Genomic DNA, 56,692 nt, shown 5'->3' with positions numbered 1-56,692 from the left:
GCCTCGCGCTGCCGCTCGATCGCCCCGTCCAGCCGCCGCTCGGTCCGGCCCGCGATGCCGTAGGCCCGGATCACCGGCGCCCCGACCACGCTCTCCCCGATCGTGCCGAGCAGCGCGCCGGTCCGCTGCCGGACCGTCGCGTACGCGCCGGCGAGGCGGCGCTGCAACAGCCGGATCACCAGCACGGCGGGCGCGAAGGCCGCGTACACCACCAGGGTCAGCTGCCAGGAGTACGCCAGCATCACCGCCGTGGTGACCACCAGCTGACCCAGGTTGACCAGCAGGATCACCCCGCCCCACTGGAGGAACTGGGTGATCTGGTCGACGTCGCTGGTCACCCGGGAGACCAGCGACCCGCGCCGCTCCGACTGCTGGTGCAGCATCGACAGGTCGTGCACGTGCCGGAACGCCCTGGTCCGCACGTTGGCCAGCGCGGTCTCGCTGACCGTGAACAGCCGCCGCATCATCAGGTAGCCGCAGGTGGTGGTCACCACCAGCACGGCGGCGGTGATCACCACCACCGTCCAGACCACGTCCAGGTCGAGGCCGCCGACGATGCCGTGGTCGATGCCGCGCTGCACCGCCACCGGCACGGCCACCCGGCCGACCATGTAGACCAGGGCCAGCGCCAGCGTGCCGGCCAGCCCGACCTTCAGCTCCGGCGACAGGGCCAGCCCGCGGCGCAGCGTCCCCCAGGTCGACTCGCTCCGCTCGTCCGCCGGCCGCTCGGCCTCGGTGGTAGGGGCAGTGCTCACCGGTCCACCTCGATCTCCAGGCCCGAGGTCAGCGGCGCGACCTCGTCGTATGTCCGGTCCTGCTCGCGTTCCTGCTCGGCCTGCTCGTAGGCGGTGACCAGGTCGGCGTACCCGGGCACGGTGGCCAGCAGCTCGGTGTGGGTGCCGCGGGCCAGCACCCGGCCCTGCTCCAGGTAGATCACCTCGTCGGCCAGGGCGATGGTGGCCCGGCGGTAGGCGACCACCAGGATCGACGCGGCCGCCCCGTCGCCGGCCCCGCCGCGCAGCCCGGCCAGGATCGCCGCCTCCACCCGCGGGTCGACGGCGCTGGTGGCGTCGTCGAGGACCAGCAGCCGGGGCCGACCGGCCAGCGCCCGGGCCAGGGTCAGCCGCTGCCGCTGGCCGCCGGAGAGCGAGGTGCCCCGCTCGCCGACCATGGTGTCCAGCCCGTCGGGGAGCGCGGCGACGAAGCCGTCCGCCTCGGCCAGCCGCAGCGCCGCCCAGACGTCCTCGTCGCCGATGCCGGGGCGGTCCAGGCTGATGTTGGCCCGGACGGTGTCGTCGAAGACGAACGGCACCTGGGCGACCAGCGCGACCGTGCGGGCCAGCGACTCGGCGGTCAGCTCCCGCAGGTCCACCCCGTCCAGGGTGACCGTGCCGGAGTCGGGGTCGACCAGCCGGACGGCCAGGGAGGCGACGGTGGACTTGCCGGCGCCGGTCGGCCCGACCAGGGCGACCGTCTTCCCGGCCGGCACGGTGAAGCCGACCGCGCCGAGCACCAGGGTGCCGGGCAGGTGCGCCTCGGCCGGCTCGTACCCGAAGTGCACGTCGTCGAAGGCGAGCGTGGCCGGGCGCGGCTCGGCCGGGTCGAGCCGGCGGTCGCCGTACGGCATCTCGCCGGTGGCGTCCAACACCCGGCGCACCCGGTCCCAGCCGGCGACGCTGCGCGGCAGCTCGGCCAGGACCCAGCCGATGGCCCGGACCGGGAAGGCCAGCACGGTGAAGAGGAAGGCCACGCTGACCAGCTCGGTGACGGTGATCGCGCCGGCCCGGAAACGGAACGCGCCGACCACAAGCACGGCCAGCGTGCCGAGGCTGGGCAGGGTCTCCAGCATCGGGTCGAAGACGCCGCGCAGCCGGCCGACGGAGATCAGCGCGTCGCGCAGCTCGTGGGCGCGGGCGGCGAACCGGTCGGTCTCCTGCGCCTCACGGCCCATGGTCTTGACCACCAGCGCGCCGTCGAAGCTCTCGTGGGCGATGCCGCTGACCTCGGCGCGCAGCCGCTGCGCGCGGGCCTGGCGGGGGGCCATCCTGCGGGAGTAGACGACGTTGAGCGCGAACAGCGCCGGGAAGACCGCCAGGCCGACCAGGGCCAGCGCCCAGTCGGTGAGGAAGAGCGAGACCACGGCGCCGATCAGCATCACCAGGGTGCCGACGGCGAACGGCAGCGGGGCGATCGGGTACCAGGCGGCCTCGACGTCGGAGTTGGCGTTGGAGAGCAGGGTGCCGGTGGAGTTGCGGTGGTGCCAGGACAGCGGCAGTTCCAGGTAGCGGCGGGTGACCCGGCGGCGGTAGGCGGCCTGGAGCCGGTACTGCATGTAGCCGGCGCCGAGCCGGCGGCCGAAGATGCCGACCACCCGCAGCACGCTGATCCCGAACAGCGCGGCGGCGGCCAGCGCCAGGGCGCCGACCCCGACCGAGCCGCGGGCGATCGCCGGCACCACCACGTCGCCGACCACCCCGCCGACGACGTACGCGCTGGCGATGACCATGGAGCCGAAGAGCACACTGCCGGCCACGGCCACCGCGAAGATCCTCGGCTGTTCCCGGATCGCCCGGCCGAGGACCGTCATTCCCCTGCCGAGTACGTCCCGACTCGTCCCGCTCGCCACACTCTCCCCCGCCGTAAGCCGCAATTATCTCCCTCATCCTTACCGCTCGCGGGCCGCTCCGCCGACCCGGAGGGGCATGTCCACCGTCACGTCCGCCGCCGGCGTGGCGCCCGGCGGGAACGCCGCGCGCGGCCGGCGCGCCGATCGGCCGTCGCGGGCCTACGATCGGCGGCATGCCGCGGTACGCCCGAGCCGAGCGCGAGGCGCTCGCCGACCTGATGCTGGAACTGGGACCGGACGCGCCGACCGTCGCGCAGGGGTGGACGACCCGGGACCTGGCCGCCCACCTGATCGTCCGCGAGCGGCGACCGGACGCCGCCGGGGGCATCGTGCTGCCGCCGCTGCGGGAGTACGCCGAGCGGGTGCGCCGCCGCACCGCCGCCGGCCCCTGGACCGAGCTGGTGCGGCGGGTGCGCCGCCCGCCGGTGTGGAGCCCGGTCAGCAACCCGCTGACCGACGAGCTGGTCAACACCATGGAGTTCTTCCTCCACCACGAGGACGTGCGCCGGGCCCGCCCGGGCTGGCTGCCCCGGGACCTGCCGGCCGGCGAGTCGGCGGTGCTGTGGAAGCGGGCGGCGCTGCTGGCCCGGATGGGGCTGCGCCGGTTCCCGGCGGACCTGCTGGTCCAGGCGCCCGGCTTCGGCGAGACGCGGCTGGGCCGGGGCGGCGACCGGGTGCGGCTGGTCGGCGCGCCGGGCGAGCTGGTGCTCTTCCTGTCCGGGCGGCAGCGGGTGGCCCGGGTGCAGGTGGACGGCCCCCCGGCGGCGGCCGAACGGCTGCGGGCGGCCGACCTCGGGCTCTGACCGAGCGTGCGAAACCGGACACGGGAAATGTGAACTTCTTTTCCCGCCAGTGACGGATGCCGATGCCCGGTGCCGTACGCTGCTGTCGCGCCGCCGATCCCCTCCGGTGGCGCGGCAGGGAGCGCCATGCGGAGCTTCGCGGTCTCGGTCCTGCGCGAACCCCCCTTCGTGCCCCGCCGGCACGCCGCCGCCGGCCTGGTCGCCGGGGAGAGCGCCGGCTGGGCGCGCGACCTCGGCCTGGTGCACAGCCCGGCGGGGCTGCGCCGGTTGCGCGCCGCCAACCCGGCCGACCTGGCCGCCCGGGCCTGCCCGGAGGCGCCCGTCGACCGGCTGCGCCTGCTGGCCGACCTGATCACCTGGTTGTTCGTGATGGACGACGCCTGCGACGAGGACGGCCTGGGCGCCAGCCCGGTCCAGCTGGCGCCCGTGGTCGCCCTGCTGCTGGAGGTGCTGGACCGGCACGGGGACGGCAGCGTCGCCCCGCCCGCCGAGGCCGGCCCGCTCGGGGTCGCGCTCGACGACGTGTGCCGGCGGGTACGCGACCGCCGGCAGCCGGCCGCCCTGCTGCGCCTGATCAGCCAGTTGCGGGAGTACCTGTTGGCGTTGCTCTGGGAGGCGGCCAACCGGGAGCACCGGCGGGTCCCCGGCTCCGCCGAGTACGTGCAGATGCGCCGGCACACCGGTGGCGCCCGCCCGGTCTTCACCCTCACCGACCTGGCCCGGGACCGGTGGCCGGGCGCGGTCGGTCGGGCCGACCCTGGCCTGGCCGCCCTCGACGCCCTCGCCGCGGACCTGGTCTGCTGGTGCAACGACCTGTTCTCCTACGGCAAGGAGCGCAGCAGCGCGCCCGACGCGCACAACCTGGTCAGCACGATCGCCGGGGAGGACGGGCTGGACGAGGAGGCGGCGCTGCGGGCGGCGGCCGACCGGTACAACGCGGGGCTGGCCGCGTACGCCGCGCGGGAGGCGGTGCTCTCGGCGGCCGGCAACGAGGCGGTCCGGGACTTCCTGACCACGCGGCGGGACTGGATCCGGGCCACCTACGACTGGTCCCTGGCGGCCACCCGGTACGCCTGAACCGGCCGGCCCACCCCGCCGTCCCGGCCGGACCGCAGCACCGACCGGGCTGGTCACGCTCCGGTGACGGCACTAGCCGATCGCCGGGTGCAGGCAATACCCTTCGGTAACCGCAAAACGACGTGACCCCCGTCACGCCTCCACCCCTGAAGGCGGCTTCAGCGATGGCTCTCGATGTACCGTACCGCTCGATCCCCGACATGTTCCTCAAGCGCGTCGCGGCGTCCCCCGATCGGCCCGCCTTCGCCCACCCGGCCCCCGACGACTCGGGGCCGGTCTGGTTGACCTGGGCGCAGGTCGGGCAGCGGGCCCGGGCGGTCGCCGCCGGGTTGCACGGGCTCGGTGTCGGCCTGGAGGACCCGGTGGCCATCCTGGCGAACACCCGCATCGAGTGGGTGATCGCCGACTTCGGCATCATGTGCGCCGGCGGCGCCACCACCACGGTCTATCCCACCACCGAACCCGAGGACGCCACCTACATCGTCGCCGACTCGGGCTCCCGGGTGCTCTTCGCCGAGAACCCGGCCCAGGCCGCGAAGATCGCCGGCGCGCGGCTGCCCCGGCTGACCCACGTGGTGCTCTTCGACGGCGCCGCCGACCCGGACGCCCCCGTCCCGCAGCTCACCCTCGCCGAGCTGGAGGAACGCGGCGCGCAGGCGCTGGCCGCCGAGCCTGACCTGATCGACATGCTGGTCGCCGGCATCGGCCCGGACCAGTTGGCCACGCTGATCTACACCTCGGGCACCACCGGGCGACCCAAGGGCGTGGAACTGCTGCACGGTGGCTGGTGCTGGGAGGGCGTGGCCCAGGAGCAGGTGGGGCTGCTCCGCGACGACGACCTGCAATACCTGTGGCTCCCGCTGTCCCACTCGTTCGGCAAGACCCTGCTCTGCGGCGCCACCCACGTCGGCCTGCCCACCTACGTCGACGGCCGGGTGGACAAGCTTGTCGAGATGCTCGCGGTGGTGAAGCCGTCGCTGATGTGCGGGGCGCCCCGGGTCTTCGAGAAGGTCTACAACAAGTCGGTCACCACGGCGCAGGACGCCGGCGGCGCGAAGGCGAAGATCTTCGCCTGGGCGGTCCGCACCGGCAAGGAGAAGGTCGGCCTGGAGCAGGCGGGCAAGCCGGTGCCGGCCGGGCTCAGGCTGCGCTACGCGCTGGCCGAGAAGCTGGTGTTCAGCAAGATCCAGCAGCGCCTGGGCGGGCGGATCCGGGTGCTGGTCTCCGGCGCCGCGCCGCTGAGCCAGGAGATCGCCACCTTCTTCGCCGCGGCCAACCTGCCCATCTCCGAGGGGTACGGCCTGACCGAGACCAGCGCCGGCAACTTCGTCAACCCGCCAGACGGGCTGCGGATCGGCACCGTCGGACGGGCGATGGGCGACCTGGAGTGCCGGATCGACACCGACGGCGAGATCCTGGTCCGCGGCCGGCCGGTGATGCGCGGCTACCACAACCTGCCCGAGGAGACCGCCGCCGCGTTCACCGAGGACGGCTTCTTCCGCACCGGCGACATCGGCAGCCTCGACGACGACGGCTACCTGCGGATCACCGACCGGAAGAAGGACCTGGTCAAGACCTCCGGCGGCAAGTACATCGCGCCCAGCCACATCGAGGGCATGTTCAAGGCGATCTGCCCGTACACCTCGCAGGCGATCGTCATCGGTCAGGCCCGCAACTACTGCACCATGCTGGTCACCCTCGACCCGGACGCGATCGCCGGCTGGGCGGCCGGGGGGCCGCTGGAGGGCCGACCGTACGCCGAGGTCGTCGCCTCGGACGAGGCCCGGGAGATGGTCGAGGGCTACGTCGCGGAGCTCAACGCCAAGCTCAACCGCTGGGAGACCATCAAGAAGGTGGCGATCCTCCCCCGCGACCTGACCATCGAGCACGGGGAGATCACCCCGTCGCTGAAGATCAAGCGTCGGGGCGTGGAGAGCAACTTCGCGGCCGAGATCGACAGGATGTACGCCGGCACCCTCGCCGAGCTGTAGCCGACCGGCACCACACGACGGCCGTGCCCCACCGTCCCGGGGCACGGCCGTCGCGCAGCTCAGAGATGGTCGCGCCGCCACCGGCTCTGCTCCTCCTCGGCGGCGTACTGCTCCGCCAGGGCGAGCTGCCGGACCTGCCGCCGTCGGCCGTCCTCGCTCAGCGTCTCCGCGGCGACGACGGCGAGGACGAGGACCGCCAGCAGGACCAGCGTCACCAGTTCCGGCAGCGGCGCGGCGAGCGGGGCGACGCCGGCGAGCACCAGCACCCCCAGCAGCAGCGGCCAGCGCACCGACCGGAACGCCAGGTACGCGCAGCCGCAGACGCTGAGCAGGTAGAGCCCCACCCCGCCGTAGAAGACGGTGATCCAGAAGCCGCCCAGCGGCACGCCCCAGGACGGGCTGCTCGGATCGGCCGCCTCGGCGAGCAGGTCCTTGAGCCCCAGGGCGAAGAAGATGACCCCGGCGATCATCGGCAGGTGCAGGAAGGTGTACCCGTCGCGGGCCAGCCGGAACCGGGCGACCGGGTCGCGGGCGTGGTGCAGGGCCTGCTCCAGGGCGAACGCCACGGTGTCGAAGTACGCCCACCAGAGCATGGCCGCGATCGCGATGCCCAGCACGGCGGCGGCCGCCACCGGACCGGTCAACGGCAGGTCGGTGAAGAACTTCGCGCCCAGGCCGAGCGCGATGATCGTCTCGCCCAGGGCGATGAGGACCATCAGCGCGTGCCGCTCGGCCCAGTGCCCGGCCGACACCACCACCCACCACGACCGGCCCAGGGTGACCCCGCCGACGTACTCGACCAGCAGCGCCACCGTCCAGAGCGCGAGCTGCACCGCGGTCGCCGTCGGCCGGTCGGCCAGCCGTTGCGGCACCGTGCCCGCGACGACCAGCAGTGTCGTGGCCGCCAGCACCAGAGCCAGCCGCACCAGCAGGTAGCGGCGGCGGGCCGGATCCTCCCGGTCCACCCGGGCGAAGACGGCGAGCTGGACGCCCCGGATCACGAAGTAGCACCCGGCGAAGACCAGCGGTCCGGGCAGCCCGCCGGGGCGGTCGACGAAGGCTCCCGGAATGCTCACCACGAGCAGGAAGGTCGCGGCGATGGTGAGGAAGCCGACCAGCGGCAGCACCCCCTGATCGGCCCGGACCCCGTTGCCCAGCCGGGCGAACCCGGTCCAGCACCACCAGAGCAACGCCAGCACCAGCAGGCACCGGTAGAGGTTGACCGGGGTGGGCGCGGTGGCGGTCAGGCTGGTCACGCTGAGGAACGCGAAGACGAACACCAGGTCGTAGAAGAGTTCCAGCCGGGTGGTCCGGGTCCCGGGTGCACCCGGCCGGACGCCCCGGGACCACCGGATGCTCCGATCGGAAGATCCCACCTCGGCAGTGTCCCAGCCGGCCGGTCCGGCAGCGGCGGATCCGCGGACCGCCCGGCGATCGGAGCGCCGAGGTGCGGGGACGGGCCGCTCAGAGGTGGCGGCCCCGCCACTGGTTCGCCTCCGCCTCCAGCGCGGCCTGCTCGTCCAGCGCGGTCGCGCGGACACCCTGGCGCAGGTCCCGCGTTGCCGGGAGCTGGATCAGCACCACCGCCACGACCGCACCGTTCAACAGCAGCAGCGCCAGCAGCGCCGGTAGCGCGGCGGCCACCGGCAGCAGCGCGGTGAGCAGCACGGCCCCGGTCAGCAGCACCCGGTCGAGGCGCCGCAGCGCGCGCAACTGGATCGCGGTCAGGGCCAGCAGGATGAGGATCACTCCGCCGTACAGGACGAGCAGCTCCAGGGTGTCCAGGTCCTCCTCCGCCGCCGGGTGCGGAGCGTCGAGCACGCCGGACAGCAGCCGCTTGAGACCGAGGGCGAAGAGGATGATCCCGACGATCAGCGGCAGGTGCAGGTAGGTGTAGATGTCCCGGGCCAGCGGGATGCGCTCGGCCCCTCGGACGCCGTGCAACCGCTGCTCGACGGCGGCGGCGATCCAGTCGAAGTAGAGCCACCACAGGACGGCGATGACGCCGATGCCGAGCACCGCCGCGACCACCGTCGAGAGACCCAACGGCCGGCCGGCCCGGGCGGTGGTGCCGATCCCGAGCGCGATCACCGACTCGCCGAGGGCGACCAGCACGATCAGCGCGTGTCGCTCGGCCGCGTGCCCCACCGAACGCAACCGCCAGCCGGTCCGGGTCAGCAGCAGCCCGCCCGAGTACTCCACGAGCAGGGCGGTGATCCACAGGCCGAGCCGGGTGTTCAGCACCGCCCCGGCCGGCACCACCCGCTGCGGCACGGTCGCCGCCACCAGGATGAGGAGGGCACCGGTCATGGAGGGCCCGGTGAGCATCAGCGAGCGCAGTCGGGGCGCCCCCTCCTCCCGCGCGATGCTCCAGAGCGCGGTCGCCTTCATCACCCAGGTCACCAGGTAGGCGACGGCGAACAGCCACGGCCCGTACAGGCCGCCCGGCACGTCGCGGAACGCCACCCCGCTGCTCAGCGCCAGCACGAACACCGCCGCCGTCACGGCGAACCCGATCGCCGGCATCACCCCGACGTCGGCCCGCAGGGCGTTGCCGATCGTGACGAAGCCCGTCCAGCACCACCAGAGCAGGATCAGCACGAGCAGCGCCTCCAGCAGCGCCCGGGGGGTCAGGTCGTCGGAGGTGATGGTGGTGACGTTGAGGAACGCGAAGACGAACACCAGATCGTAGAAGAGCTCCAGCCGGGTGGCCCGGGTTCCCGGGCCACCCCAGCTGACCAGCCGGGACCGGGTGATCGCGCCCATCAACGCAGTCTCGCAGCCCCGGCCGGGACGGCCGACCGGAACGACCGATCCGGCTCAGGAGACGGTCTGGCAGCCGGGGGTCCGGCCGGCCTGCGCGCCGCGCCGGCCGGTCAGGCGATGACGGTGGCCTCCCGCCACGCCGGGCGGCCGGCCCGGTCCAGGTCGTAGCGGACCGCGGCGAGCCGGCCGACCGCCTCCGCCAGGTCGTCGGCGGGCAGGGTGAAGGGCAGCCGCAGGAAGCGTTCCAGGGTGCCGTCCAGGCCGAACCGGGGACCGGGCGCCAGGCGTACGCCGACCTCCTCGGCGGCCCGGGCGAGCGCGCTGGAGATCGGGCCGTCCAGCTCCACCCAGAGCGTCACGCCGCCCCGGGGGACGGTGACCCGCCAGTCGGGCAGCCGCTGGGCCAGGGCGTCGAGCAGGGCGTCGCGCTGGGTGGCGAGCTGGGCCCGACGGTCGGCCACGATGGTCGCGGCGTCGGCGAGCAGGTGCACCGCGACCAGCTGGTCCAGCACCGGGCTGGCCATGTCCACCCCGACCCGGGCGGCGGCCAGCCGCTGCACCTGCGGCGCGGAGGCCCGCACCCAGCCGATCCGCAGCCCACCCCAGTACGGCTTGCTCATCCCGCCGATGCTGATCACCCGGCTGTGCCGGTCGAAGGCGGCCACCGGCGGCGGCAGCGGGGTGCCGTCCAGCGGCAGGTCGACGAAGGACTCGTCGATCACCAGGTCGGTGCCGGCGGCGTGCGCCGCGCCGACCACCCGCTCGCGCAGCTCGGCCGGCATCAGGTGCCCGGTGGGGTTCTGGAAGTCCGGGATCAGGTAGGCCACCTTGGGCCGGGACTGTCGCAGGCTGGCCAGGAGCAGGTCGGCGTCCCAGCCGCCGCCGTCGGCGGCCAGGCCGTGGGTGGTGATCCGGGCCCGGCGGGCGGCGAGGGCGGCCAGCGCGTTGGGGTAGGTGGGGGACTCGACCAGCACGCTGCCGCCGGGTGCCAGGGCCAGTCGCAGCACCAGGTCCAGCGCGTGCTGCGTGCCACTGGTCACCATGATCTGCTCGGGGCTGGTCGGCAACCCCCGCCCGGTGTACGCCCCGGCGATCGCCTCGCGCAGCTCGATGATGCCGGTCGGGTGGTAGCCGGCGCCGCACAGGTAGCGGGGCAGGTCCTCGGTGGCGGCCCGGGCGGCGGGCAGCAGCTGCGCCGGGGCGGCCAGCGCGGCCACCCCCAGGTCGATCATGTCCCGGTCGTCCTGCGGGGTCCACAGCCCGGTGCTGGCCACCCGGTGGGTGCCCGGGAGCATGGTCCAGCTCCCCGCGCCGCGCCGGCTGGCCAGGTGGCCGGTCTCACGCAGCTGCCGGTACGCGGCGGTCACCGTGGTCCGGCTGATCCGCAGCGCCTCGGCCAGCTCCCGCTCGGCCGGCAGGCGTACGCCCAGGGGGAGCCGGCCGTCGGCGAGCAGGCCGCGGACCGCGGCGGCGAGCGCGGCGTAGTCCGGGCTGCGCCGACGGCCGGGAAGCGCGTGCCACTGACCGAGCAGGCGGGCCAATTGCGCCCCACGTACCTGACTGGTCATGGCCACCCCTCCCTAATTGGCTCTAACAATGCGGGAATTGGCCCCTAGGGTGGCATGCATGGCTCCGATTGGCAATCTCCGGCACCGGCCCGTCCGCCGGCTGACCCAGCTCTACGCCGGCCTGGTCCTGTACGGGGTCAGCATGGCGATGATGATCCGCTCCGACCTGGGGCTGGACCCCTGGGACGTGTTCCACCAGGGGCTGTCGCTGCGTACCGGCCTCTCCTTCGGCACCGTCACCATCGCCGTCGGCGCGCTGGTGCTGCTGCTCTGGATCCCGCTGCGGCAACGACCCGGGCTGGGCACGATCAGCAACGTGCTGGTGATCGGGCTGGTGGTGGACGCCACCGCGGCCCTGCTGCCGGCCGGGCTGCCGCTGCCGGCCCGGATCGCCCTGCTGGTCGGCGGGATCGTCGCCAACGGCGCCGCCACCGGCCTCTACATCGGCGCCCGACTCGGCCCCGGCCCGCGCGACGGCCTGATGACCGGTTACGTGGCCCGCCGCCCCGGCCGGTCGATCCGGCTGGTCCGCACGGTCATCGAGGTCACCGTGCTGGCGCTGGGCTGGCTGCTCGGCGGCACCGTAGGGCTCGGCACGGTCGCCTACGCGGTGGGCATCGGGCCGCTGACCCAGCTCTTCCTGCCGCCGTTCACCGTCGCCGACCCGCCCGCCTCGGGCCCCGCGCCCACCCCGCCCGTCCGGCCGAGATCAACACAACTTCGGTGACGTTGCCGTCTCGCTCCGCTCGGGAGGCGAGGGCAGCACCGGAGTTGCCGGCCGCCCATCCCCCACGGGAGGGGGCAATGTGGAGGGTGTGAGCTGGGGTGACGCCCGGTGAGCGGAACTGGGTGTTTTCTTCGCCGAGGGTAGCGGGCATCATTCCTGCATGGGGGAGAACGGTTGGCACCGTACCGATGCCTGGATCTTCGTGTCCCTGGTGATCGCCAGCGGCGCGGGACGGCACCGCCGCGCGGCGTCGACCCGCCGGCCGGAGGGCGTACGCCTGGCCGACGTGCTCTCCACAGCGGACCACCTCAACCGGGCCATCCCCGAGCGGCACGAGGTGGAGTCGGCCGTCCGGCGGCTCGCCGGCGCCGGCCTGGTCAGCGTCGCCGACGGCTGGTTCCGGATCACCCCCGACGGCGAGCGGCTCTGGCGTACCCGGCCGAACGCCGGGCTCTCCACCACGGTCGACACCGTGCAGGGGGCGCTGGACCGCCGGCACACCCCGGGTGACGCCGAGTGGCGGCTGCCCGAGGAGGACCACGCCGCCGCCGTGCAGGAATACCTGGTGCGCTCCATCCCGGCGCCGCGCCGCTCCCCCGAGGGGCACTCCGAACGGCACTGAGCGGCCCGGCCCGCGCCCCGGGTCAGCGGACCGGGTGACCGGCCCCGCGCAGGGCGTCCTTGACCTCGCCGACGGTCAGCTCACCGAAGTGGAAGACGCTGGCCGCCAGCACCGCGTCCGCGCCGGCGCCGATCGCCGGCGGGAAGTGCGCCACCTGCCCGGCGCCGCCGCTGGCGATCACCGGCACGTCGACCACCGCGCGGACGGCCTCGATCAGCGTCAGGTCGAAGCCGGCCTTGGTGCCGTCGGCGTCCATCGAGTTGAGCAGGATCTCCCCCGCGCCCAGCTCGGCGCCGCGGGCCGCCCACTGGACCGCGTCGAGCCCGGTGCCCCGGCGGCCGCCGTGGGTGGTCACCTCGAAGCCGCTGGGCGTGCTGCCGGCCGGCGCCCGCCGTACGTCCAGCGAGAGCACCAGCACCTGCCGGCCGAACCGGTCGGCGATCTCGGCGATCAGCTCCGGCCGGGCGATCGCGGCGGTGTTCACGCCGACCTTGTCCGCGCCGGCGCGCAGCAGGGTGTCCACGTCGGCGACCTGGCGTACGCCGCCGCCGACGGTGAGCGGGATGAAGACCGACTCGGCGGTGCGCCGCACCACGTCGAGCATGGTGCCCCGGTCGCTGGAGGACGCGGTGACGTCCAGGAAGGTCAACTCGTCCGCGCCGGCCCGGTCGTAGGCCGCGGCCAGCTCCACCGGGTCACCGGCGTCGCGCAGGTCGAGGAAGTTGACCCCCTTGACCACCCGACCGGCGTCCACGTCCAGACACGGGATCACCCGTACCGCCACCGTCATGCCGCGAGCCTATCCAAGAAGCCGGCGGCGGCGGCCGACCTGTGAGGCCGACCACCGCCGCCGGACGGTCACACCCGGACGAGCATCTTGCCGAGGTTCTCGCCGCGCAGCACGCCGAGGAACGCCTGCGGGGCGTTCTCGATGCCGTCGACGACCGTCTCGTCGTAGGAGATCCTGCCGTCGCGCAGCCAGCCCGCCATCTCCTGCACGAACTGCTCGCGCAGGTGACCGTGGTCACCGACGAGGAAGCCGCGCAGGGTGAGCCGCTTGCCGATCACCAGGGCCAGGTTGCGCGGGGCGGCCGGCGGCTCGGTGGAGTTGTACTGCGCGATCATGCCGCAGATCGCGGCCCGGCCGTGCAGGTTCATCGCGCCGATCGCGGCCTCCAGGTGGTCGGAGCCGACGTTGTCGAAGTACACGTCGACGCCGTCCGGGGCGGCGGCCTTGAGCTGCTCGTACACCGATCCGTCGTGGTAGTCGAAGGCGGCGTCGAAGCCCAGCGCCTTGAGCCGCTCGACCTTGGCCGGGGAGCCGGCGGAGCCGACCACCCGGGCCGCGCCGCGCAGCTTGGCGATCTGACCGACCATGCTGCCCACCGCGCCGGCCGCGCCGGAGACGAAGACCGTCTCGCCGGGCTTCATCTCGGCCACGTCGAGCAGACCCGCGTACGCGGTCAGCCCGGTCATGCCCAGCACGCTGAGGTAGGCGCTGGCCGGGGCGAGATCCGGGTCGACCTTGCGGGCGGCCTTGGCGTCCAGCAGCGCGTACTCGCGCCAGCCGAGGCCGTGCAGCACGGTGTCGCCGGGCTCGAAGCCCTCGGCCTCGCTCGCCACCACCTCGCCGAGCGCGCCACCGTCGAGCGGCGCGTCCAGCGCGAACGGCGGCACGTACGACTTGACGTCGTTCATCCGGCCACGCATGTACGGGTCGACCGACATGAACCGGTTGCGGACCACGATCTGGCCGGCGCCCGGGGTGGGCACCTCGGTCTCCACGAGGCGGAAGTTCTCGGCGGTGGGCCAGCCCTGCGGGCGGGAGGCCAGGTGGATCTCACGGTTGGTGCTCATGGGCTCGTCCTTTCGTACGCGGATCGTCGTCGGGCCGGGCGGCGGTCAGGCCGCGGCGGTCTCGCGGACGGTGAGCGCGACCTCGATGTTGCCCCGGGTCGCGTTCGAGTACGGGCAGACCTGGTGGGCGGTCTCGACCAGCTGCTCGGCGGCGGCGCGCTCGACGGCCGGCAGGTCCACCACCAGGGTGACGGCAAGACCGAAGCCGCCGCTGCCGTTCGGGCCGATCCCGACCTCGGCCTCGACGACCGAGCCGGAGACGTCGGCCTTCGCCTTGCGGGCCACCAGGCGCAGCGCCGAGTGGAAGCAGGCCGCGTAGCCGGCGGCGAAGAGCTGCTCGGGGTTCGCCGCGCCGCCCGCGCCACCCATCTCCTTGGGGATCGCCAGGTCCAGGTCGACGGTGCCGTCGGTGGTGCGGACGTGGCCGTCGCGGCCGTCGCCGGTGGCCTGCGCGGACGCGGTGTAGAGCACCTGCATGATGATCACTGCTCCTTCTGTCGGTGGATCGTGTCGGTGACCCGGGTGAGGGTGTCCCGCAGGTCGACCAGTTCGGTCTCGGTGAGGCCGGTGGCGCGGGCCACCCGCAGCGGCACGTCGCCCATCCGCTCCCGCAGGGCGCGGCCGGCGCCGGTGAGCCCGACCTCCACCCGCCGCTCGTCGCGGGCGGAGCGGGACCGGACCACCAGGCCCGCCGTCTCCAGCCGCTTGAGCAGCGGGGAGAGCGTGCCGGAGTCCAGCCGCAGGGCCGCGCCGAGCTCGGAGACGCTGGGCGGCTCGCTCCCCTGGGCCCCCGCGCTCCCCTCGGCGCGCTCGGCGCGCTCCCAGAGGGCGAGGAGGACCAGGTACTGCGGGTAGGTGAGCCCGTGCTCGTCGAGGATCGGGCGGTACACGTCGGTCAGGGCGCGCGACGCGGCGTAGAGCGCGAAGCACACCTGCCTCCGCAGCACCAGATCATCGGTCATGGGGGAAACCGTAGCCCGCAATTGGATTGCGCGCAACTCAATTGCCGGAAGGTGTGACCCGCTCCATCCCGGGTCCCGCGCCGGCTGCGCGACGAGGAGAACGAGCGCGATACCTCAGAGGTATCAACATGACTCCGAGGTATCGCGCTCGTGATGACATTCGCGCCCGCGACGCGGGCCACGCCCGGTCCGGGACCGGTCGCCGGCTGGTCAGCGGGCCGGGAGGTAGGCCTCCAGCTCCACCTCGACCAGGAGTTCCGGGTCGACCAGCCCGGCCACCACCACCATGGTCGCGGCGGGACGGACCGCACCGAAGACGGCGTTGTGCGCCCGACCCACCTCGTCGGCGTAGAGCCGGTCCGTCACGTACAACCGGGTGCGGACCACGTCGGTCGGCTCCGCGCCCACCTCGGCCAGCGCCGCCAGGCCGATCCGGATCGCCTGGGCGGTCTGCGCCGCCGCGTCACCGACGTGCACCACCTGACCGTCGACCGTCGACGTGCAACCGGCCGTCACCGCCCGGTCGCCGGCCCGGACCACCCGGGAGTAGCCGTACACGGCCTCCCACGGCCCACCCGAGCCCAGCCGGGTGACCGTGGTGGCCGACGGGTCGGGCTCGGCGACCGCCGCGCTCACCCGGCGGTCCGCAGGGTCTCCAGCGCCTCGGCCACGGTGAAGGCGCCCGCGTAGAGCGCCTTTCCGGCGATCACACCCTCCACGCCCACCGGCTCCAGGGTGGCCAGGGCGCGCAGGTCGTCCAGGGTCGACACGCCACCGGAGGCGATCACCGGCGCCTGCGTCCGGGAGCAGACCTCGCGGAGCAGGTCCAGGTTCGGCCCGCGCATCGTGCCGTCCTTGGTGATGTCGGTCACCACGTACCGGGACGCGCCGGCCGCGTCCAGCCGCGCCAGCACCTCCCACAGGTCACCGCCGTCACGGGTCCAGCCACGCGCCGAGAGGGTACGACCCCGCACGTCCAGCCCGATCGCCACCCGGTCGCCGTACTCGCCGCAGATCCGGTCGCACCACTGCGGGTCCTCCAGCGCCGCGGTGCCGATGTTCACCCGGGCCGCCCCGGTGCCCAGCGCGGCGCGCAGCGAGGCGTCGTCCCGGATGCCGCCGGAGAGCTCCACCCTGACGTCCAGCTTCCCGACCACCTCGGCCAGCAGCTCCGCGTTGGAACCCCGGCCGAACGCCGCGTCCAGGTCGACCAGGTGGATCCACTCCGCGCCGTCGCGCTGCCACGCCAGGGCGGCCTCCAACGGGTCGCCGTACGCGGTCTCGCTACCGGCGGCGCCCTGCACGAGCCGGACGGCCTGGCCGTCGGCGACGTCCACGGCGGGCAACAGGGTGAGGCTCAACGGTCCATCTCCTCGCTTCATTCAACGACGGTCCAGGGCGATCACCACGATCGCCGGCAGGACCAGCAGCAACAGCACGACCAGCGCCACCCGCAGCGCCAGGTCGTCGACCAGGGCCCAGATGGCGATCAACGCCACCGCGGTCAGCAGCCCGATCGCGGCCCGCTCGGCCCGGGTGTGCCGGGCCAGCCGACCGGACCGGCCCAGCCGGACCCGCGGGGTCAGCCGGCGCACCACCGCCCGGCGGCGCGCCCGGCGGGCCACCTGGCGACGACGTACCGCCCGGTCCCGCTCCAGCTGGGCCTCGCGCGCCTCCCGACGCCGGGCCCGTTCCTTGCTCACCGGACCGCGCTCACAGGCTGGCGAGCCAGTTGCGCAGCAGGGTGGCGCCGGTGCCGGCGGACTTCTCCGGGTGGAACTGGGCGGCCGAGAGCGACCCCCGCTCCACCGCCGCGACGAAATCGGCGCCGTGCTCGGCGGTGGTCACCCGGGCCCCCGAGGCGGCCAGAGCGGCGGTGTCGGTGACCCCGTAGGAGTGCACGAAGTAGAACCGGGCGTCGGCCGGCAGGCCGGCGAAGAGCACCGAACCCGCCGGCGCCTGCACGGTGTTCCAGCCCATGTGCGGCAGCCGCCGCGCCGGCAGCTTCGTCACCCCGCCGGGCAGCAGCCCGAGCCCCTTGGTCACCACGCCGTGCTCGTCACCGTGCTCGAAGAGCACCTGCATGCCCACGCAGATGCCGAGCACCGGCCGGCCCGCCGCCACCCGCTCGGCGATCACCGGCCCGGCGCCGAGCGCCTCGATGCCGGCCATGCAGGCCGCGAAGGCGCCCACGCCCGGCACCACCAGACCCTCGGCCTCGGCCGCGGCGGCCAGGTCGTCGGTGACGGTGACGTCCGCACCGGCGTGCTCCAGCGCCCGCTCGGCCGAGCGCAGGTTGCCCGACCCGTAGTCGAGCACCACGATCCGCCGGCCCACGCCGTCGGGCGCCGTGGTCAGCTCGCTCATCAGCCCTCCCCGGGCAGCAGCCAGAGCAGCCCGCCGGCGGTGGCCAGCACGGCGAGCAGCCCGGTGACCAGCACCGCGCCGCGCGACGCGCCCTGCCGGTAGAGCGACCAGGCCCCGCCGACCAGCAGCCCGGCCAGGATCAGCAGCAGGGTCGGCAGCACCGCACCCATCAGAGTGCCCCCTTGGTGCTGGGCACGATTCCCGCGTTGCGCGGGTCGATCGCGGTGGCCTCGCGCAACGCCCGGGAGACCGCCTTGAACTGGGCCTCCACCACGTGGTGGGCGTCCGGGTGACCGCCCGGGCGGGCCGCCCGCAGCACGTCGACGTGCAGGGTGATCCGGGCCGACTGGCCGAAGGACTCCCAGATGTGCCGGGTCATGCTGGTCGGGTAGACCGGCCCGATGTACGGCGCGAGGACGGGCTCGTCGTGCACCACGTACGGCCGGCCGGAGAGGTCGACGGCCGCCCGGACCAGCACCTCGTCCATCGGGACGGTGGCCGAGCCGTACCGCCGGATGCCGGCCTTGTCCCCCAGCGCCTGGTCGAACGCGGCGCCCAGCGCGAGCGCGGTGTCCTCCATCGTGTGGTGGGCGTCGATCTCCAGGTCACCCACCGTGCGGACGGTCAGGTCGAAGCCGCCGTGCCGGGCGATCTGGTTCAGCATGTGGTCGTAGAAGCCGACCCCGGTGCTGATCTCGGCCTGGCCGGTGCCGTCGAGGTCGATCTCGACCAGGACCTCGGTCTCCTTGGTGATCCGCTCCACCCGGGCGGTCCGGCTCATCAGATTCGCTCCATCGCTGAAAGGAAGGCGTCGGTCTCGGCGGGGGTGCCGGCGGTGACCCGCAGCCAGCCGGGAAGCCCGACGTCGCGGACCAGTACCCCCTGCTCCAGCAGGGCGCGCCAGGCGGCGGTCTGCTCGCCGTCGACCGCGAAGAGGACGAAGTTGGCGTCGCTGTCGGCGACCCGGTGGCCCCGGGCGCGCAGCTCGGCGACGATCCGGTCGCGCTGCGCCATGATCGCGGTGACCGTGCCGAGCAGGGCGTCACGGTGGGCCAGCGCCGCGCGGGCGGCGGCCTGGGTGAGGGCGGAGAGGTGGTACGGCAGCCGGACCAGCTGCACCGCCGCCACCACCGCCGGGTCGGCGGCCAGGTAGCCGAGCCGGCCACCGGCGAAGCCGAACGCCTTGCTCATCGTCCGGGTCACCACCAGCCGCGGGTGGCCGGGTAGCACCGCCAGCGCGCTGACCGTGCCGGGGCGGGCGAACTCGGCGTACGCCTCGTCGACCACCACCATGCCGGGCGCCGCGTCCAGCACGGCGGCGACCACGGCCGGGTCGAGCGCCGTGCCGGTGGGGTTGTTGGGCGAGCAGAGGAAGACCACGTCGGGGGCGTGCTCGCGGACCTGGGCGACCGCCTCGTCGGCGGTCAACCCGAAGTCGACGCCGCGCGCGGCGGGGATCCACCGGGTGCCGGTGCCGAGCGCCAGCAGCGGGTGCATCGAGTACGCGGGCACGAAGCCCAGCGCGCTGCGCCCCGGACCACCGAACGCCTGGAGCAGCTGCTGCTGGATCTCGTTGGAGCCGTTGGCCGCCCACACCTGCTCGACGGTGAGCCCGTGCCCCAGGTAGGCGGCCAGGTCGGCGCGGAGCGCCACGGCGTCCCGGTCCGGGTAGCGGTTGAGGTCGCGCAGCTCCGCCGCGAGGGCCTTGCCGATCGCGTCCACCACCGGCTCGGGCACCGGGTAGGAGTTCTCGTTGGTGTTCAGCCGTACCGGCACGTCCAGCTGCGGCGCCCCGTACGGCGACAGCCCCCGCAGGTCGTCCCGGATGGGCAGGTCGTCCAACGTCGTCACGGGGTCTCCCCCGGGAACCGGACGCTGACCGCCTGGCCGTGCGCGGGCAGGTCCTCCACGGTGGCCAGGGTCACCACGTGCCCGGCGACGTCCCGCAGCGCCTCCTGGGTGTACTCCACCAGGTGCACGCCGCGCAGGAAGGACTGCACGGACAGCCCGGAGGAGTGCCGGGCGCAGCCGCCGGTGGGCAGCACGTGGTTGGAGCCGGCGCAGTAGTCGCCCAGCGAGACCGGCGACCAGGCGCCGACGAAGATCGCCCCGGCGTTGCGGACCCGCAGCGCCCACTCGCGGGCGTCCACGGTCTGGATCTCCAGGTGCTCGGCCGCGTACGCGTCGACCACCCGCAGGCCGGCCTCGAGGTCGTCGACCAGCACGACGCCGCTCTGCTCGCCACGCAGCGCGGTGGTGATCCGCTCGGTGTGCTTGGCCGCCGGCACCTGCCGGGCCAGCTCGGCGTCGACCGCGTCGGCCAGCGCCGTCGACGGCGTGACCAGGACGCTCGCGGCGAGCGGGTCGTGCTCGGCCTGGCTGATCAGGTCGGCGGCGACGTGCGCCGGGTCGGCGGTGTCGTCGGCCAGGATGGCGATCTCGGTGGGGCCGGCCTCGGCGTCGATGCCGACCACGCCGCGCAGCAGCCGCTTGGCGGCGGTCACCCAGATGTTGCCCGGCCCGGTGATCATGTCGACCGGGTCGCAGTGCTGCTCGCCGGCCGGGTCGACGGTCGACCCGTACGCCAGCATGGCGACGGCCTGGGCGCCGCCGACGGCGTACACCTCGTCGACGCCGAGCAGCGCGCAGGCCGCGAGGACCCGCTGGTCGGGCAGGCCGCCGTTCTCCTTCTGCGGCGGGCTGACCACCACCAGCGAGCGGACCCCGGCCGCCTGGGCGGGGACCACGTTCATCACCACGGTCGACGGGTACATGGCCAGGCCGCCGGGGACGTAGAGGCCGACCCGGTCGACGGGGAGCCAGCGTTCGGTCACCGTGCCCCCGGGCACCACCGCGGTGACGTGGTCGGTGCGGCGCTGGTCGGCGTGGACCCTGCGGGCCCGGGTGATCGACTCCAGCAGCGCGGCGCGGACCTGCGGGTCCAGCGTCCCCTCGGCCTGGCGGATCGCCTCCGTCGGCACCCGCAGCACCTCCGGGGAGATCCCGTCGAAGCGCTCGCTGGCCTCCCGGATCGCCGGGTACCCATGCTCGCGGACCGCCTCCACGAGGGGGCGGATCCGTTCGACGGCCACGGAGACGTCGAGCTGGGCACGGGGCAGCAGGCGGCGCGGGTCACGGACCCCGCCGCGCAGGTCGATCCGATTCAACACCCTTGCGAGTCTAGGCGGCGGCACCGCGGGCGGCCCGCGCCGCCCGGACCACGGGACGGTGAGCCGGGACACGCCGTCCGGGACACGGCGGGCTACGCTCGGACGCGTGACTGCGCGGCTGCCGGTGTTCCCGCTCGCAACGGTGCTCTTTCCCGGCCTGGTGCTGCCGCTGCACATATTCGAGGAGCGGTACCGGGCGCTGGTGCGGCACCTGATGGCGCTCCCCGACGGCACCCCCCGGGAGTTCGGCGTGGTGGCCATCCGGGCCGGCTGGGAGGTCGCCCCGGGCGGCGGGGAGGTCACCCTGCACGAGGTGGGCTGCACCGCCGAGCTGCGTCAGGTCACCGAGCTGGCCGACGGCGGGTTCGACATCGTCACGGTCGGGCGGCGCCGGTTCCGGATCGGCGACGTCGACCGGGACTCCGCGCCGTACCTGACCGCCGCGGTGGACTGGCTGCCCGAGCCGGCCGGCCCGGACGAGGCCGCCGACCTGCTGGCCGCCCGGGTGATCTCGGTGTTCCGGCAGTACCTGGGCCTGATCCGGCCCGATCCGGAGGAGATCTCCGAGCAGCTGCCGGAGGATCCGACGGTGCTGTCGCACCTGGTCGCCGCCACCGCCGCACTGACCGTGGACGACCGGCAGCGGCTGCTGGCCGTCGACGACACCGCCGCCCGGCTCCGCGCCGAGCTGCGGCTGCTCAACCGCGAGACGGCCCTGCTGCGCCAGGTGCGGGCGGTTCCGGTGCCGCTGGCGGAGCTGGCCAGCCCGCCGCCGGCCCCGAACTGACCGGTCCCGGACCGGTTCCCGCCAGCCCCGGCCCGGACGCCTGCGCACCGAGCGGCACCGCACCGGACGGCGTCGGACCGAACGGCGGCGCGGCGAACGGCTCCGGCTCCGGACGCAACGACGGCCAGCGCGACCAGCCGGCCAGCAGGGTGTACGTGACGGCCACCCCGAAGGCGGGCAGCAGCACGTTGCCGTGCGGGTAGGGCAGCACGCCGTGGAACCAGTCGACGCCCCCGGCCCGCAGGTCGGCCGGCTTGGTGAAGGCCCGGCCCGGCGGCGCCGTCTCCAGCAGCCGCTGGTACGTCGACAGGCCGATCCGGCGCCCCACCTGCCAGGCGACCAGCGCCGCCCCCAGCGCGCCGGCCGTCCCGCCCAGCAGCGGCCCGGGTCCCCGGCGGCGGCGCAGCACGATCCAGAGCGCCACCCCGGCGAGCACCCCGAAGCCCAGCCCGAGGAGGCTGAACCAGCCGTCGGCGGCGATCGGCTGTTCCGGCTGGGGCTGGGCGTACACCGCGCCCTCGGGGGTCTTCACCACCGGGATGTCCGGCGCCAGGGCCGCCCAGAGCAGCCCCAGCGGCAGGCCCAGCACGGTCAGCGTCGCGAACGCGGCCAGCCCGCCCAGGGCCGCCCGCCGACGGGCGCCCGGCTCCGGGGCGGGTGCGGCGGGCGGTTGCCACCACCACGGCGGCGCCTCCGCCGCCCCGGTGGACGCGGCGGGCGGATCGGTGGCAGCGCGACCGGCTTCGGCCCGCTCGGCATCGGAACTGTCCGGACTCACCCGGTGATCCTCTCAGCCCGCGCGGGGTCAGCGGGCGAAGGGTTCGAGCATGACGGCGGCGGCCTCCAGCCAGGCGCGGCGGGTCTCCGGCTGGAGCTGGTGGTACTCGATCGACGAGCCGGTCTCCAGCGCCGGGTCGTACGGGACCACGGCCACGGCTCGGGTCCGGGTGGCGAAGTGCCGCTCCAGGTCGGTCTGCAACGACGACCGGCCCGGCGTGGGGCAGGAGATCAGGGTGACCGCGTTGTCGGCCAGCTCCCCCATCCCCACCTCGTGCAGCAGGTCCAGCATCCAGTCCGCGCTGAACGCGGCGTCCTCGCGCGGCACGGTGGTGACGACGAGCTGGTCGGCGGCCTGCATCACCGTCCGCCAGTTGGCGCTCTCCACGTTGTTGCCGGTGTCCACGCAGACCACGTCGTGGGTGCGGCGCAGCAGCTCCAGCACCCGCTTGACGGTGAACTGGTCCAGCCGCTGGGCGAACCGGGGGCTCTCCTCACCGGCCAGCACGTCGTACGAGCCGTCGGAGGCGTGCCGCAGGTAGTCGTCCAACTGGTCCAGCAGGGTGGCGCCCTCCAGGATCTCGATCTGGGCGAGGTCGTGGATCAGGTGCCGGATGGTGCGGGCGTGCCGGGCGCTGCCGGCGCGCAGGCCCAGCGTGCCGCGCAGCTCGTTGTCGTCCCAGGCGAGCACGCCCTTGCCGCGCACGCTGCCCACGGTGGCGGCGGCGAGCACGGTGGCGGTGGTCTTGTGCACGCCGCCCTTGGGGTTGGCGAAGGCCAGCACCCGCGGGCTGCCCAGCTCACGGCGGAGCACCCCGGCCGCCCGCTCGGACTCGCTCTCCGGGGCCGGGGCCCGCCATTCCGGCCGCTCGGTGACCACCGCGGAGGCGACCACGGCGGAGGCGACCACGGCGGAGGCGACCACGGGCGGGGCCGCCTCGACGGCGGCGGTGGCCCGGTACGCCGGCTCGACCGCCGCCACGGACCGGTGCGTGGGCTCCGGGTGCGCCGGTGTCGGCGGGTAACCCGGTTCCCTGTGCCCGGGCTCGACGTAGCCCGGGTCGAGCGGGCCCGGGCGGGCCGGCTCCGGCGGGGCGACCGCGGGGGCGAGCGACTGCCGCCGCGCCTCCGACCGGTGTTCCTCGGGCCGGTAGCCCCGCCCCTCCAGCAGCGCGTACCGGGACTCCACCGGGGGCGGCTCGTGCCGGTAGCCGTTCTCCAGCGCCGAGTACCGCGACTCGACCGCCGGCTCCTGCCACGCCGGCTCGGGCTGGTACGCCGGCTCGGGCTGATACGCCGGCTCGGGCTGGTACGCCGGCTCGGCCTGCCACGCCGGCTCGGCCCGGTACGCCGGGTCCACCCGGTACGTCCCCTCGGCCCGGTAACCGGGCTCGGCCCCGTAACCGGGTTCCCGGTAGGCCCCGTCGGGACGGCCCGGCTCCGGATACCCCGGCTCGCGGTAGGACTCCGCGCCGTAGCCCGGCTCCGCTCGGTAGCCCGGGTCGGCGCCGTAGCCCGGCCCCGCCCGGTAGCCGTCGTCGGCCCGGTAGCCGGCCAGCGGGTCGTACGCCGGCTCGGCCACCCGCCCGACCGCCGGCACCCGCCCCGAGTACCCGTTGCCGGACGCGCGTCGCGGCAGCCCCTCCCGGGCCGCCGGCGGTGGCTCCTCGGTGCGGTGGTCGGCGTCGGCCTGCTCGGCGGTACGGCCGCCGAGCCGGGCCCGGTCGAACAGCGCCCGCCACCGCGGTGCTGGTTCGACAGGCCGTGACCAGCCGGTCTCCGTGCCGTCCAAGGCTCGCCCTCCCAGCGCCATCGGTTCCCGCCTGACAGGCTACGGAGACAAACCCTATTCGGACCACACCTGTGCGCGCACATCCCCCGTCGGTCATGCTCGCCGCCGCCTGCCGGGCGTCTCCGGGCCGGAGCACGTCCGGCGAGGTCAGCGCCGTGCCGCCGGACGGCGACCGATCGGCGGCGCGGCCGGGCCCGGTGACGAATCGATCACCTCCGGTGCCGCTTCCGACGAATCACCCGCCGGCGGCCGGCTCCCGGTCGGCCGGCGGTCGGGCCAGGTCCCGCTGCTCCGGCAGCGGTGGGGTGAGCACCGCGCGGTCGAGCCGCCGCAGCTCGGGCGCCGGATCGACCGCGCGCACCCCGGGCCGGCCGGCGAGCGTGCGCAACACGGCCGGCTCGGCCCGGACCAGGGCCGCGTACACGCAGGCGCAGCCGGACCGGTACGCCGCCGCCTCGGCGGTCGCCACCCGGGCGCCGCTGTCGTACACCCGGCGCAGTTCGCCCCCGGGATCGGTGGCGTCGGTCAGCGCCGCGGAGCGGCCCCGCTGGTCGGCGGCCTCCCGGTCCTTGCGCGCGGCCACCTCGGTCATCCCGGCGCGGACGTGCTCCGGCACCAGCTGCGCCGGGATCCGGACGATCTCGGTCTGCCGCTGTGGCAGCGGCACCCGGGCGACCACCTCGGCGACGCTCACCCCGGCCAGCGTCGGCGCCAACCGTCCCGGCGGCAGGTAGCCGGCGAAGGTGACCAGCGCGTACGGCTCACCGCCGGCCGGCAGGGCCGCCAGCTCGGCCGCCGAGGCGCGCAGGTAGGCCGGGACCGAGCCGCCGGCGGCCACCCCGACCCGGGTCACCTCGCCGACAGTGGTGTCCACCGCCGCCGGCCGGTCGGCGACGCGCGCGGCGACCGCCCCGACGGCGAGCGCGCCGGCCAGCGCCGCGACGGTCAGCCGTCCCGGCCGCCACCGGGGCGTCGCCGGCTCTCCCGCTCGGCTCATCGGATGGCTCGCACCGCGTCAGTCCCGCAGGAGCTCCAGCGCCCGGGCCAGGTCCGCCGGGTACTCGCTGACGAAGGTGACCTCCTCGCCGGTACGCGGGTGGGTGAAGCTCAGCGACCGGGCGTGCAGCCACTGCCGGGACAGCTTGAGCCGGGCCGACAGGGTCGGGTCCGCGCCGTAGGTGAGGTCGCCGACGCAGGGGTGCCGCATGCTGGAGAAGTGCACCCGGATCTGGTGGGTACGCCCGGTCTCCAGCCGCACGTCCAGCAGGCTCGCCGCCGGGAACGCCTCGAGGGTGTCGTAGTGGGTGATGCTCGGCTTGCCGCCGGAGACCACCGCCCAGCGGTAGTCGTGGTGCGGGTGCCGGTCGATCGGGGCGTCGATGGTGCCCCGCGACGGGTCGGGGTGGCCCTGCACCACGGCGTGGTAGCGCTTCTCCACCTCGCGGTACTTGAAGGCCCGCTTCAACGCGGTGTACGCCTGCTCGCTCTTGGCCACCACCATGATCCCGGTGGTGCCGACGTCCAGCCGGTGCACCACGCCCTGCCGCTCGGCGGCGCCGCTGGTGGAGATCCGGTGCCCGATGCCGGCGAGGCCGCCGATCACGGTCGGACCGGTCCAGCCGGGGCTGGGGTGGGCGGCGACCCCGACCGGCTTGTCCACCACCACGATGTCGTCGTCGGCGTAGACCACGTCCAGGCCGGGGACGGCCTGCGGCACCACCGTCGGCGGCGCGGCCGGCGCGGGGAGGGTGACCTCCAGCCAGGAGCCCGCCTTGACCTTGTACGAGTTGGCCCGCGCCGCGCCGTCGACCAGCGCGTCACCGGCGTCGACCAGCGCCGCGGCCGCGGTGCGGGAGAGCCCGAAGAGCCGGGACACCGCCTGGTCGAGGCGCATCCCCTCCAGGCCGTCGGGGACCGGCAGCGAGCGGTGGTCGCCGCCCGCGGAGAAGGCGGAGGTCACGAGCGCCCCCGGGGCTCGGTGGTGGTCCCGTCGGCGGGCTGCGCCGTGGCGTCGGCGTCGGCGGTCGGCCGGTCGGCGCCGGCCCGGCCGCCGTCGCGCTGGCGTCCGGTCAGCTCCAGCAGCACCGCCAGCGTCACCCCGGAGACCAGGGCGCTGTCGGCCAGGTTGAACACCGGCCAGACCTGGCCGTACGGGTCGAAGAGGCTGACCATGTCGACCACGTGCCCGACGAAGTGACCCGGGGCGCGGAAGATCCGGTCGACGAGGTTGCCCAGCGCCCCGCCGAGCACCAGGCCGAGCGAGACCGCCCAGGGCACCGAGCGCAGCCGTACCGCCATCCAGCAGATCCAGCCGACGACGCCGAGGGTGATCAGCGGGAAGACCCAGGTGTGGTCGGAGCCGATGCTCCACGCGGCGCCGCTGTTGCGGGTCAGGCTGAAGTAGACCGCCCCACCGAGCACCCGCACCGGCGCGCGGTCGGTGAGCGCGGAGAGCGCCCACTGCTTGGTGAGCAGGTCGGCCGCGAGGACCGCGACGGCGAGGCCGACGAGCACCCCGACCGCCCTTCGGCGGCGGGTGCCGCCGCCCGGTTCGGCGGTGCCGGATCCAGCGGGTGGCGCTGCGGTCATCTGCTCCCCATCGACACTATCGACGGTGATGCCTCACCGTCGGCTCATCGCCGCCGGGGAGCGGACCTCAGCGCCGCTCCTCCAGCTGCTTGCACTTCACGCAGAGGGTCGCCGACGGGAAGGCGGCGAGCCGCTCCACCGGAATCGGGTCGCCGCACCGCTCGCACCAGCCGTAGCCACCCTCGTCGAGCCGCTCCAGGGCGCGTTCGACCTGCGTGATCCGTTCCCGGATGCTGTTGGCGAGAGAGATCTCCTGCTCCCGCTCGAACGTCTTGGTCCCGGTGTCGGCCTGGTCGTCCCCGGCCGAGTCGGTCAGCCGGTCGCGCTGCAGCTCGGTGATCTCGCTCAGCGTCTGATCGTACTCGGCGCGCAACTCGTCGCGCCGCGCCGCCAGGGCCGCCCGGATCTTCTCGGTCTCCGCCGCGCTGCGGGTGGCCTTCGCCACCGGCTTACGGCCGGCGGTCCTGGTGTCGGCTGGCTTCGCCATCGTCAGCTCCCTCGGCCACGGAAGACCCGCAGCGGTCGGCGGTCCGGACAGGGTTCGCCGGCCTGGCGTCCCCCATGTACGTACGAAACGGGCACACGGCAGCGTCGGCCGCGCACTCCGGAGGTTGGCAAGAATACGGAACGTACAGGCGTCCGACAACGTGGCGCACCGTCGCACCGTGATTCCGCCTCGATCATCCCCTAAACAGGGCAAAAGGAACGCTAGCAGATCAGTCGTCGTGATCTTCGCCGTACTCGCCAAACCACCTGGCCAGACGACCGCGCCGGCTGACCGCCCGGAGCCGGCGCTCGGCGGCGTCCCGCACCCCCGCGGTGGCCACGATCAGCAGGCTGTCGCCCACCTTCAGCCGGGTGTCCGGGCCGGGCACGAAACCGACGCCGTCGCGCAGCACCAGGGTCACCGCGGCCCCGACCGGCAGCCGCAACTCGTCCACGTGCACCCCGCCCAGCCGGGAACCCGTCGGCACCTCCAGCTGGAGCAGGTCGGCCCGCATCCGCTCCAGCGGCGCCGTCTCCACCCGGATCTCCGTCGCCTCGGCCGGCGCGGTCACCCCGAGCCGGCGGGCCGCCGACGCGAGCGTGCCCGCCTGGAGCAGCGTGAAGATCACCACCAGCACGAAGACCGCGTCGAAGAGCCGGTCCGCGCCCGGCACCCGCTCCGACAGCGGGATGGTGGCCAGCACGATCGGCACCGCCCCACGCAGCCCGGCCCAGGACAGGAACGCCTGCTCCCGCAGCCCGAACCGGAACGGCAGCGCCGAGACCAGCACCGACAGCGGCCGGGCGGCCAGCACCAGCGCCAGCCCGGTGACCACCGCCGGCCACACCGCCGCGCCCAGCCGGCTCGGCGTGGCCAGCAGGCCGAGCAGCACGAACAGGCCGATCTGGGCCAGCCACGCCAACCCGTCGGCGAAGCCCAGGATGGCCTGCCGATGCGGCAGCCGGGCGTTGCCCAGCAGCACGCCGGCGACGTAGACGGCGAGGAAACCCGAGGCGTGCAGCACCGCCCCGGCCGCGTACGCCAGCACGGTGAAGCCCACCACCGCGATCGGATAGAGCCCCGCCGACGGCAACGCCGCCCGGCGCAGGGCGAACCGGCCGGCGAGCCCGGCGAGCAGGCCGACCACCGCGCCGACGCCCAGCTCGTAGCCGAGCAGCAGTACCTCGAACCACCAGGGATGGCCGGTCGGCCCACCCCGGGACAGCAGCACCACCAGCAGCACCACCGGGGCGTCGTTCATCCCGGACTCGGCCTCCAGGGTGGCCACCAGCCGGGGCGGCAGCCGCAGCCGGCGCAGGGTGGCGAAGACCGCCGCCGCGTCGGTGGAGGAGAGCACCGCGCCGTAGAGCAGGGCCAGCCGCCAGTCCAGGCCGAGCGCGACGTGCACCACCACGCCGACCACCACGATGCTGACCAGCACGCCGAGGGTGGACAGCGTCGCCGCCAGGCCGAGCACCGGCCGCAACGTGCTCCACCGGGCGCTCAACCCACCCTCGGCGATGATCACGATCAGCGCGCAGAAACCCAGCACCCGGGTCAGCTCGGCGTCGTCGAAACGGATCCCGAGACCCGACTCCCCGATCGCCACGCCCAGCGCCAGATAGACCAGGAGGCTGGGCACGCCCAGGCGGCTGGAGAAGCGGACCGCGCCGACCGCCACCAACAGGACGGCGGCGCCGAGCAGCAGGGCCAGGTCGAGCCCGGGCGTCACGGGCCACCGACCGGCGGCGCCGTCACCCGGCCGATCCGTCGCGCAGCCGGCGCAGCGCCTCCGGCAGGCCCGGCGCGAGCCGGACACCGAAGAGCTTGTCCCGGCTGGCCGCCCCGGCCCGCAGCGACACCGCGGCCGGCCGCAGGCCGAGCGCGTCGGCCAGGGCACGGCGGGCCGCCTCGGTGGCCCGCCCGTCGACGGCCGGCGCGTTCACCACGATCACCAGGGCGGGGCCGTGTGGACCGTCGTACCGGCCGCCGACGCGGGCCCGGGCGGAGCCCGGCTTCACCCGTACGGCCACGGTGAGGGTGTCGTCCACGGTCACGGCGGGGCGGCTCAGCTCGGACCGGACCCGGCGAGCAGCACGGCGTGCGGGGTGCAGCGGGAGCACGGGGTGAAGCCCAGCTCGACCGCCTCGGCGACCGGCAGCGACTCGTCGTCCCGGCCGACCAGGTGGACACAGTCGGCGAGGTGGTAGCGGGGCCGGCCGTCCACCACCCGCACCTCGGCGTCGAGCCGGGCCACCAGGGCGGCCTGCGCGGGGGTGACCGGCTCGGCCGGCGGCTCGTCCGGCAGGAACACGGAGGTGACCACCGGTTCCGGGGTCACGAACCGCTCGTCGAGCGGGTCGAACGGCGGCCGGCCGGCGTAGGGGTTCGCCCCGGCGTACCGGTCGGCGTCGACGTCGGAACCGGGCGCGTCGTCCGGTCCGGCCGCGGCGGCGTACGGGTCTCCGGTCGTCGCGGCGTACGGATCGCCGGTCGTCGCGGCGAACGGATCACCGGCCGAGTCGTGGCCGGGTGCCGGCCGGCCCGGGAAGGGACCGGCCTCGGCGAACGGGTCGACGGTCGCCGACGGGCCGGGTGGTTGCCGCCACCCGGCGTCGTCGGTGTCGACCGTCGTGGGGATGTACTGCCCGGGGATGTCGACCGCGGGGGCGGCGAACGTCCCGCCCGGGGTGGCCCCGGTCCGGGCAGCCGCCGCGGCTCGGGCGGTGGCCGCCTGGCGGGCGCCCACCACCAACGCGATCGCGGCCAGCAGGCTGGCCGCGATCGAGGCGACCAGCAGCGGGCTGGACCCACTGGCCAGGCCGAGGACCAGCGACCCGACAGCGACGAGGATGAGCAGCACGCTTGCGACTATCACGGCTCACCCCCGCCGCCTCGGGTCGGTGTGGCTGGGCCGGCGGGCACGACGCTCGGGGCGACGGCCGCCGGCGGTTGGGTCAGCGACCCGACTCGAGGGCGCCGCCGGAGCGGCCCCCACCGTACGAGCCCGCGAGGCCGGCCGCGGCGAGGCCGTTGGTGCCGGCCCCCGCCCGGTTGCCCTCGACGCGGGTCATCTCGGCCTCCAGGCCCTGGCCCCGACCGTCGAGGTCCCGCAGCTGGCTCTCCAGGTACGCCTTGAGCCGGGTGCGGTACTCACGCTCGAACTGCTTGAGTTCCTCGATGTGCTTCTGCAGCGCGGTGCGCTTGGCGTCCAGGCCGCCCATGGCCTCCTGGTGCCGCTGGCGGGCGTCCCGCTCCAGGGCGTCCGCCTTGGCGCGGGCCTCGCGGGTGACCTCCTCGGCCTTGGAACGGGCCTCGGAGAGCAGCTGGTCGGCCTCGCGACGGGCGTCGGAGACGTGGTCGTCGGCGGTCCGCTGGGCCATCATCAGCACCCGCAGCGCCTGCTGCTCGCCGTCACCGACAGGGGCCGGGCCACCGGTCGCGCGGACCTGCTCCAGCTCGGCCTGCATCGCACGGGCCGCCTGCTCGGCGGCCGACTTGTCACGCTGGACCCGGTCGAGCTGGGCCTTCACGTCGTTGAGCTCGGCCGCGAGCCGGGCGTCGCCGCCGGGGCCGGCGGGGGCACCGCCACGGCCACCGCGCTCCACCTGGGCACGCAGCTCGTTGTTCTCCTCGATCAGACGGGCGAGCTCGCGCTCGACCTCGTCCAGGAAGGCGTCGACCTCCTCCTCGTCGTACCCCCGCTTACCGATCGGCGGTTTCTTGAAGGCGACGTTGTGGACGTCGGCCGGGGTCAGCGGCATCGAAACTCCTCGGGTCAGTTGCGGCCGCGTAGCGGGCTGTTCCAGCGGGTCGTTCACCCGAGGATCAGCCGCTTCAACACGAACTCCATCAGCACGAACAGGATAACCAGGAGCACAAGGGAGGCCAGGTCGATGCTCACGGTACCAATTCGCAGTGGAGGGATCACACGCCTCAACGCCTTGAGAGGCGGATCAGTGACGCTCCACACGGATTCCAGTCCCGCGGCCGCACCCCGTCCCGGCTGCCAGCGGCGACCGTACTGGAGCACCGCGCTCAGGACAAACCGGGCGAGCAGCAGAAGCAGAAAAACGTACAGAATCAGGTAGAGAACCTGAAGCAGGATCGACAACACGGCAGGCGACGTCCCTCGGTCGAGCGGAGGATTAGCTCAGGCTGAAAAAGCCGCCCTCAGCGATCTTGGCCTTGTCCTCCGCGGTGACCTGGACGTTGGCCGGTGAGAGCAGGAACACCCGGTTGGTCACGCGCTCGATCGTACCGCGCAGCCCGAACGCCAGCCCGGCGGCGAAGTCCACCAGCCGACGGGCGTCGGCCTCGTCCATCTCGGTGAGGTTGATGATCACCGGAACGCCGTCCCGGAAGTGCTCGCCGATCGTGCGCGCCTCGCGGTAGGTGGTCGGGTGCAGCGTGGTGATCTGGTACCGCTGCTCGTCCTCCACCGGCACGACTCGCTCCCTCGGCTGGACCTGCGGCGCGAGGGCCAGGTTGTCCCGGGTGTGGTAGGTCAGCGCCCCGGAGGTCTCGCCCGCGCCGGACCGGGTGATCGACCGGACGCTGGAGCGTTCCGTCCGTTCCGGCCGCTCCGGGCGCTCGACCTCGGCGCGCTCGCCGTCCAGGCCACGGGCCGTGGAGCGTTCGCCGAGCCGACCCCGGTCACCCACCCGGGGCCGTGGCGCCGGTGGCTCCTCGGAGTCGTCCTCCTCGTCGTCGGCGAACTCCTCGGCGTACCGGCTGCTCGACCGGTACCGCGACTCGCGGTAGCCACCCTTGTCGTAGCCGCCGTCATCGTAGGCCCGCTCGTCGTCCTCCTCGACGAGACCGAGCCAGACCCCCGCCTTGCGCAGTGCACCCATCCCGCGCCCTTCCGTCCGCCGTGCGGCACGCACCCCCGTGCCGTGTCGCTTGATCACTAGTGGACGACCATGCCCACCGGATCGGAGCGGCAATCCCCTGACGTCCGGTTCGCGTTCCGTCCGCCATTGCCCCCGACAAGGGGACGCCGTTCCTCAAACAACACTGATGTAATTTGCTTCTCTCGTGGTCAGGCTACCCCAGGGTGGGACGCATTCCGAGCAACGCGCTGCCGACGCGGACATGTGTCGCGCCGTACCGGATCGCGATTTCCAGGTCCCCACTCATTCCCGCGGAGAGCGCCGTGGCCGCCGGATGATCCGCCCGGACCGCCGCGGCCACCTCGGCGAGGCGGGCGAAGGCGCGCTCCGGCTCCCAGCCCAGCGGGGCGACCGCCATCAGGCCGGCGAAGCGTAGCCCCTCGGCCGCCGCCAGCGCCCCGGTCACCGGCCCGAGCCCCCGGTCCGGGTCGGCAGAGCCGGGCAGCGCCCCGCCCCGGGCCGGGTCGCCGTCGATGCTGACCTGGGCCAACGCTTCCACCGGCCGGTCCCGGGCCGCCGCCGCGGTGGCCAGCGCCCCGGCCAGCCGCACGCTGTCCACCGAGTGGACGACGTCGGCGTACCGGACCACCGAACGGCACTTGTTGCGCTGCAACTGGCCGATGAAGTGCCAGCGCGGGCGCAGCCCGGCCGCGGCGACCTCGGCGGCCTTGCCGGCCGCCTCCTGGTCGCGGTTCTCCCCCACGTCGGTGACCCCGAGCCCGGCCAGCGCGATGACGTCGCCGGCCGGGTAGGTCTTGGTCACCGCGATCATCGTCACCGCGGACCGGTCCCGGCCGGCCGCCGCGCAGGCGTCGGCGATCCGGGCCCGGACCCGACCGAGGCCGGCGGCCAGCTCCGCCCGCCGGTCCGGCCGCACCGTGGCGTCCCGCTCTGTCATCGGTACGGCTCAGGACCCGTTCTTGAGGAAGTCCGGCACGTCCACGTCGTCGAAGAGCACCCGACGCGGGGACTGGGCCGGCGGGGGCATCGGCGCGGGCGGCGTCGCCGGCGTGGCCGGCTGCGCGGGCTGGTTCTGGTTGGTCTTGCGCGCCGTCTCGGCCGCCTTGTACGCCGGGGTGCCCCCGTCGAAGCCCGCTGCGATCACGGTCACCCGAACCTCGTCGCCGAGCGCGTCGTCGATCACCGCGCCGAAGATGATGTTGGCGTCCGGGTGGGCGGCGTCGGTGACCAGCTGGGCCGCGTCGTTGATCTCGAACAGCCCCAGGTCGGAGCCGCCGGCGATGGAGAGCAGCACGCCCCGCGCGCCGTCCATGCTCTGCTCCAGCAGCGGGCTGGAGATGGCCGCCTCGGCCGCCTCGACGGCGCGGTTCTCGCCGCGGGCGCTGCCGATGCCCATCAGGGCGCTGCCGGCGCCGCTCATCACGCTCTTGACGTCGGCGAAGTCCAGGTTGATCAGACCCGGGGTGGTGATCAGGTCGGTGATGCCCTGGACACCGGAGAGGAGGACCTGGTCCGCGGTGCGGAAGGCGTCCATCATGCTGATGTTGCGGTCACCGAGCGCGAGCAGCCGGTCGTTGGGGATCACGATGAGCGTGTCGCACTGGTTGCGCAGCTCGTCGATGCCGGACTCGGCCTGCACCTGCCGGCGCTTGCCCTCGAACGAGAACGGCCGGGTCACCACGCCGATGGTCAGCGCGCCGAGCTTGCGGGCGATGTTCGCCACCACCGGCGCGCCGCCGGTGCCGGTGCCGCCGCCCTCGCCGCAGGTCACGAAGACCATGTCGGCGCCCTTGAGCACCTCCTCGATCTCGTCGCGGTGGTCCTCGGCGGCGTTCTTGCCGACGTCGGGGTTGGCGCCGGCGCCGAGCCCCCGGGTCAGCTCCCGGCCGACGTCGAGCTTGACGTCGGCGTCACTCATCAGCAGCGCCTGCGCGTCGGTGTTGATCGCGATGAACTCGACGCCCTTGAGCCCAACCTCGATCATGCGGTTGACGGCGTTGACGCCGCCGCCACCGATGCCGACGACCTTGATGACCGCCAGATAGTTGTGCGGAGGTGTCATCTCCGGTCCCTTTCCCTTCGAGATTGGCGTGGGCCGACAGGTACGGCTTGGCCAGAACGGTGGCCGACTCGACGGTCCCCAGTGGAGGATCGGGGGTGAACCCTAACCCTCTACTAGAGGCTTACGGTTATGTCAACCACTGATCCTCTTCCGGGCAACGTAGGCGCACCCACGCCGCGAGCCAAGGACCTGCCCGGCGTGTCGCCGCCCGGAGCGGAACGTCTCACCTCTGCCGCCCCCCGGATCACTTGAAGGTCACCACGTCGGGCGCGCTGACGTCGATCGTGTCGGCTTCCCGACCGAGCAGCGCCGCGGCCACCCGCGCCTTGTCCGTACCCCGACTGGAGTCTCCCCAGACCACCGTCCGGTCGTCGGCCAGCCGAAGGCTGATCCGGGCCAGCCCGTCCACGTCGACCTCGCGCAGCGCGGCGCGCAGCGGCGGGGTGAGCGCGGCCAGCACGGTCAGGCCCGCCCGGGTGTCCGGATCCTCCGGTCCCGGCCGGGCCACCCGCAGCAGCGGCAGGCCGGCCGGCTGCTCGGCCGGGGACAGGAACACCACCCCGGCCCGGTCCACCACCGCGAACCGGTCGCCCTGCGGCACCACCGCCACCGGCCGACGCTCCACCACCCGGACCACCAGCGCCCCCGGCCAGTCCCGGCGCACCGAGGCGTGCTCCACCGGGGCCAGCGCGCCGATCCGGCGGGCGACGCCGGCCAGGTCGACCCGGGCCAGCGGCACCCCGTCCGGCACCGCCGCCGCGTCCCGCACCTGCACCGGGGTGACCAGCTTCGCGCCCTCCACCCGGACCTCCCGGACTCCGAACAGCCCCGTCCCGAGGACCGTCCAGGCGACCAGCCCGGCCAGGGCGAGCACCCCGGCGACGACCGCCCAGGGCAGCGCGGCCCGCATCCGGCGGCGCCGGGCCCGGGCCATGAACCGGCGGGTGGACGGGGGTACCGCGTCGGTGCCGGCGCGGACCAGCTGCCAGCGCCGGACCGGCCCGCGACGCGTCCCACCGGGGTCCGCCCCGGAGGTCCGACCCCGCGCCGGCCCGGGGCTCATCCGGCCGCGGTGGCCGCGTCCGGACCCACGGCCGAGCCGATCGCGGTAGTGCCGGCGTCGCCCGTGCGGGCCAGCAGCGCGTCCAGCAGCTCGTCACCCATCAGCGAGATCGGCGGCGCGCCCATCGTCACCACCACGTCACCGGTCCGGGCCCGGCGGGCCACCTCGACCGGCGCCGCCTCCCACGAGTCGACGAAGACCTTCCGGTCGGCCGGCAGCGGCACCTCCGCGATCAGGGCCACCGAACCCTCCCCCGGACCGCGCAGCTCACCCGGGCCGAAGACCTCCAGCAGCACCACCTCGTCGGCGATGCCCAGGGCCGCGGCGATCTCGGCCTGGTTGTCCCGGGTGCGGTAGAGCCGGTAGGGCTGGAACACCACGATCAGCCGGCCCTCGCCGGCCACCTCGCGCAGCGTCTGCAACGCCAGCGTCATCGAGGTCGGGTGGTAGGCGTACTCGTCGTAGACCAGCACACCGTCCGCGACCCCCTTGCGCTCGAACCGCCGCCGCACGCCGGGGAACGCGCCCAGCGCGGCCTCCGCCGCGGTCAGCGGCAGCTCCAGCAGGTACGCGGTGAGCACCGCCGACGCGGCGTTGAGCCCCATGTGCCGGCCCGGGATCGGCAGCCGGATCTCGCCCAGCGGCCGGCCCTCGATCTCGGCCAGGAAGCGGACCCCGCGCGCCGAGGAGGCCAGCTCGCTCATCCGCAGGTCCGCGTCGGCCGCCTCGCCGTACGTCCAGACCCGGCGCCCCTGCGCGCGCAGCGTCTCCGCCAGCCGCCGACCACCCGGGTCGTCGGCGCAGGTGACGATGAAGCCCTCCGGGTCGGTGAGCCGGGCGAACTCGGCGAAGGCGGCCTCCAGGGTGGCCAGGTCGCCGTAGGTGTTGAGGTGGTCCGCCTCGACGTTGGTGATGACCGAGACGTACGGGCGGTAGATCAGGAAGGAGCGGTCGCTCTCGTCCGCCTCCACCACGAAATACTCGCCGGTGCCGTGGTGGGCGCTGGACGCCGCCTCGGAGATCTCGCCGCCGATGACGAAGGACGGATCCACCCCGGCCTGCTGGAGCACCATGGTGACCATCGACGTGGTGGAGGTCTTGCCGTGGGTGCCCGCCACCGCTACCGTGCGCCGGCCGGTCATCGCCGCGGCGAGCGCCTCGGAGCGGTGCAGCACCCGTAGGCCGCGCCGGCGCGCCTCGACCATCTCCAGGTGGTCCTGCGGGATGGCCGTCGAATAGACCACCGTGTCCACGCCGTCCAGGTTGGCCGTCTCGTGGGTCATGTGGATCGTCCCGCCGAGCGCCCGCAGGCCGGCCAGCGACGGCCACTCCCGCAGCTCGCTGCCGGAGACCGGCAGGCCCCGGGTGAGGAAGAGCCGGGCCAGGCCGGCCATCCCGACGCCGCCGACGCCGATCAGGTGGATCCGGCCCAGGTCCTCCGCGGTGCGGGTGCCGGCCGGGGTGAACTGCGCGGTGTTCATGCGGTGTACCTTCCCGTCGCGGTCGACCGGATCACCGGTCCACCGTTCGTTCGCGACTGCGCGGCTCGCCAGCCCGGCTCACTCCCCGCGCTCACCGGTTGACCGCCTCGTAGACGAACCTGAGCAGCGCCTCGTCGCCGTCGCGACGGCCGTACGCGGCGGCGGTGTGGCTCATCGCCGCGAGCCGCTGCGGGTCCCGCACCAGCGGAATCACCGTACGCTCCAGCCAGTCCGGGGTCAGCTCGGCGTCGTCGACGAGCAGCCCCCCGCCGGCCTGCACCACGGGCAGCGCGTTGCGCTTCTGCTCCTGGTTGCTGTGCGGGTACGGCACGTAGATCGTGGGCAGGCCGATCGCGGCCACCTCGGCGCAGGTCATCGCCCCGCCCCGGGCCAGCATCAGGTCGGCCGCGGCGTAGCCGAGCTCCATCTCCGACAGGTAGGGCAGGGTCACGTACGGCACCGGCAGGTCGGTCGGGACCGGCACCGGCTCGTTGCGCGCGCCGATCACGTGCAGCACCTGCACGCCGTTGCGGGCCAGCTCCTTGGCCGCCCCGGAGACGGCCAGGTTGATCGAGCGGGCACCCTGTGAGCCGCCGGCCACGAAGAGCACCGGCAGGTCGGGGCGGAGTCCGAAGTGGGCGCGGGCGGCGCTGCGCATGGCGGTCCGGTCCAACCCGGAGATGCCCCGGCGCAGCGGCACCCCGACCACCCGGGCGTCACGCAGCGCCTCGGCCTGCGCCGGCTGGTGCGGGAAGCCGACCGCGACGTTCTTGGTGAACTTCATGCCCATCCGGTTGGCCACCCCCGGCGGCACGTTCACCTCGTGGATGACGATGGGCAGCTCGCGCCGCCAGGCGGCCAGGTAGCCGGGGACCGAGACGTACCCGCCGAAGCCGACCACCACGTCGGCGCGCACCTCCTCGATCACCTTGCCCGCCGCGCGCGCCGCCTTCCACATCCGGTCCGGGGTGCGGACCAGGTTCAGGTTGACAGAGCGGGGCAGCTGGTAGGCCGGGATCTGGCGCAGGTCGTAGCCGTGCGGCGGGATCAGCTCGTTCTCCAGGCCCTTCGGCGTGCCGAGGCAGGTGATCCGGACGCCCGGGTCGTGTCGGCGCAGGCAGTCGGCGAAGGCCAGCAGTGGGTAGATGTGCCCACCCGTGCCCCCTCCGCAGAGCACCACCGAACGCAGCGGACCCATCAGCGTCTCCTCTCGCTCGCCGTCCCCGCCCGGCCGGTACGGGCGGCGCGGGGTGCGGCCTGGTCGTCGGACCGCCGCGCTCGCGCCCGGGGCACGGACCCTCGGGCAGCCGGCGGCGGCGTCGCTCGGCGACGCCGGCCGGGAAGCGGCGGCAACGGGGCCCACACTAGTCGGACCCACCGGGCCGGTGGACGGGCATGCAGGGCTCGCGCCGCGTCCGGCTCCGCGCGGGCGAACGAGGCCAGCATCCCGACCCCGGCCATGGTCACGACCAGGGCGCTGCCGCCGTCGGAGATGAACGGCAGCGGCAGGCCGGTGATCGGCAGCAGGCCGACCACCCCGCCGATGTTGATCGCCGCCTGGCTGACCAGCCAGGTGGTGACCGCGGCGGCGGCCAGCCGGCGGAAGGGGTCCTCGACCCGGCGGGCGATCCGCAGCCCGCTGTACGCCAGAACGGCGAAGAGCACCAGCACCACCGTGCAGCCGACCACGCCGAGCTCCTCGGCGATGATGGCGAAGATGAAGTCGTTGTGCGCCTCGGGCAGCCAGTCCCACTTCGCGCTGCTCTTGCCCAGGCCGACGCCGAACCAGCCGCCGTGCTCGATGGCCAGCCGCCCCTGGTAGACCTGCCAGCAGCTGGTGAGCTTGCACTTCGCCGGATCCTCCAAAAAGGAGGTCAGCCGGGCGAAGCGGTAGTTGGTGGCGTCCCGCTCGCCGGAGCCGGCGCCGAGCGAGGCGGCGGCGATCAGCAGGCCGACGCCGGCCACGCCGACCGCGCTGAGCACCGCGAAGATCTGCGTCCGCACCCCGGCCGCCCAGAGCAGGCCGACCACGATGGCCAGCAGGCAGAGCATGGTGCCCAGGTCGTTGTAGCCGACCAGCACGGCGAGCAGGCCCATCACCGGGAACATCGGGGTGGCCAGCTCCTTCCACCAGCCCAGCGCGGCGCCCTTACGGGCGATCACCCGGGCGCCCCAGAGCACCAGCGCGAACTTCGCCAGCTCCGAGGGCTGGAGCTGGACCGGGCCGAGGTAGAGCCAGTTCAGGTGGGCCCGCAGCGGACCGATGACGCCGTCCTCCTGGCCGGTCAGGCGGGCGTAGGCCAGCAGCAGGTTGAGCACCAGCAGCAGCGCGATCGCGGTGGCCAGCGCGGGGCGGCCCAGCGCCCGGTAGGTGCGCGCGGGCAGCCGCTGGCAGGCCCAGAAGGCCACCACGCCGATCAGCGCGAAGATCGCCTGCTTGGCCAGCGAGGCGGAGGCGTCGCCGTCCTTGGCGTAGTCCACCACCGAGGTCGCCGAGAAGACCATGGTCAGGCCGATCACCAGCAGCAGGCCGCCGCTGGAGAGCAGCAGGTAGTAAGAGGCCAGCGGCCGGGCCAGCAGACCGCGCAGCGCGGCCAGCCCGGCCGCTGCGGTCGCCCCGGACAGCGGGGCGGGCGGGTCGGGCGTACGCCCACCGCCCGTCACCCGCCGTGCCGCCGTGTCCGTCGTCGTCGTGCCGGTACCTCGATCCTCCCCCACCCGACCATCATCGCGGGTCCGGCGGGTCCGTTCCCGGCGAACCGCCCGGTCGGCGTGTCGGAACGTGGAAGGAGACTCAGGTGACCGCGGCCAGGAACTCGCTGTAGAACAGGCCCAGCGCGATCGCCACGCCGATCCCGGCGATGATCCAGAAGCGGACCACGATGTTGACCTCGCTCCAGCCGGCCAACTCGAAGTGGTGCTGCAACGGGGACATCCGGAACACCCGTTTGCCGGTGGTCCGGAACGAGATGATCTGGATCACCACGGACATCGTGACGATCACGAAGAGCCCGCCCAGGATCGGCAGCAGCAGGATGGTCCGGGTGGACATCGCCATGCCGGCGATCAGCCCGCCCAGCCCGAGCGCCCCGGTGTCACCCATGAAGATCCGCGCCGGTGACGTGTTCCACCAGAGGAAGCCGACGCAGGCCCCGGCCGCCGCCCCGGCGATCAACGCGATCTCCAGCGGGTCCCGGACGGTGTAGCAGTACTCCCCGGCCGGGTAGTTCGGGTCGGCGCACCAGTGCCGGTACTGCCAGAAGGCGATCAGCGCGTACGCGCCCAGCACCATCACCGAGGCGCCGGTGGCCAGGCCGTCCAGGCCGTCGGTGAGGTTCACGCCGTTCGTGGCCGCCATCACCACCATCACGATGACGATCACCGAGCCGATCTTGCCGATCTCCAGCGCCGGGATGTCCCGGATGAAGCTGAGCGTGGTGCTGGCCACGGTCTCGGTGTTGGTGATCTTGCCCCCGGCGTCGGTCATCGTGGACGGGAAGTAGAGCGCCACGATGCCGAAGACCGCGCCGACCAGGATCTGGCCGAGCAGCTTGCCGCGCTTGTTCAGGCCGCCGCTGTGCCGCTTGCGGACCTTGAGGAAGTCGTCGAGGAAGCCGACCGCGCCGGAGAAGACCATCAGACCCAGCAGCACCAGCGCCGTGATGGTCGGCTCGACCTGGGCGATCTGCTGGTCCGGCAGGGTGGTCAGGGCCAGGTGACCGGCGACGTACGCGATGACCGTGGCCAGGATGAACACCACGCCGCCCATCGTCGGCGTGCCCTTCTTGCCCTGGTGCATCGCCGGGCCCTCGGCCCGGATCGGCTGGCCCGCCTTGAGCCGGGTGAACACCTTGATCGCGATCGGGGTGCAGAGCAGCGAGACCACGAAGGCCACCCCGATGGCGACGATGACCGCCCTCATGCGGCGCCGCCCTCGGTCGTGACCGCCACGTTCCCGGCGGCCGACTCGCGCAGCGCGTCGGCCACCTCCCAGGTCCGGTACCGGGAACCCTTCACCAGGACGACGTCGCCCGGCCCCAGTTCGCCCCGCAGCACCTCGACGGCCGCCGCCTGATCGGTGAGCAGCACCGACTCTCCTCCCCAGTCGTTCACGGATGTCGCGCCTTCGTGGATCGGCGCCGCCGGCTCACCCACCACGAGCAGCCGGTCCACCCCCAACTCGGCCGCGAGCCGGCCGACCTGCCGGTGCCCCTCGGCCTCGAAGTCGCCCAGCTCGGCCATGTAGCCGAGCACGGCGACCGTACGCCCCGCGCCGCGCATGCTGGCCAGCGCCCGCAGCGCCACGCCGGTCGACGCCGGGTTCGCGTTGTACGAGTCGTCGATCACCGTCACCGAGTCGGAACGCTCGAAGACGTCCATCCGGCGGGTGGAGACCAGGCCCAGCTCGCCCAGCGCCGCGGCCACCTCGGCCGGCGGCATGCCCAGCTCGCGGGCGACCGCCGCGGCGGCCAGCGAGTTGGAGACCTGGTGCCGACCGGTCAGCCCGAGCCGCACCGGCGCGGTCCCCTCCGGCGTCACCAGCGTGTACGCCGGCCGGCCCCGCTCGTCCAGCGTGACGTCCGCGGCGCGCACGTCGGCCCGCTCCGACTCGCCGTACCGGACCACCCGGGCCGCCGTACGCGACGCCATCGCGTCCACCAGCGGGTCGTCGGCGTTGAGCACGGCCAGCCCGTCGGCGGGCAGCGCCTCGACCAGCTCCCCCTTGGCCAGCGCGATCGCCTCCACCGAGCCGAACTCACCGATGTGCGCCACGCCGACGTTGAGCACCACGGAGATCCGGGGCGGCACCACGTCGCACAGGTAGCGGACGTGCCCCACCCCGCGGGCGCCCTTCTCCATCACCAGGTATCGGGTCTCCGGCGTGGCCTGCAAGGCCGTGTACGGGTGGCCCAGCTCGTTGTTGAACGAGCCGGGCGGCGCCACGGTCGGGCCGAGCCGGACGGTGAGCTGGGCGATCAGGTCCTTGGTGGTGGTCTTGCCGGACGAGCCGGTCAGCCCGATCACGGTGAGCCCGGGCAGCCGGTCGACGACGGCGCGGGCCAGCCGGCCCATCGCGTCGAGCGCGTCGGCGACCAGCACCATCGGCACGCCCGGCACCTCCCGGGTGCCCAGCACCGCCACCGCGCCCGCCTCGACGGCGCGGGCGGCGTAGTCGTGCCCGTCCACCTTCTCCCCGGGGAAGGCGACGAAGAGCCCACCGGCGGCCACCTTGCGGGAGTCGAACTCGACCGTCCCGGTCACCCGGACATCCGGGTCGGCGGCCACCAGCCGCCCGTCCACGGCCGCGGCGACCTCGGCCAGGGTCAGCGGGATCATCGCTGCCCCACCAGGTCACCGAAGCGGGCGCGCAGCGCCGCCGCCAACTCCACCCGGTCGTCGAACGGCAGCACCTCGCCACCCACCTCCTGGCCGCGTTCCTGTCCCTTGCCCAGCAGCGCCACCACGTCGCCCGGCTCGGCCAGCCGGACCGCCTCGGCGATGGCGTCCCGCCGGCCGGGCGCCTCGATGATCCGCGCCGGGGTGGTCGCCGCGTACGCCCCGGCCAGCACCTCGGCCCGGATCGCCGCCGGGTCCTCGGTGCGCGGGTTGTCGTCGGTCACCAGCACCACGTCGGCGCCCTCGGCGGCGGTGGCGCCCATCACCGGCCGCTTGCCCCGGTCCCGGTCGCCGCCGGCGCCCAGCACGCAGATCAGCCGGCCGGTGGTCAGGCCGCGCAGCGCGACCAGCACCGCCTCGATGGCGTTCGCCTTGTGCGCGTAGTCGACCACCCCGCGCACCGGGGCCGCGCCGCTGACCAGCTCCAGCCGCCCGGGGACCCCGCCGCAGGCGGCCACCCCGGCCGCCGCGGCGGCCGGGTCCACCCCGATGGCGACCAGCATGGCGATGGCCAGCAGGGCGTTGGCCACGTTGTGCCGGCCGGGCAGCGCCACGCCGGTGTCCACGGTCACCCCGTGCGGACCGTGCACGGTGAACCGTTGCGCGTAGCCCTCGCCGCCGACGCCGGTGGCGTACCAGGTGGCGGTCGGGTCACCGGTCGCCGAGTAGCTGACCGTGGCCGGCTTGAACAGCGGCCGCAGCGCCGGGTCGTCGTGGTTGAGCACCTCGACCGCGCACCGGCCGTCGAAGAGCCGGGCCTTGGCCGCGAAGTAGTCCGCCGAGTCGGCGTGGAAGTCGAGGTGGTCGGAGCCGAAGTTGGTGTAGCCGCCGACGGCGAAGCGCACCCCGCCGACCCGGCCCATCACCAGCGCGTGGCTGGACACCTCCATCACCACCGCGGTCACCCCGCGCTCGCGGGCCGCGGCCAGCATGGCGTGCAGGTCGGTCGCCTCGGGCGTGGTGCGGACGCTGTCCACCACCAGGTCGCCCAGGCGGGTCTCCACGGTGCCGATCAGCCCGGTGGTGTGGCCGGCGGCGCGCAGCCCCGACTCGACCAGGTAGGCGGTGGAGGTCTTGCCGGCGGTGCCGGTGATCCCGATCATCGTCAGGCCGTCGGTGGGGTCGCCGTAGACGGCGGCGGCCACCAGGCCGAGCGCCGCCCGCGGGTCGGGCACCACCAAAGCCGGCAGCCCGGCCTGCTCCGCCGCGGCCGCGCCCGCCGGGTCGGTCAGCACGGCCACCGCGCCGGCCGCCGCGGCCTGGGCGGTGAACTCCGCGCCGTGCCGGCGGGCGCCGGGCAGCGCGGCGTACAGGTCGCCGGGGCGGACCTCCTGGCTGGCGTGGGTGGCCCCGGTGACCGCGACCTCGGCGGCGTCCGCCGGCAGCGCGAGCGGCTGGTCACCGGCCGCCGGGGCGCCGGCCCGCAGCCGGGCGACGAGGTCGCCGAGCCGGACGGGATTCACGGTCTGGGGACGTGGATTGCCGGGCACGGCGTCAGACCCTACCCGGTCGTCCGGTTCCGACCGCACAGCCGCCCCGGTGGTTCGTCGCCACCCAACGATGATGTCCCGCCCCGGTCGCTCAGCGTGGATAGACCACGAACTTCGGTGCCGGCTCACTGCTCGGCGGCACCCGGTAGTGGCGCAGGGTGAATCCCATGATGTCCCGGAAGGCCGGCGCGGCCGAGGTGCCGCCCCCACCGGTGGTGGGACCCCAGACGAAGACGGCCACCACGTACCGCGGGTGCTCCGCCGGGGCCATCCCGATGAACGAGCCGACCTCGCCGGGCTGCTGCTTGCCGTCGAGGTAGCGCAGCCCGGTGCCGGTCTTGCCCGCCACCCGGTAGCCGGGGACCGCGGCGGCCAGCCCGGTGGCCCGGTCCACCGTGGTGACCGCCTCCAGCATGGTGCGCAACGCCGCCGCGTTCTGCGGGCTGAGCACCGGATGCGTGGCCGGCGGCGCGGCCGGGACCCGCTTACCGCCGCTGATCGTGGCCCGGATCAGGTGCGGCTGCACGTAGGTGCCGTTGTTGGCGATCGCCGCGTACGCCGCGGCCATCTGCAACGGCGTCGCGTCCACACTGTGCCCGATCGGCACCGACCCGCGCGACGACTCGCTCCACTTGTCGGCCGGCAGCAGCCGGCCCGAGGCCTCGCCCGGCATGCCCTCACCGGTGGGTCGGCCCAGACCGAACCGCTTCTGGTAGTCGATCAGCCGTTCCGCGCCGAGCTTGTCGCCGATCTCGATGGTGCCGACGTTGGACGAATAGGCCAGCATCCCGGGGATGCTCATCCTGCGGCCGTTGGCCGGGTGGCTGTCCTTGAACCGGACGTCGCCCTTCACGATGCTGTCCTGGAGCGGCAGGGTGGTCTGCGGGGTGATCACCCCCTCCTGGAGCGCCGCGCCGTAGGTGATCGCCTTGTGCACCGAGCCGGGGTCCACCACGAAGCTGGTCGCGGCGTCCTCCCGGTCGTTCGGCCGGCTGCGCCCGGGATCCGCGGCGTCGTACGTCGGCTGGCTGGCCTGGGCGAGCACCTCGCCGGAGGGCACCTCGATCACCACGGCGGCGCCGACGCTGCCCTTGACCTTGTCCACCTGGGCCTTGAGCATCCGCTGGGTCTGGTACTGGAGGTCGGCGTCGAGGCTCAGCTCCAGCGAGCTGCCCGGCTTGGCCGGGGTGGTCTCGCTGTAGCCGCCCGGGATCGGCGCCGACAGGTTGCCCTGACCGGCCTCGAAGAGCCGCCGGCCGTCGACCCCGCGCAGCACGTCGTCGTACTTGGCCTCGAGCCCCTCCAGGCCGACCATGTCCTCGCCGGTGAAGCCGATCAGGTTGGCCGCCAGGTCACCGCCGGGCACCTCGCGGCGCTCGTCGCGACGCAGGTCGATGCCGGACAGCTTGAGGGCGGCGACCTGCTTGGCCTTGTCGATCGGCACGCCGCGGGCGAGGTACTGGAACCGGGAGCCGGAGCCGGTCCGGTGCCGCATCTTCTCGGCCAGCTCGGACACGGGCACCCCGAGCAGCGGGGAGAGCGCCTTCGCGGTGGCGTCCGGGTCCTTGACGAGGGTGGGGTCGGCGGCGACGTAACGGGCCTCGACGCTGTGCGCCAGCGGCGCCCCGGACCGGTCGTAGATCGCCCCACGCGGGGCGGGCAGGTCGATCCGGCTCAGCCGGTCGGTCACCCCGCCGCCGGCGAACGCCGGGCTGTCGGTCGCCTGGAGGAAGACCAGCCGGATGCCGATGACGGCGAACAGGGCCAGGGTGAGCAGGGTGCCCAGCCGCAGCCGGCGGTTCGGGTCGGCCAGCTTCGGCGGTCGACGGGGCTTGCGCGACGGCCGCCGGGCCGCCGGCCGCTCCGGGCGACGCGGGGAGCGCGGGCCGGGCCGGCGGCGCGGCGGCGCAAGCTCGTCGTCGAACGGGTCGTCGTCGAACGGGCGGGCCCGCACCGTGCGGACCACGCCACCGCGGCCGGCGGCCGGGGCGTCCCGCCGTGCGGCGCGCGCCTGGCCGGTGCGACCGCCGTCGAGCACCTGCAACGCGGGGCGGAACGGGTCGGCGGCCCGGCTGCTGCGCGGCGTACGCCGTTGTCCGCCACCCCCGGCCCGGGTGGTCCGCTCCGGCCGGTCGGCGGTGTGCTCCTCGCGCGGCGCGCGGCCGCGCTCCTCGTTGCTCTCCCGCACGGTGCGGCCCCGCGGGGTGTACGCGCGGGCCCCGGAGATCCCGCCGACCCCCGGTTCACCGGCGCGCGGCTCCGCGCCCCGGCCACCCCGGGACGACGAACCGCGCCGGGAGCCTGTGGCATCCCGGCGCGGGTCCTCCGACGATCTCGGGGGCACGACTCATCCCCCCGCGCCCTGCGGGCTGGTGATGGCCGGCTGGCCGGCGGCCGGCTGCGGCACGCCGATCACCCGACCGTCCGGCAGCCGGATGTACGCGGGCTCGTTGGACTCGACCAGCCCCAGCTTGCGGGCGTTGGCCGCCAGGTTGCCCGGCGCCTCCGCCGCGGCGATCTCCTTCTCCAGCTGCTGCTGGTCCAGGTCGAGCTTCGCCTGCTGCTCGTGCAGCTTCTCCAGCCGGAAGGCGTTCTCATTGATCTTGGTGTTGACCAGCAGGATGCCCAGCACCCCGCCGACCACCAGCAGCACGATCAGGGCGGCGAACGGCGCCCGCGGCACCGAGATCGGCGGCGGCGGGGCGACCCGCAGCCGCGGTCCCGCCGCGGCGGTCTCCCGCTTGGCCGGTCGCTCGGCCGGGCGCAGCGCGGCGCTGCCCTGGGTCGGGAACTCGCGCGCCCCCCGGGCGCGAGTGTCCCCCCGGCGGCCGGTGGGGTCCGCCGTCGGCGCCCCCGCCTCACCGCGCGTGCCCCGCTGCGCCGCGATCCGGCCCCCCGACCGCGGTGCGCGTGGCCCGACGCCGGTACGGTCCCGGCGGTCGCGCTCGTCAACGTTCATGTGTTCCCTCCCCCTCTTCGTCCGTCCCACTGCCGTCCCTCGGCGTCGCCGCGGGAGCCGCCCCGGCTCCCGTCGTCGAGCCCGTTCCCGGTTGGTGCATCGCCTTGACCCGCCGGCGGTACCGTTCGCGGTCGGTCCGCCCCTGCTGTTCCGCGTTCGGGTCGAGCCGTTCCGCCGCCCGCAGCCGCACCGAGGCGGCCCGCGGGTTGGCGGCGACCTCCGCGTCCCCGGGGAGTTCGGCGCCCCGGCTGAGTAGCCGGAACGTCGGACCCGACCCGGGCAGCTCGACCGGGAGGTCGATCGGGCCCTTGCTGCGGACCCGATCGGCGAGCGCGTGCTTGGTGAGCCGGTCCTCCAGCGAGTGGTAGGACAGGACCACCATGCGGCCGCCCACGGAGAGCTGGTCCAGAGCGGCCGGCAGCGCCGTCTCCAGCGCTGCCAGTTCTCTGTTTACCTCGATCCGTAAAGCCTGAAACGTTCTCTTGGCCGGGTGTCCCCCGGTTCGTCGGGCTGGTGCCGGAATGCTCTCCCTGACCAGCTCGGCGAGCCGGGCCGACGAGGTGATCCGGCCCTTCTCCCGCTCCCGGATGATCGCCGAGGCGATCTTCCCGGCGAACTTCTCCTCGCCGTACACCCGCAGCACCCGGGCCAGGTCCGGGTGGGAGTAGCTGTTGACCACCTCCTCGGCGGTCACCCCCCGGGTCTGGTCCATCCGCATGTCCAGGGGCGCGTCCTGTGCGTACGCGAACCCCCGGTCGGGCGCGTCGAGCTGCAACGAGGAGACCCCGAGGTCGAACAGCACCCCGTCGATCTCCGGATAACCCAGGCGGTCGAGCACCTCGGGCAGCTCGTCGTAGACGGCGTGCTCCAGATGGATGCGGTCGGCGAACCGGGCCAGCCGGACCCGCGCGTGGGCGAGGGCCTCGGTGTCCCGGTCGAGACCGACCAACACCGTGTTCGGATGGGCCTCCAGGACCGCTTCCGCGTGCCCCGCCAGACCCAACGTCGCGTCGACGTGCACCGTCCGCCCGTCGCGCCCCAGCGCGGGGGCCAGCAGCTCGAGACACCTCTCGAGCAGCACGGGCACGTGCGTGCCGCGAAGCTCCCCCATGTCGACCCCCACTGGTTGAACCGTCCGTTCCTTCCGCGTCCTGCTCGTCGGGCGACGCTTGCCGTCGTACCGCCAGATCCCCATCCGCTCCCGCCCGCCGGAGGCCGCGGCCCTCCGTTACGGATCGTGCGCCTGGCACCGGGGAAGGGGTGCCAGGAACTCGAAAGCGGCTGGAGATCTCGCAGTACGTCGGGCGTCGCCACGCCCTACAGACCGCCGGGCAGCACCCCCTCCTCGATGTCGGCGAAGTCGTCTTCGCTCTCCGCGAGGTAGGTCTCCCAGGCCGTCCGGTCCCAGATCTCCACCCGGGTGCTCGCCCCGATGACCACCAGGTCGCGGTCGAGTGCGGCGTACTCCCGGAGGTGGGCCGGGATGGTGACCCGGCCCTGCTTGTCGGGGACCTCGTCGTGCGCGCTGGCGAAGAAGACCCGGTTGTAGGCCCGGGCCGCCTTGTGCGTCATCGGCTGCGCGCGCAACTGCTCCGCGATGCGCTCGAACTCGGGCATCGGGAAGACGTAGAGGCAGCGCTCCTGCCCTTTGGTGATCACGACACCCCCCGCCAGCTCATCCCGAAACTTCGCCGGAAGGATCAGCCGGCCCTTTTCGTCCAGGCGTGGGGTGTGGGTGCCGAGGAACATCGGCCCAACCCCCTCGCCCTTCCAGACGGCGTTCGCGGCGCCGCCCACCCCCCGGGCCGGTGGGCCCTCCCGGCCTCACCATCGCGCCCCACTCTACTCCACTTCCCTCCACCCGCAACCAGAATCGCCCGCGTGGCGCGCCGTTTGCGTCGCCAAAACCGCACGTCAGAGGGGGTGGAGCGGAGTGGAGGGCCCCGCCGGCCCCCGGCGGCGTCCGCTTCCCGACATCGGTCCACCCCGGTCGGCCGAGCACCGGCCGACCGGTCGCCCGGAGGGTCCGGTGCGAACGGTTAGCCGTCGGCGGCGATCTGGTGGCCCCGCCGGTCCGGTAACCTCGCTCGGGTGACGGACGCGAAGATGCCCCTGCGGGCGAAGGTGGCCAGCTCCGTGTCCCGGACGGCCGGGGCGCTCTCCCGGGCCGCCGGCCGGGGCGACGGCTCGGTGATCGGTGGCTGGATCGGCCTGAAGATCGACCCGGACCTGCTCGCCCACCTCTCCAACGGCCGCGCCATCGCGCTGGTCTCCGGCACCAACGGCAAGACCACCACCACCCGGCTCTGCGCCGCGGCGGTCGGCGTGCTCGGCCGGGTGGCCACCAACTCCTTCGGCGCGAACATGCCCACCGGGCACACCTCGGCGCTGGCCCGGGCCGGCAGCACCCCGTACGCGGTGCTGGAGGTCGACGAGCACTACCTGGCGCAGGTACTGGAGGCCACCGAGCCGCACGTGGTGGCGCTGCTCAACCTCTCCCGCGACCAGCTCGACCGGGCCAAGGAGGTCGCCATGATGGCGCAGCTCTGGCGGGCCGCGCTGATCCGGCACCCCCAGGTGCGCGTGGTCGCCAACGCCGACGACCCGATGGTCGTCTGGGCGGCCACCCCGCCGGCCGACCCGGCCCGCGGCGTCCACCCGCCGCACGTCACCTGGTTCAGCGCCGGGCAGCGCTGGCACGACGACTCCTGGGTCTGCCCGGAGTGCGGCTCCACCATCCAGCGCTCCGGCGAGCAGTGGTGGTGCAGCGGCTGCCCGCTGCGCCGGCCCGAGCCGCAGTGGACCGTCGAGGACGACGGGGTGATCGACCCGACCGGCGCCTGGCACAAGGTCACCCTCCAGCTGCCCGGCAAGGTCAACGTCGGCAACGCCGCGACCGCCCTCGCGGTCGCCGCCGAGTTCGGTGTACGCCCGGTCGACGCGGTCTCCCGGCTCGGCTCGGTCACCTCGGTGGCCGGCCGCTACGCCCAGGTCGACCGGGACGGGCGCAACATCCGGCTGCTGCTGGCCAAGAACCCGGCCAGCTGGCTGGAGGCGTTCGACATGGCCGACGTGGCGCCGACCCTGCTCTCCATCAACGCCCGGGACCCCGACGGCCTGGACACCTCCTGGCTCTTCGACGTCGACTTCTCCCCGCTGCGCGGCCGGCAGGTGCTGATCACCGGCGACCGGGCGTACGACCTGGCCGTCCGGTTGGACGTCAACGACGTGCCCTTCCAGCACGTCCGCGACTTCGACGACGCGGTCCGCGCGGTGCCGCCGGGTCGCCTCGAGGTCATCGCCAACTACACCGCCTTCCAGGACATCCGAGCGGAGCTGGACCGTGTCAACTGAGAGCCTGCGCATCGTCTGGATCTACCCCGACCTGCTCTCCACCTACGGCGACCGGGGCAACGCGCTGATCCTGGCCCGCCGGGCGCAGCGCCGTGGCATGCCGGTCGAGGTGCTGGAGGTCCGCTCCGACCAGCGGCTGCCCGCCACCGCCGACATCTACCTGATCGGTGGCGGCGAGGACGGGCCGCAGGCCCTCGGCGCCCAGCGGTTGCTGGCCGACGGCGGCCTGCACCGCGCCGTCGCCCAGGGCTCGGTGGTGTTCGGCGTCTGCGCCGGCTACCAGCTGCTCGGCACCTCCTTCTTCGCCAAGGGCACCCGCTGTGCCGGGTTGGAGCTGCTCGACATCTCCTCCGACCGGGGCCCGACCCGGGCGGTCGGCGAGCTGGCCGGCGAGGTGGACCCGCGGCTCGGCCTGCCGCCGCTCTCCGGCTTCGAGAACCACGGCGGCCGTACCCACCTCGGACCGGGCGTGGCGCCGCTGGCCCGGGTCACCGCCGGCGTCGGCAACGACGGCGCCACCGAGGGGGCGTGGCGGGGCAAGCTGCTCGGCACGTACTCGCACGGGCCGGCCCTGGCCCGCAACCCCGCCCTGGCCGACCTGCTGCTGCGCTGGGCCACCGGCATCCACCAGCTCCCGCCGCTGGACGACACCTGGGCGGACCGGATGCGCAACGAGCGCCGCGCCGCGGTGGCCGCCGCCGCCCGGCCGTGATCCCCGCCGCCCGGCGACTGCTCCGGCAGCCGTCGGCGCGACGGTTCGCCCTGCTGCTGCTCCTGCTGGCCGGATTCGCGGCGCTGCTGCCGACGCTGCCCCGACCCGACCCGCACCGGCTGCCCGAGCTGGCCGACCAACTCGGCGGGCTCGCCCCGGTGGTGGCGATCGTCGGCGGGGCCCTGCTGCTGGTGGCGCTGGTCCCCCGGACCTTCATCACGCTCGCCACCGGCGCGATCTTCGGGCCGGTGCAGGGTGCCGCGTACGCCCTCGGCGCGGCGCTGCTCGCCGCGGCGATCGGCTTCGCCGTCGGCCGGCTGCTCGGCCGGGAGTTCGTGGCGGAACGGGTGCGCGGCCGGCTGGCCCGCCTCGACGGCTGGTTCGCCCGGCAGAGCGTCTTCGGCGTGGTCACCGTCCGGCTGCTGCCGATCGCGGGGTTCGGGCTGGTCAGCTACGGCTACGGCACCACCGGCGCCCGGCTGCTGCCGTTCCTCGCCGGTAGCGTCATCGCCTCCGCGCCGACCGCCTTCGGCTACGCCGCGATCGGCGCGGCCGCCACCTCGCCGGGCCAGATCAACTGGTACGCGGCCGCCCCGGCCAGCCTCGGCCTGATCGCCAGCGCGGTGCTGGTGGCCCGCTGGTGGCGGGCCGAACGTCAGCGCCGGGCGGAGGGGGTGACGCCGTGACCGACCGGGAGGAGCTGCTGCCCGGCGGTTTCGTCACCGAGGTGGTGCGGATCGGCGACACGGTGCGGCGTACCCGGCCGGCCAACGCCGACTTCGTCGAGGCGTTGCTGCGGCACCTGGAGCGGGCCGCGCCGGGCCTGGCGCCCCGGCACCTCGGCTACGACGAGCAGGGCCGGCAGGTGCTCAGTCACGTCGACGGGCGGGTCCCCTGGCGGGAGCGGGAGGACCCCGGCTACCGCGCCGACGCGGCCCTGACCGGGTTGGCGGCGCTGATCCGCCGGCTGCACGACGCCTGCGCCGGCACCGAGCTGGCCGGCGCCGCGCAGACCGTCTGCCACCTGGACCTCTCCCCCAAGAACACCGTCTACCGGGACTCTCCCGAGGGGCCGCTGCCGGTGGCGCTGCTCGACTGGGACCTGGCCGCGCCGGGCCGGCGGATCGACGACGTGGCGTTCGCGGCGTGGCACTTCGCCGAGCTGGGCGACGACGCCGACCCGGGCGAGCTGGGCCGGCGGGCCGGGGTGCTCTGCGCCGGCTACGACGCCGCGGCCGGCGCCGTCGTGGCCGCAACGGGTCCTGGTGGCGTCGGCCGGCTGGACCGGGGCGAGCTGGTGGACGTGATGCTGCACCAGATCGAGTACACCTGGCGGGGCATCGACGCCGGCGCGGACCTCGACCGGCCGGGGATGCGCTGGCTACGCGACGCCGGCGCGGTCGACGGGGTACGCGCCTGGCAGCACTGGCTGCTCGCCCACCGGGACGCGGTGACGGCGGCGCTGCTCGGCTGAGCCGGCGAGCGGGCCGGCGCGAGCGGGCCGGACCGACGGGCCGAGCCTGGCGCATGAGCCACCGGGAGCGGACCAACGAGCCAGCCAGGCCACGGCGAGTCGAGTCCGCATCCGGCAACGCGGACGAGCGTGATGACTCTGAGGAATATTGATGACTCTCAGGTATCACGCTCAATCAGGAAACCTCCTCCGGCCGACCGCAGACCGGGCAGCCACCTGCCCACCGCGAGAACCGGCCGGACCGCGCCGCGGCGGATTGCGGCAAGCCGGTCCCGCCACGACGTTTCGCCAGTTGCCGCAGTTGGGCCCACCGGCCCGCCGGAAGCCATGACATGCCGCAACCCGGGCACGGGCCGACGCGCGGAGGCCGCGACATGCGAGATGTCGCGGCCTCCACGGCGGGTCGAGCCGCCCCGGCCTCGCCGGACGGGACGGGCGGCGGGGACGCGGTCGTCAGGCGACGACCGAGACCATCCGGCCCTTGACCACGATCACCTTGCGCGGCTCCTTGCCGCCCAGCGAACCGGCCACCGCCTCCAGCGCCGCCGACCGGACCTCGTCCTCGGCCGCGTCGGCCGCGACCTCGATCCGGCCGCGTACCTTGCCGTTGACCTGCACCGGGTACGTGACGGTCTCGGCCACCAGCAGGCGCGGGTCGGCGGTCGGGAAGTCCGCGTACGCCAGCGAGCCGGCGTGACCCAGCTTGCGCCACAGCTCCTCGGCGACGTGCGGGGCGAACGGGGCCAGCATCAGCACCAGCGGCTCGGCCACGTCGCGCGGGGTGGCCGGCAGCCGGGTGACGGCGTTGGTCAGCTCGATCAGCTTGGCGATCGCGGTGTTGAACCGGATCCCCTCCATGTCGCCACGGACCCCGTCGATCACCTTGTGCAGCAGCCGCCTCGTCGCCTCGTCGGCCGGCTCGTCGGTGACCCGCAGCTCACCGGTCTCCTCGTCGACGACCGCCCGCCAGACCCGCTGCAGGAAGCGGTACGACCCGACGACCGCCCGGGTGTCCCAGGGGCGGGACACCTCCAGCGGACCCATCGACATCTCGTACACCCGGAAGGTGTCGGCGCCGTACGCCGCGCACATCTCGTCCGGCGTGACCACGTTCTTCAGGGACTTGCCCATCTTGCCGTACTCGCGGGCGACCTCGGCCTCGCCGTGGAACCACCGGCCGTCGACCTCGACGACCTCCTCCGCCGGCACCGGGGCGCCCCGGGAGTCGCGGAACGCGTACGCCTGGATCATGCCCTGGTTGAACAGCTTGCGGAACGGCTCGAACGACGAGACGTGCCCCAGGTCGAACAGCACCTTGTGCCAGAACCGGGCGTACAGCAGGTGCAGCACGGCGTGCTCGGCGCCGCCGACGTACAGGTCGGTGCCACCGCAGTCACCGGCGGCGCGCGGCCCCATCCAGTACCGCTCGTTCTCCGGGTCGGCGAACCGGGTCGTGTTTGTCGGGTCCAGGTAGCGCAGCTCGTACCAGCAGGAGCCCGCCCACTGCGGCATCACGTTGGTCTCCCGGGTGTACCGCTTCGGGCCGTCACCCAGGTCCAGCTCGACCTCCACCCAGTCGCGCCGGCGCGACAGCGGGGTCTCCGGGTTGCTGGCGGCGTCGTCGGCGTCGAACGTCTTCGGCGAGAAGTCGTCCACCTCGGGCAGCTCGACGGGCAGCATCTCCTCGGGCAGCGCGATGGCGGCGCCGGTCTCGTCGTAGACGATCGGGAACGGCTCGCCCCAGTAGCGCTGCCGGGAGAACAGCCAGTCGCGCAGCCGCCAGGTCACCGCACCGGCGCCCCTGCCGTTGGCCTCCAGCCAGGCGATGGCCCGGGCCTTCGCGTCGGCCAGCCCCAGGCCGTCCAGGTCCAGGCCGACCTCGGGCGCGGCGCTGTTGATCCGCGGACCGTCCCCGGTGTACGCCCCACCGGCGAAACCCTCGGACGGCTGCACGGTACGCACGATCGGCAGCTCGAAGACCTCGGCGAAGGCGTGGTCCCGCTCGTCCTCGGCGGGCACCGCCATGATGGCGCCGGTGCCGTAGCCGGCCAGCACGTAGTCGGCCACGAAGATCGGCACCGGGGCGCCGGTGACCGGGTGCTCGGCGTACCCGCCGGTGAAGACGCCGGTCTTCTCCCTGGTGTCGGACTGCCGCTCCACGTCGGTCTTGGCCGCGGCGGCCTTGCGGTACGCCTCGACGGCGGCCCGCGGGCTGGCGTGCCCGCCGGTCCACACCTCCCGCGTCCCCTCGGGCCAGGCGGCCGGGACCAGGGCGTCGACCAGCTCGTGCTCGGGCGCCAGCACCAGGTAGGTGGCGCCGAAGATGGTGTCCGGCCGGGTCGTGAACACCCGCACCGGCCCCTGCCCGGTGACGAAGTCGATGTGCGCGCCGGTCGACCGGCCGATCCAGTTGCGCTGCTGCAGCTTGATCGGCTCCGGCCAGTCCAGGGTGTCCAGGTCCTCCAGCAGCCGGTCACCGTAGGCGGTGATCCGCATCATCCACTGCTTCAGGTTCCGCTTGAACACCGGGAAGTTGCCCCGCTCGGAGCGACCGTCGGCGGTGACCTCCTCGTTGGCCAGCACGGTGCCCAGCCCCGGGCACCAGTTCACCGGCGCCTGCGAGACGTACGCCAGCCGGTGGTCGTCGACGACGGCCCGCCGCTCGGCGACGGTCAGCTCGGCCCACGGCCGGCCGTCCGGGGTGGCCCGCTGTCCGCCCTCGAACTCGGCGATCAGCTCGGCGACCGGGCGGGCCCGCTTCGCGTCGGTGTCGTACCACGAGTTGAAGACCTGCAGGAAGATCCACTGGGTCCAGCGGTAGAAGTCGGTGTCGATGGTCGACACGGAGCGCCGCTCGTCGTGGGCCAGGCCCAGCCGGCGCAGCTGCTCCTTGTACCGCTCGATGTTCGCCTCGGTGGTGGTCCGCGGGTGGGTGCCGGTCTGCACCGCGTACTGCTCGGCGGGCAGCCCGAACGCGTCGAAGCCCATCGCGTGCAGCACGTTGCGACCGGCCATCCGCTGGTAACGGGCGAAGCAGTCGGTGCCGATGTAGCCCAGCGGGTGGCCGACGTGCAGCCCCGCGCCGGAGGGGTACGGGAACATGTCCAGCACGTACAGCTTCTCGGCGCCGGCGCGCGGGTGGGTCGGGTCGGCCAGCGGGCCGGTCGGGTTGGGCGCGTGGAAGGTGCCCTCCCGCTGCCAGGTGTCCTGCCAGCGCTGCTCGATGTCGCCGGCCAGCGCGGCGGTGTACCGGTACGGGGGAATGTCGGTGGCCGGTGCGGCTGCCTCACTCATGGCGTCTCCTCGGCGCGGTCATGTCGGACATGGGGAGTTTCTGCTTGCGGGCACAAAAAAGCCCCTCGCGCAGGAGGGGCGGCCGTGCTGTCGCGCGTCAGCGGATCAGCACGGCTCGGTAAGAAGCAGGAAGACTCCGGCCATGACCCGCAGTGTAGCGCGCCGGCCCCGACAGCAGGTGGGCGCGCCCACGCCCCGGGACGCCCCCGCAACGCCACGTGATCGTCCCGTTGCTCCCGGGAATCCCCGGACGGGCGAATATTCCGGGCGTAACCGACCGACCGCCTGCGGGGGTCGGCGGTGACGAGAAACATGGATAGCCTGAGAGGCCAGTGAGATTTTTGCGGCAGACGAGGCTCGCACGTCGCGAACCCAACGGCGGGTCCAGGTGCTCTATTCAGAGCTGCCGTCCGGCGACGAGGAGGAGGCCCGTGACACAACAGACCTGGGACGAGGTGGGCGGTCTGCTGCCGCACGACGAGTTCCGCGCCGCCAGTGAAGCGATCGTCGACAACATCGAGCAGGTCATCGAGGGCAAGACCGCCACCGTGCGGCTCGCCCTGGCCGTCCTGCTCGCCGAGGGTCACCTGCTCATCGAGGACGTGCCCGGGGTCGGCAAGACCAAGCTCGCCAAGGCGCTGGCCCGCTCGATCGACTGCTCGGTGCGGCGGATCCAGTTCACCCCCGACCTGCTCCCCAGCGACGTCACCGGCGTCAGCGTCTACAACCAGGAGACCCACGACTTCGAGTTCCGCCCCGGCGCGGTCTTCGCCAACCTGGTCGTCGGCGACGAGATCAACCGGGCCTCGCCGAAGACCCAGTCGGCGCTGCTGGAGTGCATGGAGGAGCGGCAGGTCACCGTCGACGGCGTGACCTACCAGCTCCAGACCCCGTTCATGGTGATCGCCACCCAGAACCCGATCGAGATGGAGGGGACGTACCCCCTCCCGGAGGCGCAGCGCGACCGGTTCACCGCCCGGATCGCGATGGGCTACCCGGGTCCCGAGGCGGAGCTGGCCATGTTGGACGGGCACGGCGCCACCGACCCGTTGCAGGAGCTGCGACCGGTCTCCGACGCGGCGACCGTCCGCCGGCTGATCGCCCACGTCCGGCAGGTACACGTCGCCGACGCGGTCAAGCAGTACGCCATCGACCTGGTCACCGCCACCCGGGAGGCCCCCGACCTGCGGTTGGGCGCCTCCCCACGGGCCACCCTGCAACTGCTGCGCACCGCCCGGGCGGTGGCCGCCCTGGAGGGACGCGACTACGTGCTCCCCGACGACCTTCAGGTGCTGGCGGTGCCGGTGCTGGCGCACCGGATCATCCCGACCGCCGACGCGCAGCTGGCCCGGCGCACCACCGACGCGATCGTCTCGGAGCTGGTGCACCGGCTGCCGTTGCCGCACGACCGCAAGCGCTCGCCGTACGACACCCGCCCACCGGCGCCGAACAACGGCCGCGGGCCGTACGAGCCGCGGAGGCCGTGACGTGCGGGAGGGGATGCGCGGCCTGACCACCCGCGGCCGGTCGTTCCTGGCCGCCGCGGTCGCCGCCGCGATCTCCGCGGCCATCCTCGGCGAGA

The 56,692-nt window shown here is 74.2% G+C and carries 54 protein-coding genes and 1 pseudogene (2 of these 55 only partly in view); 12 read left to right on the top strand and 43 right to left on the bottom strand.

What is annotated here, in order from left to right; all coding sequences use genetic code 11:
* Both GA0070564_RS24180 and GA0070564_RS24175 read right to left on the bottom strand, forming a co-directional pair.
* Positions 1–755, bottom strand: partial view of an ABC transporter ATP-binding protein gene (locus GA0070564_RS24180; protein ID WP_091613315.1) — the beginning only. The gene continues 1,042 nt to the left of window position 1, outside the view; only the first 755 of its 1,797 coding nucleotides appear in the window; it begins with the start codon at positions 753–755; its stop codon lies beyond the left edge, outside the window.
* Positions 752–2,626, bottom strand: a complete 1,875-nt coding sequence (locus GA0070564_RS24175; protein WP_176730817.1) for an ABC transporter ATP-binding protein — start codon at positions 2,624–2,626, stop codon at positions 752–754. The genes GA0070564_RS24180 and GA0070564_RS24175 overlap by 4 nt, the downstream gene beginning before the upstream one ends.
* Before the next feature lie 173 nt (positions 2,627–2,799).
* On the opposite strand from GA0070564_RS24175, the gene GA0070564_RS24170 reads away from it, so the two are divergent.
* From GA0070564_RS24170 to GA0070564_RS24160, 3 genes are all read left to right on the top strand, one after another.
* Entirely contained in the window at positions 2,800–3,429 is a 630-nt protein-coding gene (locus GA0070564_RS24170; RefSeq protein ID WP_091613308.1) for a TIGR03085 family metal-binding protein, read from the top strand.
* A 126-nt stretch (positions 3,430–3,555) separates the two neighbouring features.
* The gene (locus tag GA0070564_RS24165) at positions 3,556–4,506 is read left to right on the top strand and encodes a terpene synthase family protein (protein ID WP_091613304.1); all 951 of its coding nucleotides are present in this window, start codon (positions 3,556–3,558) and stop codon (positions 4,504–4,506) included.
* 164 nt (positions 4,507–4,670) lie between these two features.
* Positions 4,671–6,497, top strand: a complete 1,827-nt coding sequence (locus GA0070564_RS24160; protein ID WP_091613300.1) for an AMP-dependent synthetase/ligase — start codon at positions 4,671–4,673, stop codon at positions 6,495–6,497.
* A 59-nt stretch (positions 6,498–6,556) separates the two neighbouring features.
* Here the strand turns inward: GA0070564_RS24160 and GA0070564_RS24155 are convergent, their stop codons facing one another.
* The 3 genes from GA0070564_RS24155 to yczR all read right to left on the bottom strand — a co-directional run bounded on the left by GA0070564_RS24155 (position 6,557) and on the right by yczR (position 10,831).
* Entirely contained in the window at positions 6,557–7,873 is a 1,317-nt protein-coding gene (locus GA0070564_RS24155; RefSeq protein WP_245670199.1) for a low temperature requirement protein A, read from the bottom strand.
* A gap of 88 nt (positions 7,874–7,961) precedes the next feature.
* Entirely contained in the window at positions 7,962–9,263 is a 1,302-nt protein-coding gene (locus GA0070564_RS24150) for a low temperature requirement protein A (RefSeq protein ID WP_091613296.1), read from the bottom strand.
* A 110-nt stretch (positions 9,264–9,373) separates the two neighbouring features.
* Entirely contained in the window at positions 9,374–10,831 is a 1,458-nt protein-coding gene (yczR, locus tag GA0070564_RS24145; RefSeq protein ID WP_091613293.1) for a MocR-like transcription factor YczR, read from the bottom strand.
* Between the two features lie 58 nt (positions 10,832–10,889).
* On the opposite strand from yczR, the gene yczE reads away from it, so the two are divergent.
* Together yczE and GA0070564_RS24135 are read left to right on the top strand one after the other, a co-directional pair.
* On the top strand, positions 10,890–11,558 hold the full coding sequence (yczE, locus tag GA0070564_RS24140) for a membrane protein YczE (protein ID WP_091613290.1): 669 nt from the start codon (positions 10,890–10,892) through the stop codon (positions 11,556–11,558).
* A gap of 160 nt (positions 11,559–11,718) precedes the next feature.
* Positions 11,719–12,180 carry a hypothetical protein gene (locus GA0070564_RS24135; RefSeq protein ID WP_091613287.1) on the top strand — a complete coding sequence of 154 codons (462 nt, stop codon included), beginning with the start codon at positions 11,719–11,721 and terminating at the stop codon, positions 12,178–12,180.
* Between the two features lie 22 nt (positions 12,181–12,202).
* Here GA0070564_RS24135 and hisF read toward each other — a convergent pair whose 3' ends face one another.
* The 12 genes from hisF to hisD form a co-directional block, all read right to left on the bottom strand.
* On the bottom strand, positions 12,203–12,970 hold the full coding sequence (gene hisF / locus GA0070564_RS24130) for an imidazole glycerol phosphate synthase subunit HisF (RefSeq protein WP_091613284.1): 768 nt from the start codon (positions 12,968–12,970) through the stop codon (positions 12,203–12,205).
* 68 nt (positions 12,971–13,038) lie between these two features.
* Positions 13,039–14,037 (bottom strand): NADP-dependent oxidoreductase, encoded by a 999-nt coding sequence (locus GA0070564_RS24125; RefSeq protein ID WP_091613281.1) that lies wholly within the window; start codon positions 14,035–14,037, stop codon positions 13,039–13,041.
* 45 nt (positions 14,038–14,082) lie between these two features.
* The gene (locus GA0070564_RS24120; protein WP_091613652.1) at positions 14,083–14,514 is read right to left on the bottom strand and encodes an organic hydroperoxide resistance protein; all 432 of its coding nucleotides are present in this window, start codon (positions 14,512–14,514) and stop codon (positions 14,083–14,085) included.
* 5 nt (positions 14,515–14,519) lie between these two features.
* Entirely contained in the window at positions 14,520–14,999 is a 480-nt protein-coding gene (locus GA0070564_RS24115) for a MarR family winged helix-turn-helix transcriptional regulator (protein ID WP_091613278.1), read from the bottom strand.
* A gap of 210 nt (positions 15,000–15,209) precedes the next feature.
* A complete protein-coding gene (locus GA0070564_RS24110) occupies positions 15,210–15,635 on the bottom strand; it encodes a RidA family protein (protein ID WP_091613275.1) in 426 nt (141 codons plus the stop codon).
* Positions 15,632–16,360, bottom strand: a complete 729-nt coding sequence (gene priA, locus GA0070564_RS24105; RefSeq protein ID WP_091613272.1) for a bifunctional 1-(5-phosphoribosyl)-5-((5-phosphoribosylamino)methylideneamino)imidazole-4-carboxamide isomerase/phosphoribosylanthranilate isomerase PriA — start codon at positions 16,358–16,360, stop codon at positions 15,632–15,634. The genes GA0070564_RS24110 and priA overlap by 4 nt, the downstream gene beginning before the upstream one ends.
* 21 nt (positions 16,361–16,381) lie before the next feature.
* Positions 16,382–16,702, bottom strand: a complete 321-nt coding sequence (locus GA0070564_RS24100) for a hypothetical protein (protein ID WP_091613269.1) — start codon at positions 16,700–16,702, stop codon at positions 16,382–16,384.
* A 10-nt stretch (positions 16,703–16,712) separates the two neighbouring features.
* Positions 16,713–17,366 (bottom strand): imidazole glycerol phosphate synthase subunit HisH, encoded by a 654-nt coding sequence (hisH, locus tag GA0070564_RS24095; RefSeq protein ID WP_091613266.1) that lies wholly within the window; start codon positions 17,364–17,366, stop codon positions 16,713–16,715.
* Entirely contained in the window at positions 17,366–17,536 is a 171-nt protein-coding gene (locus GA0070564_RS29490) for a hypothetical protein (RefSeq protein WP_176730816.1), read from the bottom strand. The genes hisH and GA0070564_RS29490 overlap by 1 nt, the downstream gene beginning before the upstream one ends.
* Positions 17,536–18,147 carry an imidazoleglycerol-phosphate dehydratase HisB gene (gene hisB / locus GA0070564_RS24090; protein ID WP_091613263.1) on the bottom strand — a complete coding sequence of 204 codons (612 nt, stop codon included), beginning with the start codon at positions 18,145–18,147 and terminating at the stop codon, positions 17,536–17,538. Before hisB ends, GA0070564_RS29490 begins: the two co-directional genes overlap by 1 nt.
* Positions 18,147–19,217 carry a histidinol-phosphate transaminase gene (locus GA0070564_RS24085; RefSeq protein ID WP_091613259.1) on the bottom strand — a complete coding sequence of 357 codons (1,071 nt, stop codon included), beginning with the start codon at positions 19,215–19,217 and terminating at the stop codon, positions 18,147–18,149. Before GA0070564_RS24085 ends, hisB begins: the two co-directional genes overlap by 1 nt.
* On the bottom strand, positions 19,214–20,536 hold the full coding sequence (hisD, locus tag GA0070564_RS24080) for a histidinol dehydrogenase (RefSeq protein ID WP_091613256.1): 1,323 nt from the start codon (positions 20,534–20,536) through the stop codon (positions 19,214–19,216). The genes GA0070564_RS24085 and hisD overlap by 4 nt, the downstream gene beginning before the upstream one ends.
* 106 nt (positions 20,537–20,642) lie before the next feature.
* On the opposite strand from hisD, the gene GA0070564_RS24075 reads away from it, so the two are divergent.
* Complete coding sequence (locus GA0070564_RS24075) at positions 20,643–21,323, top strand: LON peptidase substrate-binding domain-containing protein (RefSeq protein WP_091613253.1); 681 nt, start codon at positions 20,643–20,645, stop codon at positions 21,321–21,323.
* On the opposite strand, the gene GA0070564_RS24070 is transcribed toward GA0070564_RS24075, so the two are convergent.
* From GA0070564_RS24070 to mraZ, 25 genes and pseudogenes are all read right to left on the bottom strand, one after another.
* Entirely contained in the window at positions 21,235–22,101 is an 867-nt protein-coding gene (locus GA0070564_RS24070) for a DUF2567 domain-containing protein (protein ID WP_141714854.1), read from the bottom strand. The two genes, GA0070564_RS24075 and GA0070564_RS24070, sit on opposite strands and share 89 nt — an antisense overlap.
* A gap of 27 nt (positions 22,102–22,128) precedes the next feature.
* Positions 22,129–23,892: a MinD/ParA family ATP-binding protein gene (locus GA0070564_RS24065; protein WP_425412528.1), complete on the bottom strand. Its 1,764-nt coding sequence runs from the start codon at positions 23,890–23,892 to the stop codon at positions 22,129–22,131.
* Positions 23,893–24,127: 235 nt separating this feature from the next.
* Entirely contained in the window at positions 24,128–24,889 is a 762-nt protein-coding gene (locus GA0070564_RS24060; RefSeq protein ID WP_091613248.1) for a hypothetical protein, read from the bottom strand.
* 18 nt (positions 24,890–24,907) lie between these two features.
* The gene (locus GA0070564_RS24055) at positions 24,908–25,852 is read right to left on the bottom strand and encodes an RluA family pseudouridine synthase (protein WP_091613245.1); all 945 of its coding nucleotides are present in this window, start codon (positions 25,850–25,852) and stop codon (positions 24,908–24,910) included.
* Positions 25,849–26,481, bottom strand: coding sequence for a signal peptidase II (lspA, locus tag GA0070564_RS24050; protein ID WP_091613242.1), 633 nt, complete (start codon positions 26,479–26,481; stop codon positions 25,849–25,851). The genes GA0070564_RS24055 and lspA overlap by 4 nt, the downstream gene beginning before the upstream one ends.
* Before the next feature lie 67 nt (positions 26,482–26,548).
* Positions 26,549–26,968, bottom strand: coding sequence for a TraR/DksA family transcriptional regulator (locus GA0070564_RS24045; RefSeq protein ID WP_088972347.1), 420 nt, complete (start codon positions 26,966–26,968; stop codon positions 26,549–26,551).
* Between the two features lie 229 nt (positions 26,969–27,197).
* On the bottom strand, positions 27,198–28,700 hold the full coding sequence (locus tag GA0070564_RS24040) for a potassium/proton antiporter (RefSeq protein WP_091613237.1): 1,503 nt from the start codon (positions 28,698–28,700) through the stop codon (positions 27,198–27,200).
* 22 nt (positions 28,701–28,722) lie between these two features.
* Positions 28,723–29,025 carry a DUF167 domain-containing protein gene (locus GA0070564_RS24035; RefSeq protein WP_091613234.1) on the bottom strand — a complete coding sequence of 101 codons (303 nt, stop codon included), beginning with the start codon at positions 29,023–29,025 and terminating at the stop codon, positions 28,723–28,725.
* Positions 29,026–29,036: 11 nt separating this feature from the next.
* Positions 29,037–29,297: pseudogene (locus tag GA0070564_RS30005) on the bottom strand (hypothetical protein); the annotation flags it as partial.
* Positions 29,298–29,925: 628 nt separating this feature from the next.
* Positions 29,926–30,732, bottom strand: a complete 807-nt coding sequence (locus GA0070564_RS24025; protein WP_091613227.1) for a DivIVA domain-containing protein — start codon at positions 30,730–30,732, stop codon at positions 29,926–29,928.
* Positions 30,733–30,785: 53 nt separating this feature from the next.
* Positions 30,786–31,085: a YggT family protein gene (locus tag GA0070564_RS24020; RefSeq protein WP_088972352.1), complete on the bottom strand. Its 300-nt coding sequence runs from the start codon at positions 31,083–31,085 to the stop codon at positions 30,786–30,788.
* Positions 31,086–31,116: 31 nt separating this feature from the next.
* The gene (locus GA0070564_RS24015) at positions 31,117–31,824 is read right to left on the bottom strand and encodes a cell division protein SepF (protein WP_091613223.1); all 708 of its coding nucleotides are present in this window, start codon (positions 31,822–31,824) and stop codon (positions 31,117–31,119) included.
* Between the two features lie 193 nt (positions 31,825–32,017).
* Positions 32,018–32,761, bottom strand: coding sequence for a YggS family pyridoxal phosphate-dependent enzyme (locus GA0070564_RS24010; protein ID WP_091613220.1), 744 nt, complete (start codon positions 32,759–32,761; stop codon positions 32,018–32,020).
* Between the two features lie 9 nt (positions 32,762–32,770).
* On the bottom strand, positions 32,771–33,886 hold the full coding sequence (ftsZ, locus tag GA0070564_RS24005) for a cell division protein FtsZ (protein WP_091613216.1): 1,116 nt from the start codon (positions 33,884–33,886) through the stop codon (positions 32,771–32,773).
* A gap of 244 nt (positions 33,887–34,130) precedes the next feature.
* Positions 34,131–34,949, bottom strand: a complete 819-nt coding sequence (locus GA0070564_RS24000; RefSeq protein WP_091613212.1) for a cell division protein FtsQ/DivIB — start codon at positions 34,947–34,949, stop codon at positions 34,131–34,133.
* Positions 34,946–36,430 (bottom strand): UDP-N-acetylmuramate--L-alanine ligase, encoded by a 1,485-nt coding sequence (gene murC / locus GA0070564_RS23995; protein WP_091613208.1) that lies wholly within the window; start codon positions 36,428–36,430, stop codon positions 34,946–34,948. Before murC ends, GA0070564_RS24000 begins: the two co-directional genes overlap by 4 nt.
* 91 nt (positions 36,431–36,521) lie before the next feature.
* Positions 36,522–37,628 (bottom strand): undecaprenyldiphospho-muramoylpentapeptide beta-N-acetylglucosaminyltransferase, encoded by a 1,107-nt coding sequence (murG, locus tag GA0070564_RS23990; protein WP_091613204.1) that lies wholly within the window; start codon positions 37,626–37,628, stop codon positions 36,522–36,524.
* Positions 37,628–39,028, bottom strand: coding sequence for an FtsW/RodA/SpoVE family cell cycle protein (locus GA0070564_RS23985; RefSeq protein WP_091613649.1), 1,401 nt, complete (start codon positions 39,026–39,028; stop codon positions 37,628–37,630). The genes murG and GA0070564_RS23985 overlap by 1 nt, the downstream gene beginning before the upstream one ends.
* Before the next feature lie 196 nt (positions 39,029–39,224).
* Entirely contained in the window at positions 39,225–40,352 is a 1,128-nt protein-coding gene (gene mraY / locus GA0070564_RS23980; RefSeq protein WP_091613201.1) for a phospho-N-acetylmuramoyl-pentapeptide-transferase, read from the bottom strand.
* Positions 40,349–41,767, bottom strand: coding sequence for a UDP-N-acetylmuramoyl-tripeptide--D-alanyl-D-alanine ligase (locus GA0070564_RS23975; protein WP_091613197.1), 1,419 nt, complete (start codon positions 41,765–41,767; stop codon positions 40,349–40,351). Before GA0070564_RS23975 ends, mraY begins: the two co-directional genes overlap by 4 nt.
* Positions 41,764–43,356, bottom strand: a complete 1,593-nt coding sequence (locus GA0070564_RS23970; RefSeq protein ID WP_176730815.1) for a UDP-N-acetylmuramoyl-L-alanyl-D-glutamate--2,6-diaminopimelate ligase — start codon at positions 43,354–43,356, stop codon at positions 41,764–41,766. Before GA0070564_RS23970 ends, GA0070564_RS23975 begins: the two co-directional genes overlap by 4 nt.
* A 52-nt stretch (positions 43,357–43,408) precedes the next feature.
* On the bottom strand, positions 43,409–45,661 hold the full coding sequence (locus GA0070564_RS23965; protein WP_091613190.1) for a peptidoglycan D,D-transpeptidase FtsI family protein: 2,253 nt from the start codon (positions 45,659–45,661) through the stop codon (positions 43,409–43,411).
* A gap of 3 nt (positions 45,662–45,664) precedes the next feature.
* Positions 45,665–46,276 (bottom strand): cell division protein FtsL, encoded by a 612-nt coding sequence (gene ftsL, locus GA0070564_RS23960; RefSeq protein WP_091613185.1) that lies wholly within the window; start codon positions 46,274–46,276, stop codon positions 45,665–45,667.
* Complete coding sequence (rsmH, locus tag GA0070564_RS23955) at positions 46,266–47,387, bottom strand: 16S rRNA (cytosine(1402)-N(4))-methyltransferase RsmH (protein ID WP_091613646.1); 1,122 nt, start codon at positions 47,385–47,387, stop codon at positions 46,266–46,268. The genes ftsL and rsmH overlap by 11 nt, the downstream gene beginning before the upstream one ends.
* A gap of 206 nt (positions 47,388–47,593) precedes the next feature.
* The gene (gene mraZ / locus GA0070564_RS23950; protein ID WP_088973890.1) at positions 47,594–48,025 is read right to left on the bottom strand and encodes a division/cell wall cluster transcriptional repressor MraZ; all 432 of its coding nucleotides are present in this window, start codon (positions 48,023–48,025) and stop codon (positions 47,594–47,596) included.
* 357 nt (positions 48,026–48,382) lie between these two features.
* Here mraZ and GA0070564_RS23945 point away from each other — a divergent pair, with 357 nt between their 5' ends.
* The 4 genes from GA0070564_RS23945 to GA0070564_RS23930 are packed head-to-tail and all read left to right on the top strand — an operon-like array spanning position 48,383 to position 51,816.
* Entirely contained in the window at positions 48,383–49,630 is a 1,248-nt protein-coding gene (locus tag GA0070564_RS23945) for a MurT ligase domain-containing protein (RefSeq protein ID WP_091613181.1), read from the top strand.
* Positions 49,620–50,342, top strand: coding sequence for a type 1 glutamine amidotransferase (locus GA0070564_RS23940; protein ID WP_091613177.1), 723 nt, complete (start codon positions 49,620–49,622; stop codon positions 50,340–50,342). Before GA0070564_RS23945 ends, GA0070564_RS23940 begins: the two co-directional genes overlap by 11 nt.
* Positions 50,282–51,028 (top strand): TVP38/TMEM64 family protein, encoded by a 747-nt coding sequence (locus tag GA0070564_RS23935; RefSeq protein WP_091613643.1) that lies wholly within the window; start codon positions 50,282–50,284, stop codon positions 51,026–51,028. Before GA0070564_RS23940 ends, GA0070564_RS23935 begins: the two co-directional genes overlap by 61 nt.
* Positions 51,025–51,816 (top strand): phosphotransferase, encoded by a 792-nt coding sequence (locus GA0070564_RS23930; protein ID WP_176730814.1) that lies wholly within the window; start codon positions 51,025–51,027, stop codon positions 51,814–51,816. Before GA0070564_RS23935 ends, GA0070564_RS23930 begins: the two co-directional genes overlap by 4 nt.
* 453 nt (positions 51,817–52,269) lie before the next feature.
* On the opposite strand, the gene leuS is transcribed toward GA0070564_RS23930, so the two are convergent.
* Positions 52,270–55,110 carry a leucine--tRNA ligase gene (gene leuS, locus GA0070564_RS23925; protein WP_091613169.1) on the bottom strand — a complete coding sequence of 947 codons (2,841 nt, stop codon included), beginning with the start codon at positions 55,108–55,110 and terminating at the stop codon, positions 52,270–52,272.
* 431 nt (positions 55,111–55,541) lie between these two features.
* Between leuS and GA0070564_RS23920 the strand changes: the two genes are divergently transcribed.
* Together GA0070564_RS23920 and GA0070564_RS23915 are read left to right on the top strand one after the other, a co-directional pair.
* Positions 55,542–56,597 (top strand): AAA family ATPase, encoded by a 1,056-nt coding sequence (locus GA0070564_RS23920; protein WP_091613166.1) that lies wholly within the window; start codon positions 55,542–55,544, stop codon positions 56,595–56,597.
* Between the two features lies 1 nt (position 56,598).
* Positions 56,599–56,692: the beginning of a DUF58 domain-containing protein gene (locus GA0070564_RS23915; protein ID WP_091613163.1), read on the top strand. Its footprint extends 1,205 nt past the window's final position; only the first 94 of its 1,299 coding nucleotides appear in the window; its start codon is at positions 56,599–56,601; its stop codon lies beyond the right edge, outside the window.

The sequence above is a fragment of the Micromonospora mirobrigensis genome (genome assembly GCF_900091555.1).
Lineage (GTDB): Bacteria > Actinomycetota > Actinomycetes > Mycobacteriales > Micromonosporaceae > Micromonospora > Micromonospora mirobrigensis.
The sequence above is the reverse complement of the archived record's forward strand: the minus strand, read 5'-3'. Positions and strand labels throughout refer to the sequence as shown.

Excerpts from the sequence above, each read along its gene's own strand:
- hisF (WP_091613284.1), bottom strand. The coding sequence starts at position 12,970 with ATGACGGTGGCGGTACGGGTGATCCCGTGTCTGGACGTGGACGCCGGT.
- GA0070564_RS24045 (WP_088972347.1), bottom strand. The coding sequence starts at position 26,968 with ATGGCGAAGCCAGCCGACACCAGGACCGCCGGCCGTAAGCCGGTGGCG.
- GA0070564_RS24125 (WP_091613281.1), bottom strand. The coding sequence starts at position 14,037 with ATGAGCACCAACCGTGAGATCCACCTGGCCTCCCGCCCGCAGGGCTGG.
- mraZ (WP_088973890.1), bottom strand. The coding sequence starts at position 48,025 with ATGTTCCTCGGCACCCACACCCCACGCCTGGACGAAAAGGGCCGGCTG.
- hisB (WP_091613263.1), bottom strand. The coding sequence starts at position 18,147 with ATGAGCCGGACCGCCCGGGTGGAGCGGATCACCAAGGAGACCGAGGTC.
- lspA (WP_091613242.1), bottom strand. The coding sequence starts at position 26,481 with ATGACCGCAGCGCCACCCGCTGGATCCGGCACCGCCGAACCGGGCGGC.
- GA0070564_RS24025 (WP_091613227.1), bottom strand. The coding sequence starts at position 30,732 with ATGCCGCTGACCCCGGCCGACGTCCACAACGTCGCCTTCAAGAAACCG.
- ftsL (WP_091613185.1), bottom strand. The coding sequence starts at position 46,276 with ATGAACGTTGACGAGCGCGACCGCCGGGACCGTACCGGCGTCGGGCCA.
- GA0070564_RS23975 (WP_091613197.1), bottom strand. The coding sequence starts at position 41,767 with ATGATCCCGCTGACCCTGGCCGAGGTCGCCGCGGCCGTGGACGGGCGG.
- murC (WP_091613208.1), bottom strand. The coding sequence starts at position 36,430 with ATGAACACCGCGCAGTTCACCCCGGCCGGCACCCGCACCGCGGAGGAC.
- GA0070564_RS24160 (WP_091613300.1), top strand. The coding sequence starts at position 4,671 with ATGGCTCTCGATGTACCGTACCGCTCGATCCCCGACATGTTCCTCAAG.
- ftsZ (WP_091613216.1), bottom strand. The coding sequence starts at position 33,886 with ATGACACCTCCGCACAACTATCTGGCGGTCATCAAGGTCGTCGGCATC.
- GA0070564_RS29490 (WP_176730816.1), bottom strand. The coding sequence starts at position 17,536 with ATGGGTGCGGTGCTGCCGACCCTGCTGCTGATCCTGGCCGGGCTGCTG.
- mraY (WP_091613201.1), bottom strand. The coding sequence starts at position 40,352 with ATGAGGGCGGTCATCGTCGCCATCGGGGTGGCCTTCGTGGTCTCGCTG.
- GA0070564_RS23945 (WP_091613181.1), top strand. The coding sequence starts at position 48,383 with ATGCCCCTGCGGGCGAAGGTGGCCAGCTCCGTGTCCCGGACGGCCGGG.
- GA0070564_RS24120 (WP_091613652.1), bottom strand. The coding sequence starts at position 14,514 with ATGCAGGTGCTCTACACCGCGTCCGCGCAGGCCACCGGCGACGGCCGC.
- GA0070564_RS24150 (WP_091613296.1), bottom strand. The coding sequence starts at position 9,263 with ATGGGCGCGATCACCCGGTCCCGGCTGGTCAGCTGGGGTGGCCCGGGA.
- yczE (WP_091613290.1), top strand. The coding sequence starts at position 10,890 with ATGGCTCCGATTGGCAATCTCCGGCACCGGCCCGTCCGCCGGCTGACC.
- murG (WP_091613204.1), bottom strand. The coding sequence starts at position 37,628 with ATGGGTCCGCTGCGTTCGGTGGTGCTCTGCGGAGGGGGCACGGGTGGG.
- GA0070564_RS24170 (WP_091613308.1), top strand. The coding sequence starts at position 2,800 with ATGCCGCGGTACGCCCGAGCCGAGCGCGAGGCGCTCGCCGACCTGATG.
- hisH (WP_091613266.1), bottom strand. The coding sequence starts at position 17,366 with ATGAGCGAGCTGACCACGGCGCCCGACGGCGTGGGCCGGCGGATCGTG.
- GA0070564_RS24060 (WP_091613248.1), bottom strand. The coding sequence starts at position 24,889 with ATGAGCCGAGCGGGAGAGCCGGCGACGCCCCGGTGGCGGCCGGGACGG.
- GA0070564_RS24000 (WP_091613212.1), bottom strand. The coding sequence starts at position 34,949 with ATGAGCCCCGGGCCGGCGCGGGGTCGGACCTCCGGGGCGGACCCCGGT.
- yczR (WP_091613293.1), bottom strand. The coding sequence starts at position 10,831 with ATGACCAGTCAGGTACGTGGGGCGCAATTGGCCCGCCTGCTCGGTCAG.
- GA0070564_RS24015 (WP_091613223.1), bottom strand. The coding sequence starts at position 31,824 with ATGGGTGCACTGCGCAAGGCGGGGGTCTGGCTCGGTCTCGTCGAGGAG.
- rsmH (WP_091613646.1), bottom strand. The coding sequence starts at position 47,387 with ATGGGGGAGCTTCGCGGCACGCACGTGCCCGTGCTGCTCGAGAGGTGT.
- GA0070564_RS24010 (WP_091613220.1), bottom strand. The coding sequence starts at position 32,761 with ATGACAGAGCGGGACGCCACGGTGCGGCCGGACCGGCGGGCGGAGCTG.
- GA0070564_RS24115 (WP_091613278.1), bottom strand. The coding sequence starts at position 14,999 with ATGACCGATGATCTGGTGCTGCGGAGGCAGGTGTGCTTCGCGCTCTAC.
- GA0070564_RS24165 (WP_091613304.1), top strand. The coding sequence starts at position 3,556 with ATGCGGAGCTTCGCGGTCTCGGTCCTGCGCGAACCCCCCTTCGTGCCC.
- leuS (WP_091613169.1), bottom strand. The coding sequence starts at position 55,110 with ATGAGTGAGGCAGCCGCACCGGCCACCGACATTCCCCCGTACCGGTAC.
- GA0070564_RS24135 (WP_091613287.1), top strand. The coding sequence starts at position 11,719 with ATGGGGGAGAACGGTTGGCACCGTACCGATGCCTGGATCTTCGTGTCC.